Origin of the sequence: Stenotrophomonas sp. BR163, from assembly GCF_047520985.2 — a bacterium.
Classification (GTDB): Bacteria; Pseudomonadota; Gammaproteobacteria; order Xanthomonadales; family Xanthomonadaceae; genus Stenotrophomonas; species Stenotrophomonas sepilia.
The window spans coordinates 77,203-118,279 of record NZ_JAXBRE020000013.1 but is presented as its reverse complement, the minus strand read 5'-3'; the positions used below and the strand labels follow the sequence as shown (position 1 = coordinate 118,279).

Genomic DNA, 41,077 nt, shown 5'->3' with positions numbered 1-41,077 from the left:
GCACTGGCGCCAGTGCCGCCCGAGCCGTCCAGGAGCGCCAATACGCGTTACCTGCACATCTTCGAAGATGCCCCGTTGGATGAAACGCAGTTCCGCGACTGGGTGCGCCAGGCCGCCGCGTTGCCCGGTGAGCGCATGTAACCCCGACGTTCCGATTCCCTTCCCGACGAGAGCCGCTGATGGTCACGCATGCACCGAACCCTGCCGATGCCGGAACACCGGCCGCTGAACTGATCGACGCGCGCATCGCCGAACTGGGTGACTGGCGCGGCGAAACGCTGGCACGCGTGCGCGCCTTGATCCATGAAGCGCTGCCCGACGTGCAGGAAACCTGGAAGTGGCGCGGCACGCCGGTGTGGGAGCAGGACGGCATCCTGTGCACCGGCGAGACCTACAAGCAGGTAGTGAAGCTGACCTTCGCCAATGGTGCGGCGCTGCCGGACCCGAAGGGCCTGTTCAACGCAAGCCTGGACGGCAACACCCGGCGCGCGATCGATATCCACCAAGGCGCGATGCCGGATGCCGCTGCGTTCAAGGCGCTGCTGCGCGCGGCGGCGACGTTCAACGCGGCGAAGAAGAAGCGCTGACCGTCTTCTGTAGAGCCGAGCCCATGCTCGGCTGACAGGCCTGTGCGGACCAACGGTCCGCACCCACCTCAACGTGGCGGCGCTGGCTCCAGTGCCGCATCCGGGTCGGCCACCGGCGAGGGTGGGCAGGCGGGAATCTCCGAGGGCGTGGCCAGCGCTTCGGCATGCGAGGGTTTGCCCATCATCTTCGCCTTGCGCCAGCCACCCCAGCGGTAATACGCCAGCGACAGCAGCATCGACACCAGCGAGCTGACCGGGAAGCTCCACCAGATCGCATCGGCGCCCCAGTAAGGCTGCAGCAGTTCGGCGAACGGCACGCGCACGCCCCACAGCGAGCCGGCCAGGATCAGCAGCGGCGGAATCACCGCGCCGGTGGAGCGCACCACGCCGGAGATCACGAAGCTGACGCCGAAGAACAGGAACGAGCCGATCACTACGTGGTTGAGGTGGCGCGCGATCTCCAGCGCCTGGCTGGCCGGTGGCAGGAACAGCGCCAGCAGCTGGCGATCGAACACCACCAGCGGCAGGATCAACGCGCCGGTCAGCAGGAAGTTGAACAGCACGCCTTGGCGCGCGGTGCCGCGCACGCGGTCCCAGCGCTGCGCCCCCACGTTCTGTGCGGCCATCGAAGAGCACGCTGCACCGATCGCCATCGCTGGCATCTGCAGGTAGTTCCACAGTTGCAGGGCAGCGCCGTAGCCCGCGCCGGTGTCGGTCCCGTACTGGTTGACCATGGTCATCAGCAGGATCACCGACAGCGAGATCAGCACCATCTGCAGGCCCATCGGTACGCCCTTGACCACCAGCGCCTTGAGGATGGTCATGTCGAGCTTGAACAGGCGCATGTCGGCGCGGCCCAGCCACAGGGTGTGGCGCTTGTGCCGCATGTACAGCAGCAGGCCGGCCAGCGACAGCGTCTGCGCGACCAGCGTGGCCCACGCCGAGCCGGCGATACCCAGCGCAGGGAACGGCCCCACGCCGAAGATCAGTACCGGGTTCAGCACGATGTCCAGCGCCACCGACACCATCAGGAAACGGAATGGCGTGCGCGAATCACCGGCACCGCGCAGCGCGGCGGTGAGGAAGGCGAACGCGTACAGCGTCGGCATCGCCAGGAAGATGATCTGCAGGTAGGCCTCCGCCAATGGCAGCGAAGCAGCCGGCGTGCCCATCGCCGCCAGCAGCGGATGGGCCATGAACCAGCCGGCGAGGGCGATGATCACCGACAGGCCGATGAAGAAGGTGGCGCTGGTGCCGACCACGCGCCGCGCCTGCGCGATGTCGCGCGCGCCAATCGCCTGGCCGATCAGGATGGTGGAGGCCATGCCGAAACCGAACACAGAGCCGATCAGGAAGAACATGATGTTGTTGGCGTTCGCGGTGGCGGTCAGTGCCGCCTCGCCCAGGAAGCGCCCGACCCAGACCGCGTTCACCGAACCGTTCAGCGACTGCGCGATGTTGCCCGCCAGGATCGGCAGGGAGAACAACAGGAGATTGCGCCCGATCGGGCCGGAGGTCAGGTCAAGCGGCGCTTTGGCCATGGAGTGGTGATCGAATCCCGGGAGGCGCACACTAGCACCAAGCCAGTTCGCGGGATGTGGCAATGCATCAACGACTGCAGGTGGAGCGGAGGTTGGCGCTGGCCTTGATCGGCGCTGTATTGGCCGCATGTTCGATGGACGACCGGCTGGGTGATACCCAGATCCGGCCAACCGACCGTCCCGAGTGCCTGGTCGGCAGCCAGCGCCAGGACCTGGCCTCCGGGGTGCGGCCATTGATCGGCGGCACCGGCTGCCGGGCCGACCCGGACAACCCGCGTCCCCTCAACAAGCCACTGGAGTAGCCTGCCCCCATGCCCGAGCTTTCCCCGCTGTCACCCAGTGTCCGCCTGGACATCTGGTTGTGGGCGGCCCGTTTCTTCAAGACCCGCAGCCTGGCCAAGCAGGCGATCGAGACCGGCAAGGTCAGCGTTGCCGGGCAGCGTCCGAAATCCTCACGCGCGGTGCGTGTGGGCGAGCAGCTTCAGGTCGACCGTGGTGAAGAGCATTTCGAGGTCCAGGTGCTCGGCCTGAGCGATCAGCGCGGGCCCGCAGCGACGGCGCAGCAGCTGTATGCCGAGAGCGAGGCCTCCAAGGCGCGTCGTGCCGAACAGCGTGCGCTGCGCATCGCCGCGCGTGACGGGTTCCAGCCGCCGGAGCACAAGCCGGACAAGCGCGCACGCCGGTTGATCCGCGCGCTGGGGGACATCGACGCGCTGTGACGCAGCCCCGGCGTTCGCCGGCGACATCACCTTCCGGGATACGCCGCAGCGCGGTGGCAACGGCTTCAACGAGAGCTCGCCGGACCGTGCCTGCGTCCACGCGCTGCGGGACGCCAGCCGAAATGGCGTATCTGCTGCGCAGAGCATGCGAACCGACGCTTCGCACCCGGTGGAGCGCGCCGGTAGCGCCGGGCCATGCCCGGCGACTACCCCGATCGCCTCAACCGTGCAGGTCGTAGCGGTCCAGTTCCATCACCCGCGTCCAGGCGGCGATGAAATCCTGCACGAACTTCTTCTCGCCATCGGCGCTGGCATAGACCTCGGCCAATGCGCGCAGCACCGCGTTTGAGCCGAACACCAGGTCGGCGCGGGTACCGGTCCAGCGCACAGCACCGTCGGTGCGGCCACGGCCTTCGTAGCTTTCGCGGCCGGTGGCCTTCCACTGCGTACCCATGTCCAGCAGGTTGACGAAGAAGTCGTTGCTGAGCGTGCCTGGGCGCGTGGTGAACACGCCGTGCTTGCCACCATCGGCATTGGCGCCGAGCACGCGCAGGCCGCCGACCAGCACGGTCATCTCCGGCGCGGTCAGCGTAAGCAGCTGCGCCTTGTCGATCAGCAGCGCCTCCCCGGGCACGCTGTAGGCGCCCTTCAGGTAATTGCGGAAGCCATCGGCGACCGGCTCGAGCACCGCGAACGATTCGACGTCGGTCTGTTCCTGGCTGGCATCGGTGCGGCCCGGGGTGAACGGCACGCTGACCTCATGGCCACCGGCCTTGGCCGCCTGTTCGACACCTACGCCACCGGCCAGCACGATCAGGTCGGCCAGTGACACGTGCTTGCCGCCGGCATTGAAGCTGGCCTGCACCTTTTCCAGCGCGGCCAGCACCTTGGCCAGCTGCTGCGGCTGGTTCACCTCCCAGTCCTTCTGCGGCGCCAGGCGGATGCGCGCACCGTTGGCGCCGCCGCGCTTGTCCGAACCACGGAAGGTCGAAGCCGACGCCCATGCAGTGGACACCAGCTCGGCGACGCTCAGGCCCGCTGCGGCGATCTGCTGCTTCAGCGCTGCGATGTCCCTGGCGTCGATCAGCGGGTGCTGTGCTTCCGGCAGCGGGTCCTGCCAGATGAACTGTTCGGCCGGAATTTCCGGGCCGAGGTAACGTGCGCGCGGGCCCATGTCGCGGTGGGTCAGCTTGAACCAGGCGCGGGCGAAGGCATCGGCGAAGGCCTGGGGCTCGGCGAGGAACCGGCGCGAGATCTTTTCGTAGGCCGGATCCATGCGCAGCGACAGGTCGGTGGTGAGCATGGTGGGGCGGTGCTTCTTCGACGGGTCGTGCGCGTCGGGAATCACCGCTTCGGCGTTCTTGGCCACCCACTGGTGGGCACCGGCCGGGCTCTTGCTCAGCTCCCATTCGTTGCCGAACAGGATTTCGAAGAAATCGTGGCTCCACTGCGCCGGGGTGCGCGTCCAGGTCACTTCCAGGCCGCTGGTGATGGCGTCGCCGCCCTTGCCGCTGCGGAAGCTGCTGGCCCAGCCCAGGCCCTGGCTTTCCAGCCCGGCGGCTTCCGGTTCCTTGCCGACGTTGTCGGCCGGGCCGGCACCGTGGGTTTTGCCGAAGCTGTGGCCGCCGGCGATAAGCGCGACGGTTTCCTCGTCGTCCATGGCCATGCGGCCGAACGTATCGCGGATGTCATGCGCGGCCAGCACCGGATCCGGGTTGCCATCCGGCCCCTCCGGATTGACGTAGATCAGGCCCATCTGCACTGCGGCCAGCGGGTTTTCCAGCGTGCGCGAGTGCACGTCGCCGTCGGCATCGTCATCGGATACGAGCACGCCATGGTTCTCTTCAACGCCTTCCGAGCCATGCTTGTAGCGCACGTCACCGCCCAGCCAGGTGGTCTCGCGGCCCCAGTACACATCCTGGTCCGGTTCCCAGGTATCGGGGCGGCCGCCGGCAAAGCCCAGGGTCTTGAACCCCATCGATTCCAGCGCGACGTTACCGGTGAGGATGAGCAGGTCGGCCCAGGAAATGGCCTGGCCGTACTTCTGCTTGATCGGCCACAGCAGGCGCCGGGCCTTGTCCAGGCTGACATTGTCCGGCCAGCTGTTGAGCGGTGCGAAGCGCTGCTGGCCACGACCGCCGCCGCCGCGGCCGTCGCCGATGCGATAGGTGCCGGCACTGTGCCAGGCCATGCGGATGAACAGGCCACCGTAGTGCCCGAAGTCGGCCGGCCACCAGTCCTGCGAATCGGTCATCAGCGCCTTCAGGTCCGCCTTCAGCGCGGCGTAGTCCAGCCCCTTGAAGGCCTTGGCGTAATCGAAGCCGGCATCGAGCGGATTGGAGCGCGCCGAATGCTGGTTGAGCAGGTCCACGCGCAACTGGTTCGGCCACCAGTCGCGGTTGGTCGTCGCGTCGCCGACGACGGCATGGTTGAACGGGCACTTCGCTTCGCTTTTCATGGGTCTCTACCTGTGGACTGGCGAAAGGTGGAATCGGGGGAGGCCTGACCACGATAGGTGGCGCCTACCAATGGGTAAATTCGATTGATTCAACCGATGCGATAGTGGCGAACTATGGAGCCGTCTGACTAGGACGGTCGTGTCCGATCAACGCTTCAGCAGACCCGCGCCCAGCTTCATCAAGTCACTGGCCCCGAACTGGCCGTCGCCGTCCCGGTCCAGGACGCCGCCGAGCAGGTTGCCGATGCCGCCGGACTGCTGCGTTTCCTGGCCCAATGCCTGGCTCAGCTGGCCTGCGTTGCCGCTCTGGGCGAAGCGCTGGGCCAGGAAGGACATGACGATGGGGGCGAGGATTGCCAGCAGCTTGCCCGAAGTGCCGCTGTCGAGACCGGTCTTCTGCCCGAGCAGTTGTGCCGCCTGCGGTTGCTGGCCACCGAACACGTGGCCGAGGATGCCGGCGCCATCGGTGGCGCCGCTGCCGCTCCCGCCCATCACCGCGCCCACGATCCCGCCCAGGTCGAAACCGCCGCCACCGCTGTGGTCGCGCTGCAACGCGTTGAGCAGCGACTGCGCGCCCTGCGGCTCACTGGCGTTCTGCCCCATCGCGCCGAGCAGCAGGGGCAGGGCGCTGCCGACGGCCTGGGCGGTCTGGCTGCTGTCCAGGCCGAGTTGCTGGGACACCTGCTGCAGGCCCTGGCCCTGCTGCAGCTGCTGGAAGAGGGATGCAGCGAGCGATTCGGTGTTCATGGCAGTCTCTGTTCTGTGAAGGAAGGACGGCCCGAGCATAACGCTGCGTGCACTACGGGAATGCGAAGGCAGCCGAGCATGGGCCCGGCTCTACAGACAGAGCGCGACGGGGTCGTTGTGGAGCCGAGCATGGGCTCGGCTCTACAGGCAGGGCGTGAGTTGTAGAGCCGAGCCCGTGCTCGGCCCAGGCCTGCCTGCGGGCGCGGTTACAGCAGCGTCTTCAACCGGTACAGCGCCTCAAGCGCCTGCTTCGGCGTCAACTCGTCCGGATCGATCGCCGCCAGCGCTTCCTGCGCCTTGCTGGACGGCGCGCTGAACAGGCCGAACTGCTGCGGTGCATCCAGTGCCTGCGGTGCCAGTTCGGCCGCGTGGCTTTCACCGCCGCGCTGTTCCAGCTCGGCCAGGCGGCGACGCGCCTGCGCCACAGTAGCCCGCGGCAGGCCGGCCAGTGCCGCCACCTGCAGGCCGAAGCTGCGGTTGGCCGGGCCATCCTTCACCGCGTGCATGAACACCAGCGCCTCACCGTGCTCGACGGCGTCCAGGTGCACGTTGGCGATGCCACTGCGGCCGCCCTCATGCTGTTCGTCGGCCAGCGCGGTCAGTTCGAAGTAATGGGTGGCGAACAGCGTGTAGCAGCGATTCTGGTGGGCCAGGTGGCGGGCCACCGCGTCGGCCAGCGCCAGGCCGTCGTAGGTGGAGGTGCCGCGGCCGATCTCGTCCATCAGCACCAGCGAATGGGCGGTGGCGTGATGCAGGATGTAGCTGGTCTCGGCCATCTCGACCATGAAGGTGGATTGCCCGCGCGCCAGGTCGTCGCCGGCGCCGATGCGGGTCAGGATGCGGTCGATCGGGCCGATCACAGCGCGGCTGGCCGGCACGAAACTGCCGATATGGGCCAGCAGCACGATCAGCGCGTTCTGCCGCATGTAGGTCGATTTACCGCCCATGTTCGGACCGGTGATGACCAGCATGCGACGGTCGGGATGCAGGTCCAGGTCGTTCGGTTCGAACGGCTGCTCACGCACCGCTTCGACCACCGGATGGCGGCCACGCTCGATCTTCAGGCACGGTGCCGTTTCCAGTTCCGGGCGCGACCAGTCCAGCGCCTGCGCGCGCTCGGCGAAGGCGGCCAGCACGTCCAGTTCGCTCAGCGCAGCGGCGCACTGCTTCAACGGTTCCAGCTGTTCGCCGAGGGTGTCCAGCAGCTGCTCGTACAGGTACTTCTCGCGCGACAGCGAACGGTCGCGCGCGGACAGCACCTTGTCTTCGAACGCCTTCAGTTCTTCGGTGATGTAGCGCTCGGCATTGGTCAGCGTCTGGCGGCGGGTGTAGTGCACCGGCGCACGGTCGGACTGGCCCTTGCTGATCTCGATGTAGTAGCCGTGCACGCGGTTGTAGCCCACCTTCAGGGTGGGAATGCCGCTGCTTTCGCGTTCGCGCTGTTCCAGATCGACCAGGAACTGGTCAGCATGGGTGGACAGGCGGCGCAGCTCGTCCAGCTCTTCATCGAAGCCGTCGGCCAGCACGCCGCCGTCGCTCAGCTTCAGTGGCGGCATTTCGGCAATGGCGCTGGCCAGCAGCTGCGCGCACGCGTCATGCTCGCCCAGCGCGGCGTGCAGGGCCTGCAGGCGCGGCGAATCCAGCGGCGCCAGCACCTCGCGCACGGCGGGCAGCAAGCCCAGGCCATCGCGCAGGGTGGAGAAATCGCGCGGGCGCGCCGAGCGCAGCGCGACGCGGGTGAGGATGCGTTCCAGGTCGCCCAGGCGGCGGAACTGTTCGCGGATATCGGCGTCGCTGCCGCGGTCGATCAGGGTTTCCACCGCATGGTGACGCTGTACCAGGACCTCGCGCAGGCGCAGCGGGCGGTGCAGCCAGCGCCGCAGCAGGCGGCCGCCCATCGGCGTCACCGTGCTGTCGAGCACGCCCAGCAGGGTATTACGGGTATCACCGTCGACGCGCGTGTCCAGTTCCAGGTGGCGACGGGTGGCGGCGTTCATCGCGATCGCCTCGCCAGCGGTTTCCATCGCGATCGAGGTCAGGTGCGGCAGGCGCTGCTTCTGGGTCTCCTCGACATAGCCGAGCAGGGCACCTGCGGCAGCGGTCGCGCGCGGCTTGTCATCGATGCCGAAGCCGCTCAGGTCATGCAGCTTGAAGAAGTTCAGCAGCTGGCGGCGGCCGCTGTCGGCGTCGAACAACCAGGGGGCGCGACGGCGCACGCCGGTGCGCTGGCGCAGGAATTCCGGCCAGTTTTCTTCGTCGGGCACCAGCAGCTCGGCCGGCTCCAGTCGGGCCAGTTCGGCTTCCAGGGCGTCGTCGGTTTCCACTTCGTTGACCAGGAAGCGGCCACCGGCCAGGTCGGCCCAGGCCAGGCCGTAGCCCTGCTTCGTGCGCGACAGCGCCATCAGCAGGGTGTCACGGCGCTCGTCCAGCAGCGCTTCGTCGGTGACGGTTCCGGGGGTGACGATGCGCACCACCTTGCGTTCGACCAGGCCCTTTGCCAGCGCCGGGTCACCGATCTGCTCGCAGATCGCCACTGACTCGCCCAGCGCCACCAGCCTTGCCAGGTAGCCCTCGTAGGCATGCACCGGCACGCCGGCCATCGGAATCGGTGCGCCGCCGGAGCTGCCACGCTGGGTCAGGGTGATGTCGAGCAGGCGCGCGGCCTTGCGCGCATCGTCGTAGAACAGCTCGTAGAAGTCGCCCATGCGGAAGAACAGCAGCAGGTCCGGGTACTCGGACTTGGCTGCGAAGAACTGCTTCATCAGCGGGGTATGTTCGGCGGACTTGTCTTTGGACATGGGACTCGTGGATCAGGGCATCCGGCCGCGCCGGATGGCAGCGGCAGCGGAGCGCGTACAGGGCCGTCCATGGTAACTGCTGGGGCGCAGGGCTGCCGCCACCGGAGGCAGGCCGGTACGGCACGGAAAGGGCTCGGCCCGAGCTGCCACGCCTCGCCAGCCATGAACACGCGGTTGATCTCCGCGTACAGGCTGGCGATGTCATCGATGGCGGCGCCTTCAATCTGTAGGACGATGGTCATGCGCCGACTGTAGCGTGACCCGCGCGCAGGGCGTGTGCGGCTGAACGGATTCGCTTTGCGGGCGTGGGCCGTGCACCGCATACTTCGCGGCTGCACTTCGCTGCACGGCTGTCGTGCAGCAGCATGCGCCGCTTTGCAGGCACGAGGCGAACGCTCGTTCCGCAACCTGCCAGCGCTTTGCCGCGAGCCTTTGCACAGGCTGACGCGCGCCCTCCGGAAATTCATCCTTCAGAAACTCCCGCGCCGGCCGATCTGTACTCCGGCATTGCGCCTGTCGCGCGATGCCGTGGCTGTCCATGGTGGCGCAGCCTCGGTTCACGTTCCTGCAGCACCGCGGCTGGCACCGCGGGCGCTGGCAGGACGATTTCGAATGGAACGTAGCGTGGAAACAGGGAAGAAGCACCCGGGGCCGAGGCTCCATCGTGGTTGGTCGTTGATGCTCGCCGTTGCCGCATGGCCGGCGACCGCCCAGCAGGCCGGTGATCCCGCCGCGCACGAACTGCTGCGGCAGCAGGAGCGCGAACGCGTGCTGCGCGAGCAGCAGGAACAACGCCCCGACGTCCGCCTGGAGCGGGACGCGCAGAAGGAGGGCGACCGCCTGCCGGCGCAGGAGCACCCGTGCGTACGCATCGATCGCATCGTGCTGGAAGGCGAAGGCAGCCAGCGCTTCGGCTGGGCACTGGCGGCCGCCGACCCGGTCGACGATCCGGCCACCGGCCGTTGCCTGGGGACCGAAGGCATCAACGTGGTGATGAAGCGTGTGCAGAACGCGATCATCGCCCGTGGCTATGTCACCACGCGCGTGCTGTCGGCACCGCAGGACCTCAAGCAGGGCACGCTGGCGTTGTCGGTGGTGCCGGGCCGGTTCCGCGAGGCCGTGTTCTCCGATCCGCAGGGACGGCATCCGGCCCTCGCCAATGCACTGCCGATCCGCAGCGGCGGCCTGCTCAACCTGCGTGACATCGAGCAGGGCCTGGAGAACCTGCAGCGCGTGCCCACCGTCAGCGCCGACATCAAGATCGCGCCGGCCGACGGCGAGGGCGCGGCGCCGGGCCAGAGCGAACTGCAGATCGACTGGACGCAGCGCTCGCCGGTGCGCGCCAGCGTCACCCTGGACGATGCCGGCAGCCGCGGCACCGGCAAGCTGCAGGCCAACGCGACGCTGTCGCTGGACAATCCGCTGGGCCTGAACGAGCTGTTCTACGTCAGTGCGGGCCGTGGCGTGTTCAACGGCCGCGGCAAGGACACCGACAGCTGGACCGCGCACTACGACGTGCCCTACGGCTACTGGCTGTTCGGTGCTACTGCCAGCGCCTACGACTACAGCCAGAACGTGGTCGGCGCCTTTGAACGCTACGAGTACAGTGGTCGCAGCCGCAACGCCGAAGCGCGGGTGGACCGGCTGCTGCTGCGCAATGCCAAGGTCAAGTTCAGCGCCTACGCGCGCGGCTGGCAGCGCGAGTCGAAGAACTACATCGACGATACCGAGATCGAAGTGCAGCGCCGCCGCACCGCTGGCTGGGAACTGGGCCTGACCCACAAGCAGTTCATCGGCACTGCCACGCTCGATGCCAGCGTGGCCTACCGGCGTGGCACGGGCGCCTTCGACGCACTGCGTTCGCCGGAAGAGATGGCGCAGTTGTGGGACCCGACGTTGCCGCTGGAAGGCACCTCGCGCATGAAGCTGATCACCGCCGACGCGCAGTTCAGCGTGCCGTTCCAGCTGGGCAAGCAGCGCCTGCGCTACACCGCCGCATGGCGGGCGCAGTGGAACCGCACACCGCTCTCGCCACAGGATCGCTTCGCCATCGGTGGCCGCTATACCGTGCGCGGTTTCGACGGTGAAAGTTCGCTCAGCGGCGAGCGTGGCTGGTCGCTGCGCAACGATCTTTCGCTCGGTATCGGGGGCGGCCAGGAGTTCTACGTGGCTGCCGACTACGGCCGCATCGGCGGCCCATCCGCGCAGTGGCAGTCCGGCCATGACCTGGCCGGCATGGCACTGGGCCTGCGCGGCGGCTGGCAGCGGCTTTCCTGGGATGGCTTCGTGGGTTCGGCGCTGCACAAACCCGCCCATTTCCCCACCGACTACACCACATTCGGCTTCAGCCTGGCCTGGCGCTACTGATCCGCCACAAGGACACGTGACATGAACACTATCTATCGTCTGGTTTTCAACCGCGCGCTGCGCGTCTGGCAGGTGGCTTCGGAGCTGGTGAAGGGCGGCGGTGGCCTGGTCGGCCATGTGCCGGGCCGGCAGAGCGCCGCGCTGTCGCCGCTGGGTTTCGCACTGATGTGCTCACTGGGCTGGGTCAGCCTGGGAACGCCTGCGCTGGCGCAGTCCGATGCGCGCATCATTTCCGATCCGAATGCGCCGGGCCGTGAACGGCCGACGATGGTGACCGCACCCAATGGCGTGCCGATGGTGAACATCACCACGCCGTCGGCGGCGGGTGTGTCGCGCAACCGCTATTCGCAGTTCGATGTGGGCCGCGATGGCGTCATCCTCAACAACGCCCGCGGCCAGGTGCAGACGCAGCTGGGCGGCTGGGTACAGGGCAACCCGTGGCTCGCCACCGGCAGTGCACGGGTGATCCTCAATGAAGTGAATGGTCCGGTCAGCCGGCTCAACGGCTATGTGGAAGTGGCCGGGCAGCGCGCCGAAGTGATCATTGCCAACCCGGCCGGGATCCAGGTCAACGGCGGTGGGTTCCTCAATGCCAGCCGGGTGACCCTGACCACCGGCACGCCGATGTTCACGGGTGCAGGCGCACTTGAGGGCTATCGGGTCACCGGTGGCGCGATCCAGATCGATGGCGATGGCCTGGACACCAGCCGTGCCGATTACACCGACCTGATCACCCGTTCGTTGCAGGTCAACGCCGGCATCTGGGCCAACCAGCTGCAGGCGACGCTGGGCAACAACGTAGTCAGTGCCGACCACAGCCAGGCCAGCGCGACCGCGGCCAGCGGCGAGGCACCGGCCTTCGCGCTGGACGTTGGCGCGCTGGGCGGCATGTTCGCCAACAAGATCTGGCTGGTCGGCAACGAGCACGGCGTGGGCGTGCGCAATGCCGGCAGCATTGGCGCACAGGCCGGCGAGCTGGTGGTGACGGTGGATGGCCGGCTGGAAAACACCGGCGCCCTGCAGTCGCGGCAGAACGTGCGCGTGCACGCCAGTGGCGATCTTGCCAATGGCGGCACCATCGCGGCCACGCGCGAAGTTGCGATCACCGCCGGTGGCACGCTGGACAACAGCAACGGCACGCTCAATGCACAGCGCCTGCAGCTGCAGGCGCAGGGGTTGCGCAACCATGGCGGCGCCATTGAACAGACCGGTGTGCAAGGGCTGGCACTCAAGGCCGACGCAGCCAGCAACCGTAGCAATGGCCTGTTGGGTGCACTGGATGCCATGGCATCAGGTGGTAACGGGAGCAGCGCTGGCAGCGGCGCGTCGCCCGGCAATGGCGGTGGAACACCGGGAACCGGCACGCCGGGAACGCCGGGAACCGGAGGCGGCAATGGCGGCTCGGCGGGTACGCCGACGTCGCCGGAGCTGCCCCTGGCCGAGGGCCTGATCGCCATCGCCGGTACGCTGGACAACGACGGCGGCAGCATCAGCAACGGCGGCTCGGTGTCACTGGCCGCACGCAACGGTCTCGACAACAGCGGCGGTCGCCTGGGAGTGAGCGCGCTGCAGGCCGGGGGGGAGCTGCGCAATGACGGCGGCATGCTGCAGGTGCATGGCGATGCCGCGTTGCAGGTGGGCCTGTTGTCGAACCAGAAGGGTGCGCTGAGCGTGGCCGGCGACCTGTCGCTGGATGCGCAGGCGCTCGACAACCGCGGTGGTGAACTGCGCCACGCCGGCAAGGCGGCATCGTCGTGGACGGTGAAGGGCCTGTTCAACAACGACGGTGGCCTGCTGGCCACCAATGCCACGCGGCTTGCATTGCGCGCAGGCCAGGTCGGCAATGCGGGAGGCCGCATCGAACATGCCGGTGGCGGTGGTCTCGCGGCGGATACGGGCGACTGGGCCGGCAGCGGTGGGCGACTGAGTACCCTGGGCCGCCTGCAATGGTCGGTCGGCAACGCCGATCTGCGCAACGGTTCGCTCAGTGCGGCCGGGTTCGAGATCCTGGCCGCGACGCTGGACAACCGGGGCGGCAGCCTGCTGTCGCTGGGTAGCGGGGCCAGTTCGGTGAAGGCCACGACGCTGGACAACAGTGCCCGCGGCACGTTGGCCGGCAACGGCGATCTGGCACTGGTCGCGACCACGCTGGACAACAGCAACGGCCTGGTTCAGCAGGCTGGCACCGGCACCCTGAGCGTGCAGGCCGATACGTTGCGTGGCAGCGAAGGGCGCCTGCTCAGCAACGGCGCGCTGGTGCTGTCCGGCGGGGAGTTGGACGTGAGTGGTGGTACGACATCGGCGCAGAGCGTGCAGATCCACGCCGGGGCACTGCGCAACCGCCAGGGCCAGATCGTCTCGCAGGGTGTCTCGGCGCTGGCGCTGGACGTGCGCGATGCGTTCGACAATCAGGGCGGCCAGATCGTCGGCAACGGCGGCCTGCGCATCGACGCCGGTCGCATCGACAACCAGAAGGGCACGCTGCAGTCGGCCGGCACGCAGGGTGTGGCGCTGACGGTGCGCGGCACGCTGGATAACAGCGGCGGCGGCATTTCCGGCAATGGCCAGGTGCAGCTGCAGGCCGACAGCCTGGTCAACCAGGGCGGCAAGGTACTGGCCGCAGGCAGCGCTGCATTGCAGGTGCAGGTCCGCGAGCTGCTGGACAACAGCAACGGTGGCCGATTGGCCGGTTCTGGCGATCTGCGATTGCAGGCGGCAAGGCTGGACAACCGGAGTGGGGCGATCGAACACGCCGGCGGCGGCACGTTGCAGATCCACGCCGACAGCCTGCAGGGCGCGGGGGGCCGCATCCTCAGCCAGTCGTCGCTGATGCTTGAGGGCGGCCAACTGCAGCTGGGGGCCGGCAGCATTACCCAGGCCGAGCGCATCGCCATCGATGCACAGCACCTGGACAATGCCGGCGGCAACCTCAGCGCGACCGGCAACGACACGCTGCGACTGCACGTGGCGCAGCGCGTGGAAAACAGCGGCGGCACGATCGCCGGCAACGGCGCGCTGGATGTTCAGGCCGGTGAACTGATCAACCGCAAGGGCACGCTCAGCGGTGCCGGAACGGCTGACAGCACGCTGCAGATCGTCGCTGCGCTGGACAACCACGAAGGCACGATCGCCAGCAATGCCAACCGCCTGACGGTCACTTCCGCACGGCTGGACAACAGTGGCGGCAGCATCCGCCAGGCCGGCAACCAGGGCCTGGACATCACCACCGGCCGCCTGGACGGCAGCAAGGGCACGCTGGTCTCCTCGGCCACGCTGACCCTGCGTGCTGGCGACGTGGATCATCGTGACGCGACGCTGGGCGCCGATCGCCTCGACCTTGAGGCCACTACGCTCGACAACGCCGGTGGCCGCATCATCGCCAGCGGCGAAGGCGCCAGTCGCATCAAGGCCACGACGCTGGGCAATGCCGGTGGCACGCTGGCCAGCAATGGCGACCTGGGCCTGCTGGCACAGGCGCTGGACAACCGTGCAGGCAGGATCCAGCACGCGGGGAGCGGCCAGCTGCAGGTCTCGGCGAAGACCCTGCTGGGCAACGGCGGCAGCGTGCTCAGCAATGGCAGCTTCGCGCTGGACGGCGCCAACCTCGATCTGGCCGCGGCAACCACCTCGGCGCGCCGCGTCGACATCACCGCCGATACCCTGACCACCGCCGGTGGCACGCTCACCGCAACCGGTGAAGACGCGCTGCGCCTGCGCGTACAGGGTGTGCTGGACAATCGCGGTGGATCGCTGGCCAGCAATGGCGCGCTGGCTGTCACCGCGCAGCAGCTGATCAATGCACAGGGCACGCTGCAGGGTGCAGGCGCGGGTCACTCCACGCTGGCGATCGGCCAGGCGCTGGACAACCAGAAGGGCCGCATCCTGCTCGGCGGTGCCGGCACGGTCACCGCGGCCAGCCTCGGCAACCAGGGGGGCACCGTCCATGCGGGCGGCAGCGCGCTGGTGCTGGGCGTTGACGGTCGCCTCGACAATGGCGAGCAGGGGCTGCTGTCCAGTACCGGCACGATGACCCTGGGCGTCGGCAGTCTCGACAACCGCCACGGCACCCTGGTCGCTGGCAAGGACCTGAGCGCGACCACGGCGGCAGGCGTAGACAACAGCGACGGCGCGATGCAGGCCGGCGAACGGCTGCAGTTGCAGGGCAACGGCCTGCTCAACCAGCGCGGCACGCTGCTGGGCGGCCAGCTGGACATCGATACCCGCGGCCAGCGGCTGGACAACCGCGCCGGCACGCTGGGCACCCAGAAGGGCGACCTGATCGTTCGCAGTGGCGCGATGGACAACCAGGGCGGCCGCGTGCAGTCGGCTGCCGATCTGCACATCGATACCGCGGGGCAGGACATCGACAACCGCGCCACCGCCGGCAGCGGTGGATTGCTGGCGGCCGGAAAGCTGCAGCTGGATGGTGGCGCGCTGGACAACCGTGGCGGCGCAGTCAATGCACAAGGCGATGCGCGCTTGCTGCTGGCCCGCGTCGACAACAGTTCCGGTGGAACACTTGCCAGCGCCGCGAACCTGTCGCTGCAGGCGGCGAGCCTGGCCAATGCCAGTGGTCGCGTGCAGGCCGGGCGCAATCTCGACCTGACCCTGGGCGGGCACCTGGACAACGCCGACGGCGCGATCGCGGCCGGCCAGCTGCTGACCCTCACGGCCGCCAGCGTGGACAACCGCAACACCCGTGGCGGCGACGGCACGCGTGGCCTGCAGGCGGGCCAGCTGCAGTTCGGGGCACAGTGGCTGGACAACAGCCAGGGCCAGATCGTCACCGATGGCGGTGCGCGGCTGCAGATCAATGGCCAGATGCAGAACACCGGCGGCGTGATCAGCACCGGCGGCAACCTGGACAGCCAGGCGGACAACGTCGCCAACAGCGGTGGCCTGCTGCGCGCCGATGGCAGCCAGACCCTGGTCGCACGTGCGCTCAGCGAAGACGGCCAGGTGCATGCGCAGCGTGACCTCGGCCTCACCCTGCAGCAGGGCATGCGCCAACGTGGCGAATGGATCGCCAACGGCACGCTGTCGCTGAACCTGTCCGGCGACCTCGACAACCAGGGTGTGGTGCGCGGTGGCAACCTCGACCTCAACGCCCAGAACATCACCAATGCGGCCTCGGGTGAGATCTCCAGCCAGGGCACGACCCACCTCAATGCCCATGGCCAGCTGACCAACCGGGGCCTGATCGATGGCGCGCTGACCCACCTGGAGGCCAGCGAAATCGACAATCTTGGCACCGGGCGAATCTATGGTGATCGCGTGGCGATCTCCACCGGCGTGCTGAAGAACCGCGCCGAAGAGGCCGGTGGTGCCACCCGCGTCGGCACCGTGGCCGCACGCGAGCGGCTGGACCTGGGCGTGCGCGAACTGCAGAACACCGGCAAGGGCCTGATCTACAGCGGCGGTGATGCGGCCATCGGTGGCGCGCTCGGCGCCGACCGGATCGCCAGCGGCATTGCCGGGCGGATCGACAACATCAGCTCGGTCATCGATGTGAGCGGCAACCTGTCCATCGATGCGCAGGCGGTCAACAACATCCGCGAGAACGTGGTCATCACACAGACCACCGCCGTGAACGCTCCGGTGCGCATGGATCGACCCGCCTGGTGGCGCAACGGCAAGAATGGCACCGAGGACATTCGCAGCACCAGTCACTATACGGCGCACGAGGTGTACTACCTCAACCCGACCGATATCTTGGAAGACACGCCGCACATCACGCCGGATGGCTTCACCGTGCACCGAGCGGTGGTACGACTGACCGCGCAGACCAGTGCCTACTTCTTCGGGCGCGGTGGGCTGTATGCCGCGCTGGGTGAGCGTGCGCGGCTGAACGTGCAGGACGGCACGGTGGTGATGTACTACGTCGGCCGCCAGGACAACCAGGTCAATCCGGACCAGGTTGCCGCTGGTGCCGACGATCCGTTTGCCGAGCTGGCCACCCTGCATCCCGATTCGCCGGCATTCCGCTACGTCGATGACAAACTCACCTACTCGTCAGCGTATGGCACCTGTACGACCAACTGCGTGCAGTTGTGGACCTACAAGGACTACGATCCCGACCGCATTCTGACCAGCCCACAGTTTGCGGGCGGCAACTCCACCAGTGCCAACGAGCAGTATCGCCTGGCCACGCGCACCGTGACCGAAGATGTGTTGCAGCCGAGCGTCGGTGCCGATGCGGTCATCCGGTCAGGCGGTGCGATGCGCATCCGCAGCGATGACCTGCGCAACCACTACGGCAGCATTGCCGCCGGCGGCGATCTGGACATCATCGGCCTGACCGGCGCGGCAAGGGTGGAGAACCTGGCGGCCACGCTGTATCGCACGAACCAGTTCTCCAACGTCAGCCACACGTTCGGCGGGGATGTGATGACCTGGAGTGCTCCGGCCATTTCCGAGGTGACCGGTAAGATTGGCGGCAGCATTGTCAGCGGCGGCTCGTTGAGCATCGACGTCGGTGACCTGAGCAACCTCAACCAGGGGCGCAACGCGCCGAACGTGCAGAACGGTTCGGCCATGGCCAACCTCAACGTGCAGGGGCCCACGGCGCTGCCGGATGGGCCGGGTCGTGGCGGTGCGCAGGGGCCGGGCCAATCCACTGGCACCGGTGCCGAACGCGCGCTGGCACAGGCGGCCGATGGTGCAAGTACCCAGCAAGGGAGCAGCGTCGGCGGCGTGAGCGGCAACACCGGTACGTCCGGGCCGCGCGTGGTCGCAGCCAGTGGAGGATCGCCGGATCGCATCGCGATGGGTGCACCGGACACGCGCGCGCCGAGCGCCAGCCTGTTCAACGTCAATCCCAACGGCGGCCACTATCTGGTCGAGACCGATCCGCGCTTCACCGACCACAGGACCTGGCTGAGTTCGGACCATCTGCTGGGCCAGATGGGCTACTCGCCCGATACCGTGCAGAAGCGGCTGGGTGATGGGTACTACGAGCAGAAGCTGGTGCGCGAGCAGATCGGCCAGCTGACCGGTCGCCGCTTCCTGGACGGCTACGCCAGTGACGAGGCGCAGTACCGCGCGCTGCTGGAGGCCGGTGCCACGGTGGCCAGCGAATGGGGCCTTCGCCCCGGCGTGGCGCTGACCGAAGCGCAGATGGCACAGCTGACCAGCGACATCGTCTGGCTGGTCGAGCAGACCGTCACCCTGGCCGATGGCAGCACCACCACCGCGCTGGTGCCGCAGGTCTACCTGCGCCTGCGCCCGGGCGACCTGGACGGCAACGGCGCACTGCTGGCAGGCGCCAATGTCGATATCAAACTGGGCAATGGCCTGGTCAACACCGGCAACATCGCCGGGCGCAAGCTGGTGACCATCGATGCCGGCAACATCGAGCATCTGGGCGGCAGCATTTCCGGCCAGTACGTCGGGCTGTCGTCGGACAAGGACATCCGTGTTGTGGGTGCCGCCGTGACGGCCACCGATGCGCTGTCGGTCAAGGCTGCGGGCAATGTCACGGTGGCCTCCACGGTGGAGACACAGCAGGGCGGTGGCACCTACCAGTACGAGACCAACCGCATCGATCGGGTCGCCGGTCTGTATGTAACCAATCCCAGTGGCGACGGCATGCTGTCGGTGGTGGCCGGTGGTGACATCAGCCTGCAGGCCGCACAGATCCGCAACGCCGGCGCCGACGGCCTGACCCAGCTGGCCGCAGGCGGCACTCTGGATGTTGGCGCGATTGCGCTGGAGGAGCGCCGCGACGCCACCTTCGATGAACGCAACCATCAGCGCAGCAGCAGGACGACACACGCTGCCACATCGGTGCAGGGCGCTGGCGATGTGGTGCTGGCCGCAGGCAAGGACATCAACCTGGCCGCAGCGCAGATCAAGGCGGCGGGCGGTCTGGCGCTGCAGGCCGGTGGAGACATCAACAGCCAGGCGCTGGTGGACAGCGAAAGCCGCGATTTCTCCAGTGCGGGCAAGCGCAGCTCGCTGCAGGTCAGCCAGCGTGATGAGACGGTGCGCGGCAGTCAGTTGTCTGCTGACGGCGGAATAGCACTCAGTGCAGGGCGCGATGTGAACCTGGTAGCCGCAGAGGTACGAAGCGAACAGGACGCGATCAGCATTGGTGCCGGCCGTGATGTGAATCTGAAATCCACGCAGGAAGAGCACACCTGGGAGCAGGATACGCAGCGCAAGAAGCGAGGACTCACTTCCACTACGCGTACCGCAACGCACGATGCAACCCAGGACGTACTAGCCGTTGGCACGGTTCTGTCGGGTGAGCGGGTCAGCATCGGCGCAGGTCGTGACATCACAGCTGAGGGCGCCAAGATTGCGGCCACCGGCGACGTAGTGATGGCTGCCAAGGGCAATCTCAGTATTGTTGCTGCGGAGTCCACTCATTCCGAACAGCACAGCAGCGATCGCAAGAAGTCCGGGCTGCTTGGAGGGATGAATGGCAGCTTCGGGGTTACGTTCGGTAGCCGAAGCAGCGGCAACAGCAGTTCCCTCACCGAAACGATCGCAGAAGGAAGCATCGTCGGCAGCGCGCTGGGCAGCGTGACGCTGACTGCGGGCGAAACGCTGCACATCGGGGGCTCCGATGTGCTCTCCAGGAACGGAATGACGTTGCTTGGCAAGGATGTGCGTATCGATTCGGCAGAACAGTACTCGGAGTACAACGACAGGAATTACTTCAGGCAGTCCGGTCTGAATGTTGCCGTGGGCGGTGCGACCGTTGATACCATTCAAAGTGCACGCGCCGTGTATGCCTTCGCCAAGCGCGCAGACGAGGTCGAGGACGATCGCCTCAAGGCGCTCTATGCGTACAAGGCGGCGCAGGGTGCAATCGCGGTGGCCCAGGCTGCGGGGCAGCAGTCGGGCGATGGCGGTGGCGGCGCCGGATTGAACGTCCGGGTGACCGCAGGAACCCAGCGATCCCAGTCGGAAACGACGATGGAGCAGACGACCCATCGTGGCAGCACATTGCACAGTGATGGCGATGTGGTGATCGCAGCCACCGGCGGCGATCTGACCGTGGTGGGCAGTAACGTGTCTGGTCGCAACGTAGATCTTGCGGCGGCCAAGGATCTGATGATCCGAAGCAGCGAGGATCGCTATGCCCAGGACAGTAGAAACCAGTCCCAGGGTGGAGAGATCGGTGTTGCGATCAGTGGAAGCAGCGGCGGCGGTGCAGCGATCGGTGTCTATGTTGGCGCCAATGCCGCGCGTGGCAAGGCCGACGGGAACGGCACCGTCCACAACGAAAGCATCATCAAGGCCGGGGATCGCCTTACGTTTGCGAGTGGTGGAGACACGACTTTGCAGGGCGCACAGCTGGTTGCCAACCAAGTTATCGGTCAGGTGGCGGGCAATCTGACGGTGCGCACAGAGCAGGACACGGATAGATACAAGAGCCAGCAGCTTGCGGCGAAAGGTGAAGCCACGATTGGCTATGGCTTCGAGGGTAGTGCCAGCGGCAGTGCCGCCATGATCGACAGTGACTACCGTAGCGTCCGAGAGCAGACGGGAATCGCCGCCGGCGACGGGGGCTTCCAGTTGCAGGTGGGGGGCAACACGCATCTGGTCGGGGCCGTCATCGCAAGCACCGCGGATCCCTCGAAGAATCTGCTGTCGACGGGCAGCTTGACGGTTGAGGATCTCAAGAACCGGGCGGAGTTCCTTTCCGCCTCGATCAGTGGCGGTACCAGTGGCGGCGGGAGCCCTTCAGACGGGTTCAACTTCAACCCCTCGGTGATGCCGGGCCTGCCAACGGGTGACAGCAAGAGCTCCACCACGCGAAGCGGCGTGGCCGACGGCACGATCGACATTCGAAATGGAGACAACAGCACGCTGGCAGACCTGCAGCGCGGCGTAACTGGTTTGGACAACGCCAATGGATTTGCGCCCATCTTCGACGAGAAGAAGGTTCAGGAGCGGCAGGAACTCACGCAGATCCTGGGGGAGATCGGTTTCAAGGCCGTTGGCAATCTGGCCTCCAAGAAGAGTGCCCAGGCCAAGGTGGATCTGGAAGTTGCGCGCGCCAATGGTGATGCCGAGGCCGAGGCCGACGCGCTGCGGCGGATCAGCGAGTGGGGTGAAAGCGGGCGCAACAAGGTCTTGCTGCATGGCCTGACAGGCGCTGCCGTTGCGGCATTGAGTGGCGGCGATATTGGCGGCGCCGCTGCGGGTGCCACCGGTGCCGCGCTGGCCAAGGAGGCGATGACACGCTTCCTTACCGGTCAGGGCATGGATCCGCGGAGCGGTGAGTTCAACAGTCTGATCGAACTCGCCAGTGCTGCGCTGGGCGGAGTCGTGGGTGGTAGTGATGGTGCGGGCACGGCGCTGCTGGGAGATCAGTTCAACCGTCAGATGCACTGGGATCAGTACCTGGAAGCTCTGGATGTCTGCAAGGCCAATCCTGCTGTGCGAGGCTGTTCCACGATTCTTGAGATGTCGGACAACACCAAGGCCGTTGTTATTTCCGACAGCAGTGATGAGGTTGCCTATAAAGTCATAGCGAATCAGAACAAGGAGACAGGCGAGACTGTCAGCTTCACGCTGACGGAGTCAGACGGAACTCCTCGACTCATCATGCAGAAGGATGAGTACAACGATTTCGTTGTATCTGGACTGCCTCCGCCGCTTTGGGGCATGGCACCTGGCTACGCTCTGGATTTGGGGTCCTACTTTACGCACGGATTAAGGGGGCAGACCGGTCAGGCGTTTGGCGATCTTTCCAATATATTCACCAGTGGTGAGTATTGGCGGGATATGGCACTCGCGCTGATCACAAGTGCTGCGGGTGCAAAGGGGGGAGCCTTGGTAAAGGGTGGGAAAGCACCACCTGCATCAGTCGCCTCGTCTGGCGAAGTCGCGGTGTCTCGTGGCGGATTGGCGTACCTTGATGAACCGCCATTCAATCCTGTTGGGTCGGTCGGTTCTGCACAAGTTTGGTCATCAAAAGCCAGAATAAAATATGTCGAATTGCCGACTCAGGGTAGAATAAGGTACGTTCCTCCGTCGGGATACTCTGCATCAAATCCGCTTCCCCGTGGTCCCAATAATGGATATCTGGATAGATTTGGTAATGAATGGACAAAAGGTCCGTCGCGCACTCAGGGGCAGGCTTTCGAGTGGGATGTGCAATTGTCCAGAACTGGAAAGGCGCAGTTGGGCTGGGCGACACGCGACGGGTCGCATCTTAATATTTCGCTTGATGGACGGATTACGCACAAATGAATGAAGCTATTGATTTCTATATGGAGGTTGAGGTCGTTGAGCCCCGGTCTGTATACGTTGGTCGACGTGGTGGTGTGCTGGGGATAAGTCGGGAGGAAGATGGCGTCGTCAAGGGCTATGCAGTGATGCTGCATGGGATGGATACATCTGTCTTCTTTGAGTCGGGTGACGTGGTTGCGACAGGTGTCAGGTTTGATCGATCGCATTATTATTGATAATAATTTGGATGTGATTTTAAAACTTCAAATTCTGGATTGATTGTTGTCGGGCAAATTTTCGGTGCGATTTGTTCGCCGCGGTGCGGGCCTGGGCTTTTAGGGTCCTGGTGGCTCGATTTGTGATGACAAAGTGAGATTCTTGAATCCGCGGAAGCGGAGGGTTGAATTCAGTGGTTTGAAAAATTCTTGTTTTGGGGTGGGTATTTCCAGTGGATTCTCCGTTGCATGGGATGCGCCGATTGTTCCTGGCGTATCCATGGCAGCCATACCTCTGCATGCGTCATACGGTGATCTGGACGCGGCTATTGCTGCATTTCTGATCGACGCGGATGCTCAGTTGTACAGGTTTAAGGACGGGCCTGATCTTCGTCTGGAAAGGTATGGTCCTGACGAGCATGGAAACGGCGGGCTCCTGTTCTCCCTGCCTGGCGGTGATCGCACTGGTGATATGCCTGCGCTCTCTATTACGATCGGCGACTGGGGTGTGCGGGCGATCAAGGTTTACGCATTGGGGATGTCGTGGGATGTCGTTGCACGTAAGTCCTATCGTGGACTTGCAGCAGGTTCAGTTGGCATTGGAAGTCTGGTTTCAGATTTTCTTGGCTTCACCGAGTTGCATTTCGATGAAGCAGAGGAGTGGTTCTGTAGCGGAGGTCAGTACGCTGCCCTCGAAATTTCCGGTTGGGGTGTGCCGCTTGAGGATGAGCCGGAGCAGGTCGTGACTGCAATCTGCGTCGTGGCTTGAGAGTGTTTATGGTCGTTGCATTGAGTTCGAGTAAGGCCGCGCTTGAATGCAGGCAGGGGCATCTCAATGGCCGCAATGCTACGTGGTAAGCGGTCTTGAGTGATTTCGTGTCGAGTTTGGATGAAAAATAATGAGAGCAAGGATTGAACCCACCTTCGGCAGCGCCGTCGGTGAAGCGGTACAGAGCACGGATGCAACCTCTGATGGGCCGAGCGAGAAGGACGCACTGGCGATCGTGGTAGGAGACCGGTTCTCCACCTACCTCCACTACTGGAGGCTGTACGACGCAAGCGGCAGGGCGCCAAGGCGCTGGAACTGGCCGGCATTCCTGTTCTCGTCACTCTGGTTCTTCTTCCGGCGCATGCATGCGTGGGGCGCGATCTGGTTCATCCTTTCGCCGTTGCTGATGACCACCTTCGTGCTGCTGGGGCTGCCATGGTTGTCCTTGCTCTCCTTCGTGGTGTTTCGCGTACTTGCAGGAATCCTGGCGAATCCGCTGTACCTGGCGCATTGCCGAAGGATTGTCCGCAAGGTTGATGCCGAGCATCGCGGGGCACATCGGAGGCACGTTGAGCTGCAGAAGGCTGGCGGCGTCAGCTACACCGCTCTGGTGATCGCCTTGGCGGTAACGGCCTCACAGAACACCCTGATCAAACTGATCGTTGGTTCGATATCAGAGCCAACGCCTACGCAGTCCGCTGTGTACGTAGCGGCGAACCCGCCGGATCTGCCGAACCCGCAGATAGAGGAAGCGGAGCAGGTGGAGTACCAGGAGCAAATGCGTGAGATCGCAATGACGGCGTGGCCAGCAGGTGTTCCCATCGAGGGCAATGCCTGCATTGTCGAGCTGCGACTGGCGCCCCCGGGGCGAGTGCTGGAGGCCAATGTTCTGGAGCCCTGCACGTTGAGCGAGGAGCAGCGCGAGATGATGCTGGGCGAGATCAGGCGCACGGACTTCACGATCGAGGGGAAGATGCGGTTCTTCAACAGGCATACCCTCATCGGCTTGCGCAGGTAATGAGCATTTCGCTGTTTCTCGAAGTCGAAGCCGGTGCAGATCTGGCTGCCGTGCTGCACGCTCTGGATTCGATCCAGGCCGAGTACTCCGACGGTACTGACGGTCTGCGCGGATATCTTCCAGCATCCAACACCGGCTTCGGGATCGTCGACCCGCCGGAAGCTGTCGTAGCGGAAGGGATTAGGCCTCGTGGCAGGTGGGCCTGCTGGGTTCGTTCCATTTCCGCGCGTGCAGGTTTGAAAGCGCCTGGGAGGAAATCTGCCACTTCATCAAGCGTTACGCCGCGGCATGCGGGTTCCAGTTTGTGCTCTCTTTCCAGTTCGAGAGCATCTATGCGGCAAGGCTCGGGAAGGATCTGGTCTTCCCGGGGCCAGCTGCCCCGTAATGCCGCGCAACGGGCTGGCAGGTCCCTGTCTGATCCCATCTCGCTGCACGTGGCGATATACCTTCTGGATATAACGCCTTCGTGGTTCGTCCTATTTCACACCTGTCTGCACAGTTCCAGAGTTTTGGATCGATATAATAATACCAGCCCATAAAGTTTCCCCTGCCTGCGCCGCCATCGATCGTACGGCCATGATCAAGGGAATTGAGATGCTCGCCTTACGCAACCTCCGAGTGGGATCCCGGCTGGGTGCCGGATTTGGATTGCTGCTGCTGTTCATCGTGGCCATCGTCGGCCTGGTGCTGTACGGGAATCACCTGAAGTCCGCCCAGTTCTCGAAGGTGGTGGACGTCAACATGGTGAAGATGCGGCTGTTGAACGACATGCTGGATACCAACAACGCGGTGCTGATGCATCGCCGGCTGATGGTGATCAAGCGCGGTGAGGATTTCGACAAGGATTATCAGAAGGCGCAGGAGCTGTCGCAGACCTACGACGGCATCTGGGCCAAGTACATCAAGATTCCACGCGATGCCACCGGTGATGCCCTGGTGGCGAAGATCGACGCGGCACGCAAGGCCACCGACGCCTCCACCCAGCATCTGCACGAGCGCATGAAGGCGGGGGATTTTGACGGTGCGGCCAAGGAACTGCTCGCCGAGCACGGCCTGGCTACCGCATGGAACGAGACGATCTCGACCCTGCTGCGGCATCAGGAGACACTGACCGCGCGCAGCCGCGAGGAATACCGTTCAACCGAATCCTGGACCGGCACGCTGTCGATCGTGTTCGGCGTGCTGAGCCTGATACTGGGCTCGCTGGCCGCGTGGGCCATCACCCGCAGCCTGACCCGCCCGCTGGAAGGTGCGGTGAAGCTGGCCGACGGCATCGCCAACGGGCGGTTGGACAACAGCATCGACGCGTCCGGCAACGATGAGGTGACGCAGCTGCTCAGGTCGATGCAGCGCATGCAGGCGCAGTTGCAGTCGGTGATGGCGGCGCAGGGCGAGCTGGCCCGCCAGCACGATGCCGGCAGCCTCAGCTATCGCATGGACGAGGCTGCCTTCCCCGGCGACTACGGGCGCATGGTGCACGAGACCAATGCGCTGGTCGGCTCGCACGTGCAAGTGCAGAACCGGCTGATCGAAGTGATGAAGCATTACGCCCGTGGCGACCTGTCGGTGGACATGGATCCGCTGCCGGGCGAGAAGGCGGCGATCACCCAGGCAATGGACGAGACCAAGACCAGCCTGTCGGCGATCAACGGCGAGATCCGCCGGCTGGCGACGGCCGCGGCGGCGGGCGACTTCAGCCTGCGCGGCGATGAAGATCGCTTCGCCTATGATTTCCGCGACATGGTGGCTGGACTCAATCGCCTGATGCAGACCACCGACGAGAACCTGGTGCAGGTGTCGACGCTGCTGCAGGCGATCTCGCGCGGTGACCTCACCGTACGCATGCAGGGCGACTTCCACGGCGTGTTCGCCCGCATGCGCGATGACTGCAATGCCACCGTCGATCAGCTCAAGCAGATTGTCGGTCGCATCCAGTCCAGTGCGTCCAGCATCAACCTCGCAGCAGGCGAGATTGCCTCGGGCAACACCGATCTGTCGCGGCGTACCGAACAGCAGGCGGCAAACCTGGAAGAGACCGCAGCATCGATGGAGGAACTGACCTCCACCGTGAAGCAGAACGCCGAGCATGCACGCCAGGCCAATCAGCTCGCCATCGGCGCGCACGGTGTCGCCTCGCAGGGCGGCGAGGTGGTCGGCCAGGTGGTCACCACGATGTCGGCCATCGAAGCCTCGTCGAAGAAGATCGCCGAGATCATCAGTGTCATCGACGGCATCGCCTTCCAGACCAACATCCTGGCCTTGAACGCGGCGGTGGAAGCCGCGCGTGCCGGCGAGCAGGGCAGGGGCTTTGCGGTGGTGGCCAGTGAGGTGCGCACGCTGGCACAGCGCTCGGCCGGTGCAGCCAAGGAGATCAAGGGCCTGATCGAGGATTCGGTCGGCAAGGTCGCCGATGGATCGGCGCTGGTCCGCCAGGCAGGCACCACGATGGGCGAGATCGTGGCGTCGGTGCAGCGCGTGACCGACATCATGGCTGATATCTCCGCCGCATCGCAGGAGCAGAGCTCGGGCATCGAGCAGGTGAACCAGGCTGTGGTGCAGATGGATGAGACCACGCAGCAGAATGCGGCGCTGGTGGAAGAGGCCAGTGCAGCGGCACGCTCGATGGAAGAGCAGGCCAACCTGCTGGCTGAGGCGGTTTCGGTGTTCCGCACGGGGGCGGCGACGGCAGCGGCGGTGGTACGCCCCGCATTGGCAGCGGTAGCTGCGACGGTCACTCCGGTACGCCGGCCCGCTGCGCTTTCACCCCGCATCGAACCGACAGTGGCGGCCAACGCCGGTGGCTGGGAAGAGTTCTAGCAAGGCAGCACGCCGGTAGGGAGACGGCGCCCATCACGATGGCTGATCGTGATGGGCGCGGATTTTCTTCCTGAACGCGCGATGGCCGATGAGCTGGCGGACACGCGCATTTCACCTTGGGTTGCCAACCGCGGGAGGACACTTGCGCCATACCGGAACTCAGGAGATGGCCATGAAGACCTCGACCCGATTGCTTGTGCTGGGCACCCTGCTGGCGGCTTCGTCGGTGGCCGGCGCGCAGACGTATGGCCCGCGCGATGAGGGACGCAAGTTCAACGACGGCAGCCGCGTGGTCTGCAAGAACGTGGAAGTGCAGCGCAACTCGCGCGATCCGAACCGCATTGCCGGTACGGCCACGGGCGCAGTGATCGGCGGCCTGCTGGGCAACCAGGTGGGCGGCGGCAATGGCAAGAAGCTCGCTACCGTGGCCGGTGCCGTTGCTGGTGGTGCGGCGGGTCGCCAGATCCAGGGCAACAGCCAGCAGAAGAACGGCGACCGCGTGGTCGAGCGCCGTTGCGAGCGCGTCTATCGTTGATCGGTTGCCGACAGCGCCCGTCCCCCCTTGCACATCGCAGTACTCGAACGCCGGCCCCGCGCCGGCGTTCTTCGTTCCGGACCTGTATCGCTGACTCCGGCGCCGTGCCTATACTGCGCCGACTCAACGGATGAATGTCCAGTGAACGAATCGGCTCCAGCTCCCCAACCGGCACCGCTCGCAAGGCATGACCCGATACCGGAAGCGACTGCCCATCCCCATCGGGTGCGTGATCGCACCGATGAACTCGAGCTCTTCATTTCGGGCCTGCTGGCGTTCGCGCTGCTGGCCGTGCCGGGTTATCTGTTCGACGCCTGGGCGCGCAGCAGCCTGCACACCGAAGGCATGTACTTCCAGATGCTCTGGTTCGGTTTCAGCATCAGTGTCGGCATGTGCTATGTGCTGGCAGTGGCCTTGATCATCCACCTCACGGTGCGCGGCTACTGGATCGGGCTGATCGGCCTCAGGTCGCATTTCCCCGATGGCATTGACTGGGACCGCCTGCCAAGAATGGGGGCGGTCACGCGCGCCTTCCTGCAGGCCCGGGACGGAGGCCTCGATGGCAGCATCGAACGTGCCGACCGGCTGGCGACGATGCTGTTCTCGACCACCCTGCTTGCCGTACAGACATTGGCGGGCACTCTGGTATTGGCCGTCCTGACGCTTGGTGTGTCGATGGTGATCGGCGCGCTGTCCGGCGGCGCCGATCATGTCGCCATGCTCGCCCTGTGCACCGTGCTGGCCGCAATGTTGGCGCTGGCTGTTACCCCCGGGATTTTGGAGAAGATCGTGGCGCGGCGGCAGGCGCGCGGGCAGCCCCATGAGCGACCGCAGCGACTGCTGCAGGGCATGCTGGCGGCACTGCAACGGGTTCCGCTGTTGCGCCTGATGCAGACCATGCAGCTGACCATGCAGAGCAACCTGCGCTCGCGTTCGTTCATGGCGGCCTACCTGTTCGCGGTGCTGGTAGCGATGCTGCTGGCGGCCGTGCAGGTGATGGCGTCGTTGAAGTTCTCGCTGTTCAACCGTTACCAGATCGTCACCGAAGCGGCGGTTGAGCACGGCATGCTGAGTGCGCATTACGAATCGATGCGTTCGGCGCATGACCAGCTGCTGCCGTACCCGATGATCCCGTCGGACACGATCAGCGGTGCGCAGCTTCGTTTGTTCATTCCGCATCGCCCGCAACGCGACAATCCGCTGGCGCGCCAGCATTGCACCGCACTTCCGGACGCGCGCAATGAGGCCACCGGGCAACAGGCCGCCAATGCCGCAGTGGAGTGCCTTTCCCGGCTCTGGCAGGTCAAGCTGGACGGCACCCCGGTCGACCTGCATGGCTTCGTGCCCATGGAGCGGCGTGACCTGGATATGCGCGGCCTAGTGGGGTACCTGCCTACCCGGGGGCTCGCACCCGGACGCCATGACCTGGAACTGGTGTGGAATGCTGCAGGCGGCGAGCGGGGGGGCGGACGGCGCCGCGCGTTCCGCATCCCGTTCTGGTATGCCCCGGATCCATAAACGTGGGCCAAAGCGGCCATGCCGCGCCGCTTGAACAGGCCGCTTACGACTTAATTCCCTCCGTCCCCTTTTTTGGCGAGGAGGCGCCAGGTGGCGAGGCTACCGTAGAGCAGCAGCAGGACGGTGAGGGTGATCAGTTCGTGGCTGATGTCGGCCAGGCGGGCGTCCATCTGGTTCAGGCGCACCATCAGGTTGATGCCCGAGGTGGTCGGCAGCAGCTGTGCCAGCCAGACCAGCGGTTGCGGCGTCATCACCGTCGGCCACGACAGGTTGGCGAGGAAAAACAGCGGGATGGACGTGGCGATGATGTACTGGAACGCGCGTTCGCGGGTACGGAAGAAGCTGCCGATGAACAGGCCGAACGCCACCGTCGCGGCGATGAACAAAGTGCCGCCCAGCAGCTGGCCCAGCGGGTTGCCTCCTCGTGGATAGTCCTGCACCCAGGCGGTGAAACCGGCGTACCAGAACAGGCCGAACAGGCCGATCAGGCCGAAGCCCAACGCCATCCCGGCCAGGGTCGGGAGGTCGAAGCGCGGGCGCCGGCCGAGCGCGAGGCGGCGGCCGCCGAGGAGAACGCCGATGCCCATCAACAGCGTCTGGTGCACGATCAGCTCGGCCACGCCGGGCACGATGGCGCTGCCATAGCCTTCCTGGGTGTTGTACAGCGGGCGCTGTACCAGGGTGACCGGCGGTGCCTGTGGCGCGCCCATGAAGGCGGCCTGGCCGACCACGGCGTCGCGCCCGAATGCGCCCAGTGCATCGGCTACGCTGCCCAGCACCCAGCTGGCGCGGCCCAGGTAGGCACCGTTGCCAAGCAATACCAGCTTGGCCGGATGGCCGCGCAGGATGTCGCGCTCCAGGTTGGCCGGGATCACGACGATGCCTTCGGCGTGGCCGGCTTCGAGCTGCTGGCGTGCGCTGTCGACGTCCGCCGGTTGCCCGACCACGCGCGCAACGCGCAGCGCGTCGAGCTTGCGCAGCAGCTCGCGGCTGGTCGCGCTATGGTCTTCGTCCACCACCAGCACCGGCAGGTTGCCGGCCACCTGGTGCCGGTAGGCGGCTGGATAGAAGAACGAATACAGGATCACCGCACCGACCATCACCACGATCGCGTAGCGGTCGCACAGCACCGCCATCAGGGTCTGCCGCAGGCTGCGCCAGAGCATGCTCATGCGTCAGCCCCTGCGGATTGTGCGGCGGCAGGCGTGCGTGCAAAGGCGATCAGGCGCAGGCCGCCGATGCCACCGGCCACCACCGTCATCAACAGCAGCGTAGCCAGCGGCCATGCCGAAACCTGCAGCGGCGAGCCGATGAACTGCTGCTGGGTCTGCAGCTTGATGTAGGCGCTCAATGGCAGCAGCTGGTGCCAGACGCGGGTAAACAACGGCCCGTCCAGCACCGGGAAGGTGGCACTGGAAAACGCCAGTGCGGTGCCGATGCTCAGACCCACCGCGGACAGTGCGGTACCCATGTCGCGGGTGACGCCGACGAAAAACAACGCGTAGGTGGCCGTGGCCAGGTAGAACAGGGGCTGTGCGAGCAGCAGCAGGAGCACGCTGCCGGCCACACCATCGCCGCGCAGCCAGGCCAGGTAGCCGATGCCGAGCGCGCCATACAGCGAGAACAGCAGGAGGTACGGCGCGACCTTGCCGGCGATCGCCGACCACGGCGTGCGAGCCAGCCAGGCGGGCAGGGTGCCATCGCGGATCTCGCGGCCGAGGCTGCCGGCCACCGCAAGTGCCAGTACCAGTGACAGCACCGCCGGGAAGATCAGTGGCAGCAGGAACAATTCGTAGCTGCGCGCCGGGTTGTAGAGGATGTCCGACTGCACCGCGATCGGCGCCGCGCGCAGCTTGCCCGGGCCAACCTGCAGGCCGATGCGCTCGCGCAGCAGGCGTGCGTTCCATGCGGAAACCGCGTCGCCGATGTCGCGCGACGCGGACTGGCCGGTGGTCATGTAGGTGGCGTTGTAATAGGCGAACACCGTGCCCTGGCGCCCACGCAGCGCCTGCCGGGTGACATCGCGCGGCACCAGCACGATGGCGAACACGTCCAGGCTGCGCAGCTGCGAACGTGCCTCCTCCAGGTCCGCTGGCTGGCTGGCGACGCGTACGCCGGGACTTGCGTCGAGCATGCGCAGCAGCAGGCGGCTGTCACTGCTGTGGTCAAGGTCGACCACAGCAATCGGGATATCGCGCATCACCGACGGCGTGAACATCCATGCCATCACTACCAGCATCAGTAGTGGCAGCAGGGTGACCAGCAGCAGGTCGGCACGGTTGCTGCGCAGCGACTGCAGCTCGCGCCGCCACGAAGCGGCGAAGCCGTTGCGGTCCGGGCTCAGTGCTGGGGCCATGCGAACAGCACGCTCATGCCGGGGCGGAAGCCCTCGATGCGGCGTACCGGGCGCACCCGCACCTCGAAGCTGCGGACGTCATAGCCGGACGACTGGCGGGTGGTACGCCAGGTTGCGTAGTCGCCGGCCGGATTGATGAAGTAGACCTCGAACTCACCATCCAGGCCCAGCGCCGGCACGCTGCCCTGCAGTTTGCTGCCGACCTTCAGGCCCTGCATCTGCGATTCGCGCAGGTTCATCGCCACCCACATGCGGTCGATGTCGACCAGGGTGAACACCGGATAGCCGGCCGGCACCAGCTCGCCCGGATCGGCCATGCGCTTGTTGATCTCGCCCGCCACCGGCGCACGTCCTTCCACTTCTGCTCGCGCGGCGTTGACCTCGGCCACCGCGCCCTGCGCCTGCTGTACCTGGCCCTGCGCGGCGCGCTTGTCCTGCTCGCGGGCGCCGGCCAATGCCATGTCGTACTGCGCGCGGGCGGCGCGGGCCAGTTCGCGCGAACTGGTGGCCTGGGCATGCGCTTCATCGCGCTTCTGCCGGGTCATCACCCCTTCGTTGTACAGGTTCTGCACGCGCTGGTAGGTCGCTTCGGCCAGCGTCGCGCCGGCTTCGGCCCGCTTCCAGTTCGCTTCGGCGGCGCGGATGTCTTCGCTGCGCGCGCCTTCGTCGGCCTTGTCGGCCACCGCCTGCGCAGCGGCCAATGCGCCGTGCGCCTGCTGTTCCTTGGCGGCCACTTCGGGACTGTCGAGCAGGAACAGCACCTGCCCGGGCTGCACGCGATCGCCCTCGCGCACCTTCAGCTCGGCCACGCGCGCGGTGATCTTGGCGGCCACGTTGATCGTGTCCGCATCGGCCATGCCCTGGATCTGGTCGGCCGGGCTGCGCCAGGCCAGCCACAGGCCGAGCACCACCGCGACCAGCAGGACCACCAGCAGGATCGGTCCCAGCCGTCGCTTGCCGGGGGGCGTCGTCGCATCGTCGTGCAGCACATCACTCATGGTCGATCACCTCGTCCGCACGCCGCCGGAATTCTTCGAAACGGTCCATCTGTCCACTGATCTCCAGCAACTGTGCCAGCGCAATGTCGTATTGGTAGGCGGCCTGTGCGCGCTCGACACGGGCGCCGCCCAGGCCGAGCCGCGCATCGATCACATCCAGCGAGGTGGCCTGGCCTTCGCGGAATGCCAGCTCCTGCAGGCGCAGGTTTTCCTGTGCCTGGGCGATGCTGCTGTCGAGCAGCACGAACTGCTGGCGCGCGGTCTCAAGTTCGTTCCAGGCCTTGCGCACGCCCAGTGCGACCTGGTTCTCGGCCTCGCGCAGGCCCGCTTCGGCCTGCTCCTGCTGCGCACGCGCGGCGCTGATCTGCGCCGGCCGCGAGTTCGGCGACAGGAAGGTGTACTTCAGGCCGATGCCGAACGCCCAGTCCGGGTCGGTCAGCATCTCGTCGCGGCGACGGAAGTCGTACTGGCCGAAGGCGAAGATCTGCGGCTTCAGCTTGGCCTGCTGCACGCGCACGCCCTGTTCGGCCTGCGCCACCATCGCCCGCAAGCGCGCGATCTGCGGCTGGCGCGCCTGCGCCGTGCGCTCGAAGCTGGCCACCGGTTCCAGCGGCACGCGCTGCACGAACAGCGGCGACACCGGCTGCACCTCGCCACCACTGCGCAGCAGCGTGGCCAGCGCGGCCTTCAGCGTAGCCAGATCGTTCACCGTCTTCTGGTAGTCGCGCTCGGCCTTGTCGCGGGCCACGGTGGCCTGCAGGCGCTGGGCGCGGGTGGCAAAGCCCTCGCGCTCCAGCTTTTCTGCATCGGACAGGTGGCGGTTGAGGCCGTCGCGTACGTCGCGGCGCACGTCCACCGCCTGCTCGGCCAGGCGCTGGCCGAAGTAGGCCTGGGCCAGCTGCACGGTCAATGATTGGCGCTGTGCCTCGCGCTCGGCGTTGGCCTGCTCATGGGCGGCGCTGGCCGCACGTTGCGCGGCCGGGATCACGCCGCCGGTGTACAGCGGCAGCACCGCGGTCACTACCGGGCGTGTACGCCAGTCGCGCTCGGTGAACGACAGCGGCGAATCGATTCCGAAGGCTTCAGCCACGGGCGCCAGCGAACCCAGTGGCAGGGTCAGGGTCTTCTGGAACTGCAGGCGGCGCACTTCGCCGGTGATCTCCGGCAGGCGCAGCAGGCGCGTGGCGTCCTGCAGGTCCTGCTTGTTGCGCACCGCTGCATCTGCGGCGGCCAGTGCATCGGAGACCTGCTCCAGGCGTTGGCGTGCCTGTTCCCAGTCCAATGCGGGGGCGTCGTTGCTGTTCTGCGCGGACGCAGCGGTTGGCAGGCAGGTCGCCAGCACCAGCGCCAGCGCGGCCTTCGCGCGGTGCATCCTTGTACGTCGGCCGATCACGCCCATGCCGTCCCAGTGGTAAAGAAGTGCGCAAACGGTAGTGCGCGCGGCGTGAAGCCCGAGTCTGCGGTCATCGGATTGTCCTCAACGAAGGGTGCCGCTGGCTGCAGTGCGCAGCGCCTGGGTGATGTGCTGCAGCGTGCTTGAGCGCACGGCGGCATGTTGCCAGTACAGCGGCACATCCAGCCAGCGGCGGGGTTCCAGTACCACCACGCGGCCGGCGCGCACGGCGGGCGCGACCAGGGTTTCCGGGGCCATGCCCCAACCGAGTCCGCACGCGGCGGCTTCGACGAAACCGGTGGAAGAGGGCAGGTAGTGTAGCGGCGGCTGCAGTCGCGCGCGGGTCAGGCGCCGCACGAAGCGCCATTGCAGTTCATCCTTGCGGTTGAACACCAGCATCGGTGCGCGCGCCAGGGCCGCGGCCTGCATGCCATCGTTGAAGTACTGGCGGGCGAAGCCGGGCGAAGCGATCGCGTGGTAGCGCATGGCGCCTAGCGGGTGCACGTTGCAGCCCTTCACCGGCTGGCTTTCGGCGGTGACTGCGCCGAGCACGCTGCCATCGCGCAGCAGCTGCAGGGTGTGGTCCTGGTCGTCCATGCGCAGGTCGAACAGGTAGCCATGGCGCTGGTGCAGGTCGGCGACGGCCGGCACGAACCAGGTATCAAGCGAGTCGTCGTTGACTGCCAGGGGGATGGGCGTACGCGCAGCGTCGTTGTCACGCTCGGGTAGCAGCTCGGCCAGCGCCTCGGCTTCCAGCGCCTGCATCGGGCGTACCCGGCGCAGCAGCGCTTCACCCGCGGCGGTCGGTCGGCAGGGGGCCTGGCGAACCAGCAACACCTGCCCGAGCCTGTCTTCCAGCGCCTTGATCCGTTGCGACAGTGCTGATGGGCTGATCGACAGGCGGCGTGCCGCAGCCTCGAAGCTGCCTTCTTCCAGCACCGCAGCGAATGCGGCCAATTGTGGATGTACCAGATCCATGCCGGTGCCCTTCAGTTTTTCTGCACAGGATAAAGAAAAACCAGATTGTCTTAACCGGCCGTTGGCCGCACCCTGCGCATCCCTTCGCTGCCTGGCTTGTCCTGATGTGGATCGCCGCTGCCGCCGCCGGCCTGTTCGCAGGTGCCGGCCTGATCATCGCCATCGGTGCGCAGAACGCCTTCGTGCTGCGCCAGGGCCTGCAGCAGCGCCATGTGGGGAAGGTGGTGCTGGCCTGCGCCGGCGCGGACATCGTGCTGATCCTGGCGGGCGTGGGCGGCATGGGCGCGCTGGTGCTGCAGTGGCCGCTGCTGCTGCAGGGGCTGCGCTTCGGTGGCGCGGCCTTCCTGCTCTGGTATGGCGTGCAGGCGGGGCTGCGCGCATGGCGCGGTGGCAGTGCGCTGGCCGCCGCCGAGGCGCAGGGCGGCAGCGGACGGCAGGTGCTGCTGACCTGCCTGGCCTTCACCCTGCTCAACCCGCATGTCTATCTGGATACGGTGGTGCTGCTGGGCAGCCTGTCCACGCGTTACCCGGGTGACCTGCGCTGGGCCTTCGCCGCCGGGGCCTGCGTGGCCAGCGTGGCCTGGTTCTGCTCGCTCGGCTATGGGGCGCGCCTGTTGCAGCCGGTGTTCCGCAGGCCGAGTGCCTGGCGGGTGCTGGATGCAGGCGTGGCGATGTTCATGCTCTGCCTGGCCACGCTACTGCTGTTGCGTCCGCTCTAGGTCGCGTCCACTACGCACAGTGGCGCTTCGCCGGGGCGCAGGGTCAGTACGCGCACACCGTTGCGGGTGACCGCCACCGTGTGCTCGAACTGCGCCGACAGCTTGCCGTCGCGGGTGTAGACCGGCCATTCGTCCGGCTGCTGGCGGATGGCCGGCTTGCCCTGGTTGAGCATCGGCTCGATGGTGAACACCATGCCCTCCTCCAGCACCCTGCCGGTGTTGGGATGGCCGTAGTGCAGGATCTGCGGTTCCTCGTGCATTTCCTGGCCGATGCCATGGCCGCAGTATTCCTTCACCACGCTGTAGCCGTGACTGCGCGCGTGGCGGGCGATGGCGTGGCCGATGTCGCCCAGGCGTGCACCGGGGCGCACCGCAGCGATGCCTTTCCACATCGCCTGGTAGGCGGTCTGCACCAGCCTGCGCGCGGCGTAGTCGACCTTCCCGACCAGGTAGGTGGTGCTGGAGTCGGCGATGTAGCCGTTCTTCTCCAGGGTGATGTCGAGGTTGACGATCTGGCCATTGCGCAGCACGTCGGTGGTGCTGGGCACGCCGTGGCAGACCACGTTGTCGATCGAGGTGTTGAGCACATACGGGAAGCCGTACTGGCCCTTGCTGGCCGGCCGCGCCTGCAGTTCATCGACGATCATGCGTTCGACGAACTCGTTGATCTCCATCGTGCTGCGGCCCTGCAGTGGCAGCTGGTCGAGCGCGGCGAACACCTGCGCCAGCAGGCGCCCGGATTCGGCCATCAGCGCGATTTCGTGCGGCTGCTTGATCACCGCCACGTCAGGCCCGCCCGGGTGCCAGCGCCTGTGGCTGCACGCCGGCTGCGCGCAGTTCGCTGGCGACGATGTCCTGGAAACTCAGCGTGGGGTTCATTTCGCACAGCATGCCGACCCGGATCCAGAAGTTGGCCTGGGCGTTGATCGAGCGGCTGGAGACGGTGCAGGCACGGCGCAGCTGGTCGTGCAGGGTGTCATCGATGTTGACGATGCCCATCGGCGGTCCTGGAGTGGGAATATACGAAGCGTATATGTTTCGTATATCCGCCTCAAGCCCGCGTTGTTCAGTCCAGGTGGGTGGCAAAGCGCAGGCGGTTGCCGTCGGGGTCGCGCAGCAGCATTTCGCGGCTGCCCCAGTCGGTGTCATGCGGTGGCTGCTCGATCGGCACGTTGGCGGCGCTGAAGGCGCGGTACAGGCTGTCGACGTCGTCGACGATGAAGTACACCGCGCCGCCTACCTCGCAGTCACCGCTGTGCTCGGTGAGGAAGATCGTCTGGCCATCGCGGGTGAGTTGGGCGAACAGCGGGAAGCCGGACTCGAAGCGGTGTTCCCAGTCGACCACGAAACCCAGCCCCTGCACGTAGAACGGCAGGGTGGTGTCGGCGTGGCGCATGCGCAGTTGCGGGATGACGGTCTGGGGCATGGCGGCGGCTCTTGGGGACAGGAGCCCAGTGTAGTGCCGGCCGCTGGCCGGCATTCCTGTGAGCCCGGGAACAACGGGGTTGCCGGCCAGCGGCCGGCACTACCGTTCATCGCGGGGTAGTGCCGGCCGCTGGCCGGCAAGCGGATCAATCAGGCTGCGCGGGCCAGCGCGTCCTTCGTTGCGGCGGCGGCCGACAGGTCGAACACATCGACCGCATCGATCAACCGGTTCGCCTGCTGTTCCAGGCTGCGCGCCGCGGCGCTGGCTTCTTCCACCAGCGCGGCGTTCTGCTGGGTGGTGCCGTCCATCTGGATCACCGTCTGGCTGACCTGTTCGATCCCTGCGCTCTGCTCCTGCGACGCCGCAGAGATCTCGGCCATGATGTCGGTCACGCGCTGCACCGAGGCGACGATCTCGGCCATGGTGTCACCGGCCTCGCGCACGCGCTGCGCACCCTCACCGACCTGTTCCACCGACGCCTCGATCAGCGACTTGATTTCCTTTGCCGCCGCCGCAGAGCGCTGTGCCAGCGTGCGCACTTCGCTGGCAACCACCGCGAATCCGCGGCCCTGCTCACCGGCGCGTGCCGCTTCCACCGCGGCGTTCAGCGCCAGGATGTTGGTCTGGAACGCGATGCCATCGATCACGCTGATGATGTCGGCGATCTGCCGCGACGACGTTTCGATCGCACCCATGGTCGCCACCACCTGCCCGACCACGCTGCCACCGTGTGAGGCGACACCCTGTGCACCGATCGCCAGCTGGTTGGCCTGGCGCGCGTGTTCGGCGTTCTGGCGCACGGTGGAGGTCAGCTCTTCCATGGATGCAGCAGTCTCTTCCAGATTGGCGGCCTGCTGCTCGGTGCGGCGGGACAGATCATTGTTGCCGGCGGCGATCTCCGCGGCGGCGGTGTGGATGTTGCCGGAGGCGTGCTTGATGTCGGTGACGATGGTCGCCAGCTGCGTGGCGGTGGTATTGGCATCGCCGGCGATACGCGCGAACACACCCTGGAAATCACCGTGCATGCGCGCGCCGAGGCGGCCGCCGGCGATGGCACGCAGCATGCTGGAGACCTCGCCCAGGTTCAGCTCGGTAGTCTGCATCAGACGGTTGAGGCCCTCGACCATCGCGCGGAAGTCATGCTCGAAGCGCGCGCTGTCGCCGCGCTGGCTGAAGTCACCGGCGGCCGCCGCTTCGGCCAGGCGGCGGATTTCGCCGTTGATCGCACCGAGGTTGTGCTTGACCGCATCCAGCGCTTCGGTGATCACTGCCTTCTCGCCGGGCAGGCGTTCCATGTCCTGGCTGAGGTCGCCGACGGCGTAGCGGCCCATGATCGAGATCGCGCGCATCTTCACCCGGATGTGCGCGTCGACCAGCGTGTTGCAGTCGGCCACCATGGTGCCGAACGCGCCGGGGAAGGCAGCGGCGTCCATGCGATGGCTGATGGTGCCGGCCTCGTGCGCCTGGGCCATCGCGGCCTGCGCATCCAGCACGCCGCGCAGCGTGGACTGCAACGCCTGCATCGCCTGGGCGAGGCGTCCGATCTCGTCGCGGCTGCGCACCTGCACCACGTGCTGCAGGTCGCCGGCAGCCACTGCGCGTGCAGCGGCTTCCACCGCCAGTACCGGCTGCACCACGGCGCGCCGCAGCCACCAGGACAGGCCGATCAGCAACAGCACGGCGGCCAGCACCGTCAATGACGCGCACAGCAGCAGGGTCTGCCGCGCCTGCTGCGAACGTGCCGCCAGCGCCGCTTCGGCCACCTGCGTGGCATGCCTGCTCAATGCATCCAGTGCGGTCGCCACCGCGCGATCCTTGCCGCGCACGAGGGTGTCGCCGGCGGCGGGATCGTAGCCGGCCGCGGCAAATGCCTGCAGCGCCGCGTGATAGTCCTGCTGCAGCTGCGCGTGCAGGCCGATGAACGCCTGCGCCAGTTCACGCGTGCGCGCGTCCGGGCTGGTCACCAGGCCCTTGGCCAGCCGTTCGACCAGGCGGCCTTCGTTGTCGAAGGCGTCCAGATGGCGCTGACGCAACGCGTCGTCGTGACCACGCAGCAGCACGTTCTTCCATTCCTGCACCTGGCCGCGGAACTCACGCTGCAGGCGTTCGGCGTCGCGGCTGTGCGCGACTTCGGGTGGAACCTCGGTGGACAACTTGAACCAGGCGGAGGCCAGGCCAGCCAGCGCGCACAGCAGGACCACGGCCAAGCCAACAGAAACCGCGCCGAGCAGCTTGGACTGCAGGCGCGGAGCACGGACAGACGCATTCATCGGGAAGCACTCTCGGGAAGGGGCAATGCGGTATCGACCCGCCAAGCTCCCGCTGAAGTGCGACGAACATCACATTAGCGTTTCGTTTACTGATGTGAAGAAAGTGTTTCATAGGACAAATGTGTCCATATGGAACGAATACGGACCCTGGACAGGGGATATAAATGTAACTAATGTAGTTACATGAAATCCGCGAACCTGCTCTCTGACGCCCTGCACGTGATGGCGCACCTGGTCGGCCAGGACGGCCCGCGCACCTCCGAGCAGCTGGCGTCCTGCCTGCCGACCCATCCGGTGGTGATCCGTCGCCTGCTGGCGCAGCTGCACAGGGCGGGCCTGGTTCACAGCGCCCGTGGTCATGGCGGTGGCAGCCAGTTGGCCCGCGATGCCGCAGCCATCACCCTGCATGACGTCTACCTGGCGGTGGGCGCACCGTCGCTGGTACAGGTCGGTACCCGTGATTCCGGCGGTGGCTGCCCGATCCAGCAGCTGGTCAACAGCGCTTTGCTGGAGGGTGCACGCGAAGCACAGCGCCTGCTCGAACAGCGCCTGCGGGCGACCACGCTGGACAAGCTCGGCGCCGACTTCGCCCGCCATCTCGCCCATCACCGTTCCCTGGAAGGTCACCATGAATCCTGATGTGCTCATCGTCGGCGGCAGCTATGCCGGCATTGCCGCCGGCCTGATCCTGGCCCGTGCCCGCCGCCCGGTCACCGTCATCGACGCAGGTTTGCCGCGCAATCGTTTCGCCAGCCATTCGCACGGGGTGCTGGGGCTGGATGGCATCAGCGGCGCCGAGCTGCTGAAGACCGCGCGCCAGCAGCTGCTGGATTACCCCAGCGTGCGCTGGGTGCATGCCGAGGCCGTGCAGGCCACCGCCGGCGCAGTGGGTGTGGAAGTGCGCACGGCCGATGGCCAGGTGCTGGCCGCGCGCAAGCTGCTGCTGGCCAGCGGTATCGCCGACGAGCTGCCGGAGCTGCCCGGGCTCGCCGAGCGCTGGGGCAGCACCGTGCTGCACTGCCCCTATTGCCATGGTTACGAGGTGGGCGGGGGTGCCATCGGGCTGCTTGGCGGGCATCCGATGTCCGCCAGCAAGGCGCCGCTGTTTGCCGACTGGGGCAATGTCACCTTCTTCAGCCAGGGCCTGCCGATCACCGATGAGGAACGGGCTGCCATGCAGCAGCGCGGCGTGCGGATCGAGACGTCGCCGGTGCTGGGCGTGCAGGGCGACCAGCCGACCTGGCTGGAAGTGGAGCTGGCCGATGGCCGCCGCATCGCCCAGCGTGCGCTGTTCGTGCCGGCCACCCAGGCGATGGCCACGCCGCTGGTGCAGCAGCTGGGCTGTGCATTGGCCGAGAGCCCGCTGGGCGAGTTGATCGAGGTCGACATGATGAAGCAGACCTCGGTGCCGAACGTGTATGCCGCAGGCGATGCGACGACGGTCGGCAACATCACCCTGGCGATGGCCGAAGGCGTGCGCGCGGGCATCGGCGTGCACCACGCGCTGGTGGCCGAAGACAGCAGCGCGCGCTGAACGTTGCACAGGTAGAGGCCGACCTTGGCAGGCGCCGTTCCCTCCACGCATGGCGTGGATCTACTGCAGGGCGGTCGAGCATGATTGATGCGCGGTGGGTGCCGGCCTTGGCCGGCACCGCTCCATT

General features: G+C 66.3%; 27 protein-coding genes and 2 pseudogenes. 15 read left to right on the top strand and 14 right to left on the bottom strand.

Annotated elements, in window-relative coordinates; genetic code table 11:
- Positions 1–141, top strand: a pseudogene (locus ACM0PY_RS12685) (DUF1801 domain-containing protein); the annotation flags it as partial.
- A gap of 38 nt (positions 142–179) precedes the next feature.
- Positions 180–587: a DUF1801 domain-containing protein gene (locus tag ACM0PY_RS12680; protein ID WP_134970729.1), complete on the top strand. Its 408-nt coding sequence runs from the start codon at positions 180–182 to the stop codon at positions 585–587.
- A 68-nt stretch (positions 588–655) separates the two neighbouring features.
- On the opposite strand, the gene ACM0PY_RS12675 is transcribed toward ACM0PY_RS12680, so the two are convergent.
- Complete coding sequence (locus ACM0PY_RS12675; RefSeq protein WP_134970731.1) at positions 656–2,128, bottom strand: MATE family efflux transporter; 1,473 nt, start codon at positions 2,126–2,128, stop codon at positions 656–658.
- Between the two features lie 62 nt (positions 2,129–2,190).
- Here ACM0PY_RS12675 and ACM0PY_RS12670 point away from each other — a divergent pair, with 62 nt between their 5' ends.
- Together ACM0PY_RS12670 and ACM0PY_RS12665 are read left to right on the top strand one after the other, a co-directional pair.
- Positions 2,191–2,430: a hypothetical protein gene (locus ACM0PY_RS12670; RefSeq protein ID WP_088496961.1), complete on the top strand. Its 240-nt coding sequence runs from the start codon at positions 2,191–2,193 to the stop codon at positions 2,428–2,430.
- Positions 2,431–2,439: 9 nt separating this feature from the next.
- Positions 2,440–2,847 (top strand): RNA-binding S4 domain-containing protein, encoded by a 408-nt coding sequence (locus tag ACM0PY_RS12665; RefSeq protein ID WP_005415742.1) that lies wholly within the window; start codon positions 2,440–2,442, stop codon positions 2,845–2,847.
- A 220-nt stretch (positions 2,848–3,067) separates the two neighbouring features.
- Here ACM0PY_RS12665 and katG read toward each other — a convergent pair whose 3' ends face one another.
- From katG to ACM0PY_RS12645, 4 genes and pseudogenes are all read right to left on the bottom strand, one after another.
- Positions 3,068–5,305, bottom strand: a complete 2,238-nt coding sequence (katG, locus tag ACM0PY_RS12660; RefSeq protein ID WP_134970733.1) for a catalase/peroxidase HPI — start codon at positions 5,303–5,305, stop codon at positions 3,068–3,070.
- A 147-nt stretch (positions 5,306–5,452) separates the two neighbouring features.
- Complete coding sequence (locus ACM0PY_RS12655) at positions 5,453–6,052, bottom strand: DUF937 domain-containing protein (RefSeq protein WP_134970735.1); 600 nt, start codon at positions 6,050–6,052, stop codon at positions 5,453–5,455.
- Between the two features lie 206 nt (positions 6,053–6,258).
- The gene (gene mutS / locus ACM0PY_RS12650) at positions 6,259–8,850 is read right to left on the bottom strand and encodes a DNA mismatch repair protein MutS (RefSeq protein ID WP_111201628.1); all 2,592 of its coding nucleotides are present in this window, start codon (positions 8,848–8,850) and stop codon (positions 6,259–6,261) included.
- Between the two features lie 131 nt (positions 8,851–8,981).
- Positions 8,982–9,092: pseudogene (locus ACM0PY_RS12645) on the bottom strand (barstar family protein); the annotation flags it as partial.
- Positions 9,093–9,528: 436 nt separating this feature from the next.
- Between ACM0PY_RS12645 and ACM0PY_RS12640 the strand changes: the two are divergent.
- From ACM0PY_RS12640 to ACM0PY_RS12605, 8 genes are all read left to right on the top strand, one after another.
- Positions 9,529–11,217, top strand: a complete 1,689-nt coding sequence (locus ACM0PY_RS12640) for a ShlB/FhaC/HecB family hemolysin secretion/activation protein (RefSeq protein WP_414609419.1) — start codon at positions 9,529–9,531, stop codon at positions 11,215–11,217.
- Between the two features lie 21 nt (positions 11,218–11,238).
- Complete coding sequence (locus ACM0PY_RS12635) at positions 11,239–22,425, top strand: hemagglutinin repeat-containing protein (RefSeq protein WP_414609420.1); 11,187 nt, start codon at positions 11,239–11,241, stop codon at positions 22,423–22,425.
- Positions 22,422–22,640: a hypothetical protein gene (locus ACM0PY_RS12630; protein ID WP_134970741.1), complete on the top strand. Its 219-nt coding sequence runs from the start codon at positions 22,422–22,424 to the stop codon at positions 22,638–22,640. Before ACM0PY_RS12635 ends, ACM0PY_RS12630 begins: the two co-directional genes overlap by 4 nt.
- 142 nt (positions 22,641–22,782) lie before the next feature.
- The gene (locus ACM0PY_RS12625) at positions 22,783–23,388 is read left to right on the top strand and encodes a hypothetical protein (RefSeq protein ID WP_235646578.1); all 606 of its coding nucleotides are present in this window, start codon (positions 22,783–22,785) and stop codon (positions 23,386–23,388) included.
- Between the two features lie 130 nt (positions 23,389–23,518).
- On the top strand, positions 23,519–24,406 hold the full coding sequence (locus ACM0PY_RS12620; RefSeq protein WP_134970743.1) for a DUF2628 domain-containing protein: 888 nt from the start codon (positions 23,519–23,521) through the stop codon (positions 24,404–24,406).
- A gap of 594 nt (positions 24,407–25,000) precedes the next feature.
- Positions 25,001–27,223, top strand: a complete 2,223-nt coding sequence (locus ACM0PY_RS12615) for a methyl-accepting chemotaxis protein (protein WP_180884690.1) — start codon at positions 25,001–25,003, stop codon at positions 27,221–27,223.
- A 166-nt stretch (positions 27,224–27,389) separates the two neighbouring features.
- The gene (locus tag ACM0PY_RS12610) at positions 27,390–27,758 is read left to right on the top strand and encodes a glycine zipper 2TM domain-containing protein (RefSeq protein WP_005415760.1); all 369 of its coding nucleotides are present in this window, start codon (positions 27,390–27,392) and stop codon (positions 27,756–27,758) included.
- A 225-nt stretch (positions 27,759–27,983) separates the two neighbouring features.
- Complete coding sequence (locus tag ACM0PY_RS12605; protein WP_180895423.1) at positions 27,984–29,276, top strand: hypothetical protein; 1,293 nt, start codon at positions 27,984–27,986, stop codon at positions 29,274–29,276.
- Positions 29,277–29,326: 50 nt separating this feature from the next.
- On the opposite strand, the gene ACM0PY_RS12600 is transcribed toward ACM0PY_RS12605, so the two are convergent.
- From ACM0PY_RS12600 to ACM0PY_RS12580, 5 genes are all read right to left on the bottom strand, one after another.
- Positions 29,327–30,448: an ABC transporter permease gene (locus ACM0PY_RS12600; protein WP_180884686.1), complete on the bottom strand. Its 1,122-nt coding sequence runs from the start codon at positions 30,446–30,448 to the stop codon at positions 29,327–29,329.
- Positions 30,445–31,632, bottom strand: a complete 1,188-nt coding sequence (locus ACM0PY_RS12595) for an ABC transporter permease (protein ID WP_065179657.1) — start codon at positions 31,630–31,632, stop codon at positions 30,445–30,447. The genes ACM0PY_RS12600 and ACM0PY_RS12595 overlap by 4 nt, the downstream gene beginning before the upstream one ends.
- Positions 31,617–32,630: an HlyD family secretion protein gene (locus ACM0PY_RS12590; RefSeq protein ID WP_069139124.1), complete on the bottom strand. Its 1,014-nt coding sequence runs from the start codon at positions 32,628–32,630 to the stop codon at positions 31,617–31,619. Before ACM0PY_RS12590 ends, ACM0PY_RS12595 begins: the two co-directional genes overlap by 16 nt.
- Positions 32,623–34,029, bottom strand: a complete 1,407-nt coding sequence (locus tag ACM0PY_RS12585; RefSeq protein ID WP_069139125.1) for a TolC family protein — start codon at positions 34,027–34,029, stop codon at positions 32,623–32,625. Before ACM0PY_RS12585 ends, ACM0PY_RS12590 begins: the two co-directional genes overlap by 8 nt.
- Positions 34,030–34,107: 78 nt before the next feature.
- Entirely contained in the window at positions 34,108–35,001 is an 894-nt protein-coding gene (locus tag ACM0PY_RS12580) for a LysR family transcriptional regulator ArgP (RefSeq protein WP_134970747.1), read from the bottom strand.
- A 104-nt stretch (positions 35,002–35,105) separates the two neighbouring features.
- Here ACM0PY_RS12580 and ACM0PY_RS12575 point away from each other — a divergent pair, with 104 nt between their 5' ends.
- Positions 35,106–35,720, top strand: coding sequence for a LysE/ArgO family amino acid transporter (locus ACM0PY_RS12575; protein ID WP_180884684.1), 615 nt, complete (start codon positions 35,106–35,108; stop codon positions 35,718–35,720).
- Here ACM0PY_RS12575 and map read toward each other — a convergent pair.
- The 4 genes from map to ACM0PY_RS12555 form a co-directional block, all read right to left on the bottom strand.
- Entirely contained in the window at positions 35,717–36,499 is a 783-nt protein-coding gene (map, locus tag ACM0PY_RS12570) for a type I methionyl aminopeptidase (protein ID WP_134972889.1), read from the bottom strand. The genes ACM0PY_RS12575 and map overlap by 4 nt on opposite strands.
- A 7-nt stretch (positions 36,500–36,506) precedes the next feature.
- Positions 36,507–36,719, bottom strand: coding sequence for a ParD-like family protein (locus tag ACM0PY_RS12565; protein WP_006425741.1), 213 nt, complete (start codon positions 36,717–36,719; stop codon positions 36,507–36,509).
- Between the two features lie 67 nt (positions 36,720–36,786).
- Positions 36,787–37,146, bottom strand: coding sequence for a bleomycin resistance protein (locus ACM0PY_RS12560; RefSeq protein ID WP_072166862.1), 360 nt, complete (start codon positions 37,144–37,146; stop codon positions 36,787–36,789).
- 149 nt (positions 37,147–37,295) lie between these two features.
- The gene (locus ACM0PY_RS12555; protein WP_180895486.1) at positions 37,296–39,416 is read right to left on the bottom strand and encodes a methyl-accepting chemotaxis protein; all 2,121 of its coding nucleotides are present in this window, start codon (positions 39,414–39,416) and stop codon (positions 37,296–37,298) included.
- Positions 39,417–39,599: 183 nt separating this feature from the next.
- On the opposite strand from ACM0PY_RS12555, the gene ACM0PY_RS12550 reads away from it, so the two are divergent.
- Together ACM0PY_RS12550 and ACM0PY_RS12545 are read left to right on the top strand one after the other, a co-directional pair.
- Positions 39,600–40,055, top strand: a complete 456-nt coding sequence (locus ACM0PY_RS12550) for an Rrf2 family transcriptional regulator (protein ID WP_072168047.1) — start codon at positions 39,600–39,602, stop codon at positions 40,053–40,055.
- The gene (locus ACM0PY_RS12545; RefSeq protein ID WP_134971754.1) at positions 40,045–40,950 is read left to right on the top strand and encodes an NAD(P)/FAD-dependent oxidoreductase; all 906 of its coding nucleotides are present in this window, start codon (positions 40,045–40,047) and stop codon (positions 40,948–40,950) included. The genes ACM0PY_RS12550 and ACM0PY_RS12545 overlap by 11 nt, the downstream gene beginning before the upstream one ends.
- Positions 40,951–41,077 lie beyond the last annotated feature (127 nt).

Bases quoted from the DNA above. Each gene is read 5' to 3' on its own strand.
- ACM0PY_RS12680 (WP_134970729.1), top strand. From the start codon at position 180: ATGGTCACGCATGCACCGAACCCTGCCGATGCCGGAACACCGGCCGCT.
- ACM0PY_RS12675 (WP_134970731.1), bottom strand. From the start codon at position 2,128: ATGGCCAAAGCGCCGCTTGACCTGACCTCCGGCCCGATCGGGCGCAAT.
- ACM0PY_RS12670 (WP_088496961.1), top strand. From the start codon at position 2,191: ATGCATCAACGACTGCAGGTGGAGCGGAGGTTGGCGCTGGCCTTGATC.
- ACM0PY_RS12665 (WP_005415742.1), top strand. From the start codon at position 2,440: ATGCCCGAGCTTTCCCCGCTGTCACCCAGTGTCCGCCTGGACATCTGG.
- katG (WP_134970733.1), bottom strand. From the start codon at position 5,305: ATGAAAAGCGAAGCGAAGTGCCCGTTCAACCATGCCGTCGTCGGCGAC.
- ACM0PY_RS12655 (WP_134970735.1), bottom strand. From the start codon at position 6,052: ATGAACACCGAATCGCTCGCTGCATCCCTCTTCCAGCAGCTGCAGCAG.
- mutS (WP_111201628.1), bottom strand. From the start codon at position 8,850: ATGTCCAAAGACAAGTCCGCCGAACATACCCCGCTGATGAAGCAGTTC.
- ACM0PY_RS12640 (WP_414609419.1), top strand. From the start codon at position 9,529: ATGCTCGCCGTTGCCGCATGGCCGGCGACCGCCCAGCAGGCCGGTGAT.
- ACM0PY_RS12635 (WP_414609420.1), top strand. From the start codon at position 11,239: ATGAACACTATCTATCGTCTGGTTTTCAACCGCGCGCTGCGCGTCTGG.
- ACM0PY_RS12630 (WP_134970741.1), top strand. From the start codon at position 22,422: ATGAATGAAGCTATTGATTTCTATATGGAGGTTGAGGTCGTTGAGCCC.
- ACM0PY_RS12620 (WP_134970743.1), top strand. From the start codon at position 23,519: ATGAGAGCAAGGATTGAACCCACCTTCGGCAGCGCCGTCGGTGAAGCG.
- ACM0PY_RS12615 (WP_180884690.1), top strand. From the start codon at position 25,001: ATGCTCGCCTTACGCAACCTCCGAGTGGGATCCCGGCTGGGTGCCGGA.
- ACM0PY_RS12610 (WP_005415760.1), top strand. From the start codon at position 27,390: ATGGCCATGAAGACCTCGACCCGATTGCTTGTGCTGGGCACCCTGCTG.
- ACM0PY_RS12600 (WP_180884686.1), bottom strand. From the start codon at position 30,448: ATGAGCATGCTCTGGCGCAGCCTGCGGCAGACCCTGATGGCGGTGCTG.
- ACM0PY_RS12595 (WP_065179657.1), bottom strand. From the start codon at position 31,632: ATGGCCCCAGCACTGAGCCCGGACCGCAACGGCTTCGCCGCTTCGTGG.
- ACM0PY_RS12590 (WP_069139124.1), bottom strand. From the start codon at position 32,630: ATGAGTGATGTGCTGCACGACGATGCGACGACGCCCCCCGGCAAGCGA.
- ACM0PY_RS12585 (WP_069139125.1), bottom strand. From the start codon at position 34,029: ATGGGCGTGATCGGCCGACGTACAAGGATGCACCGCGCGAAGGCCGCG.
- ACM0PY_RS12580 (WP_134970747.1), bottom strand. From the start codon at position 35,001: ATGGATCTGGTACATCCACAATTGGCCGCATTCGCTGCGGTGCTGGAA.
- ACM0PY_RS12575 (WP_180884684.1), top strand. From the start codon at position 35,106: ATGTGGATCGCCGCTGCCGCCGCCGGCCTGTTCGCAGGTGCCGGCCTG.
- ACM0PY_RS12565 (WP_006425741.1), bottom strand. From the start codon at position 36,719: ATGGGCATCGTCAACATCGATGACACCCTGCACGACCAGCTGCGCCGT.
- ACM0PY_RS12560 (WP_072166862.1), bottom strand. From the start codon at position 37,146: ATGCCCCAGACCGTCATCCCGCAACTGCGCATGCGCCACGCCGACACC.
- ACM0PY_RS12555 (WP_180895486.1), bottom strand. From the start codon at position 39,416: ATGAATGCGTCTGTCCGTGCTCCGCGCCTGCAGTCCAAGCTGCTCGGC.
- ACM0PY_RS12550 (WP_072168047.1), top strand. From the start codon at position 39,600: ATGAAATCCGCGAACCTGCTCTCTGACGCCCTGCACGTGATGGCGCAC.
- ACM0PY_RS12545 (WP_134971754.1), top strand. From the start codon at position 40,045: ATGAATCCTGATGTGCTCATCGTCGGCGGCAGCTATGCCGGCATTGCC.